The organism is Kribbella sp. DT2 (genome assembly GCF_049844575.1).
GTDB lineage: Bacteria > Actinomycetota > Actinomycetes > Propionibacteriales > Kribbellaceae > Kribbella.
In genome coordinates this window covers 109,276-164,144 of record NZ_JBNCLH010000012.1, presented here as the reverse complement: position 1 = coordinate 164,144, position 54,869 = coordinate 109,276, and the positions used below count along the sequence as shown (strand labels likewise).

56 protein-coding genes and 1 riboswitch are annotated in these 54,869 nt (G+C 69.5%); of the genes, 36 read left to right on the top strand and 20 right to left on the bottom strand.

The genetic code is table 11. The features are described from left to right. Positions 1 to 169: 169 nt before the first annotated feature. Complete coding sequence (locus ACLQ2O_RS37965; RefSeq protein WP_425842227.1) at positions 170 to 1,024, bottom strand: carbon-nitrogen hydrolase family protein; 855 nt, start codon at positions 1,022 to 1,024, stop codon at positions 170 to 172. A 339-nt stretch (positions 1,025 to 1,363) separates the two neighbouring features. Between ACLQ2O_RS37965 and ACLQ2O_RS37960 the strand changes: the two genes are divergently transcribed. Genes ACLQ2O_RS37960 through ACLQ2O_RS37950 form a run of 3 tightly spaced genes read left to right on the top strand, consistent with a single transcriptional unit; the run spans position 1,364 to position 3,365 of the window. Further along, positions 1,364 to 1,894, top strand: coding sequence for a hypothetical protein (locus ACLQ2O_RS37960; RefSeq protein ID WP_425842225.1), 531 nt, complete (start codon positions 1,364 to 1,366; stop codon positions 1,892 to 1,894). Continuing rightward, positions 1,885 to 2,544, top strand: coding sequence for a maleylpyruvate isomerase N-terminal domain-containing protein (locus tag ACLQ2O_RS37955; RefSeq protein WP_425842223.1), 660 nt, complete (start codon positions 1,885 to 1,887; stop codon positions 2,542 to 2,544). The genes ACLQ2O_RS37960 and ACLQ2O_RS37955 overlap by 10 nt, the downstream gene beginning before the upstream one ends. Beyond that, positions 2,541 to 3,365, top strand: a complete 825-nt coding sequence (locus tag ACLQ2O_RS37950) for a nucleotide excision repair endonuclease (protein ID WP_425842221.1) — start codon at positions 2,541 to 2,543, stop codon at positions 3,363 to 3,365. Before ACLQ2O_RS37955 ends, ACLQ2O_RS37950 begins: the two co-directional genes overlap by 4 nt. On the opposite strand, the gene ACLQ2O_RS37945 is transcribed toward ACLQ2O_RS37950, so the two are convergent. Beyond that, the gene (locus ACLQ2O_RS37945; protein ID WP_425842219.1) at positions 3,355 to 3,648 is read right to left on the bottom strand and encodes a hypothetical protein; all 294 of its coding nucleotides are present in this window, start codon (positions 3,646 to 3,648) and stop codon (positions 3,355 to 3,357) included. The two genes, ACLQ2O_RS37950 and ACLQ2O_RS37945, sit on opposite strands and share 11 nt — an antisense overlap. Before the next feature lie 78 nt (positions 3,649 to 3,726). On the opposite strand from ACLQ2O_RS37945, the gene ACLQ2O_RS37940 reads away from it, so the two are divergent. The 4 genes from ACLQ2O_RS37940 to ACLQ2O_RS37925 are packed head-to-tail and all read left to right on the top strand — an operon-like array spanning position 3,727 to position 5,495. Next, positions 3,727 to 4,569 (top strand): biopolymer transporter Tol, encoded by an 843-nt coding sequence (locus tag ACLQ2O_RS37940; RefSeq protein ID WP_425842218.1) that lies wholly within the window; start codon positions 3,727 to 3,729, stop codon positions 4,567 to 4,569. Positions 4,570 to 4,612: 43 nt separating this feature from the next. Further along, on the top strand, positions 4,613 to 5,089 hold the full coding sequence (locus ACLQ2O_RS37935; protein ID WP_425842216.1) for a GNAT family N-acetyltransferase: 477 nt from the start codon (positions 4,613 to 4,615) through the stop codon (positions 5,087 to 5,089). A 23-nt stretch (positions 5,090 to 5,112) separates the two neighbouring features. Beyond that, positions 5,113 to 5,340, top strand: a complete 228-nt coding sequence (locus ACLQ2O_RS37930) for a hypothetical protein (protein ID WP_425842214.1) — start codon at positions 5,113 to 5,115, stop codon at positions 5,338 to 5,340. Continuing rightward, positions 5,334 to 5,495 carry a hypothetical protein gene (locus ACLQ2O_RS37925; protein ID WP_425842213.1) on the top strand — a complete coding sequence of 54 codons (162 nt, stop codon included), beginning with the start codon at positions 5,334 to 5,336 and terminating at the stop codon, positions 5,493 to 5,495. The genes ACLQ2O_RS37930 and ACLQ2O_RS37925 overlap by 7 nt, the downstream gene beginning before the upstream one ends. Here the strand turns inward: ACLQ2O_RS37925 and ACLQ2O_RS37920 are convergent. Together ACLQ2O_RS37920 and ACLQ2O_RS37915 are read right to left on the bottom strand one after the other, a co-directional pair. Continuing rightward, the gene (locus tag ACLQ2O_RS37920; protein WP_425842211.1) at positions 5,471 to 6,349 is read right to left on the bottom strand and encodes an aminoglycoside phosphotransferase family protein; all 879 of its coding nucleotides are present in this window, start codon (positions 6,347 to 6,349) and stop codon (positions 5,471 to 5,473) included. The genes ACLQ2O_RS37925 and ACLQ2O_RS37920 overlap by 25 nt on opposite strands. Positions 6,350 to 6,358: 9 nt before the next feature. Continuing rightward, positions 6,359 to 7,789, bottom strand: coding sequence for an MFS transporter (locus ACLQ2O_RS37915; protein WP_425842209.1), 1,431 nt, complete (start codon positions 7,787 to 7,789; stop codon positions 6,359 to 6,361). A gap of 83 nt (positions 7,790 to 7,872) precedes the next feature. Between ACLQ2O_RS37915 and ACLQ2O_RS37910 the strand changes: the two genes are divergently transcribed. Both ACLQ2O_RS37910 and ACLQ2O_RS37905 read left to right on the top strand, forming a co-directional pair. Then, positions 7,873 to 8,532 carry a TetR/AcrR family transcriptional regulator gene (locus tag ACLQ2O_RS37910; protein WP_425842207.1) on the top strand — a complete coding sequence of 220 codons (660 nt, stop codon included), beginning with the start codon at positions 7,873 to 7,875 and terminating at the stop codon, positions 8,530 to 8,532. After that, positions 8,529 to 9,101 (top strand): GNAT family N-acetyltransferase, encoded by a 573-nt coding sequence (locus ACLQ2O_RS37905; protein WP_425842205.1) that lies wholly within the window; start codon positions 8,529 to 8,531, stop codon positions 9,099 to 9,101. The genes ACLQ2O_RS37910 and ACLQ2O_RS37905 overlap by 4 nt, the downstream gene beginning before the upstream one ends. Here the strand turns inward: ACLQ2O_RS37905 and ACLQ2O_RS37900 are convergent. Continuing rightward, complete coding sequence (locus tag ACLQ2O_RS37900) at positions 9,079 to 9,738, bottom strand: VOC family protein (protein WP_425842203.1); 660 nt, start codon at positions 9,736 to 9,738, stop codon at positions 9,079 to 9,081. The genes ACLQ2O_RS37905 and ACLQ2O_RS37900 overlap by 23 nt on opposite strands. 118 nt (positions 9,739 to 9,856) lie before the next feature. Here ACLQ2O_RS37900 and ACLQ2O_RS37895 point away from each other — a divergent pair, with 118 nt between their 5' ends. Next, the gene (locus ACLQ2O_RS37895; RefSeq protein ID WP_363667998.1) at positions 9,857 to 10,042 is read left to right on the top strand and encodes a YegP family protein; all 186 of its coding nucleotides are present in this window, start codon (positions 9,857 to 9,859) and stop codon (positions 10,040 to 10,042) included. A 47-nt stretch (positions 10,043 to 10,089) separates the two neighbouring features. Here the strand turns inward: ACLQ2O_RS37895 and ACLQ2O_RS37890 are convergent, their stop codons facing one another. Next, positions 10,090 to 10,452, bottom strand: coding sequence for a YciI family protein (locus ACLQ2O_RS37890; protein WP_425842201.1), 363 nt, complete (start codon positions 10,450 to 10,452; stop codon positions 10,090 to 10,092). Between the two features lie 145 nt (positions 10,453 to 10,597). On the opposite strand from ACLQ2O_RS37890, the gene ACLQ2O_RS37885 reads away from it, so the two are divergent. Both ACLQ2O_RS37885 and ACLQ2O_RS37880 read left to right on the top strand, forming a co-directional pair. Further along, complete coding sequence (locus tag ACLQ2O_RS37885; RefSeq protein ID WP_425842199.1) at positions 10,598 to 11,566, top strand: pyridoxal-phosphate dependent enzyme; 969 nt, start codon at positions 10,598 to 10,600, stop codon at positions 11,564 to 11,566. A 237-nt stretch (positions 11,567 to 11,803) separates the two neighbouring features. After that, a riboswitch (cyclic di-AMP (ydaO/yuaA leader) is annotated at positions 11,804 to 11,996 on the top strand. Next, a complete protein-coding gene (locus ACLQ2O_RS37880; RefSeq protein WP_425842198.1) occupies positions 11,996 to 12,841 on the top strand; it encodes a C40 family peptidase in 846 nt (281 codons plus the stop codon). Its footprint overlaps the riboswitch before it by 1 nt. A 136-nt stretch (positions 12,842 to 12,977) precedes the next feature. Here ACLQ2O_RS37880 and ACLQ2O_RS37875 read toward each other — a convergent pair whose 3' ends face one another. Both ACLQ2O_RS37875 and ACLQ2O_RS37870 read right to left on the bottom strand, forming a co-directional pair. Next, positions 12,978 to 13,634 carry a response regulator gene (locus ACLQ2O_RS37875; protein WP_425842195.1) on the bottom strand — a complete coding sequence of 219 codons (657 nt, stop codon included), beginning with the start codon at positions 13,632 to 13,634 and terminating at the stop codon, positions 12,978 to 12,980. Beyond that, positions 13,631 to 14,824 (bottom strand): sensor histidine kinase, encoded by a 1,194-nt coding sequence (locus ACLQ2O_RS37870; RefSeq protein WP_425842192.1) that lies wholly within the window; start codon positions 14,822 to 14,824, stop codon positions 13,631 to 13,633. Before ACLQ2O_RS37870 ends, ACLQ2O_RS37875 begins: the two co-directional genes overlap by 4 nt. 143 nt (positions 14,825 to 14,967) lie before the next feature. Here ACLQ2O_RS37870 and ACLQ2O_RS37865 point away from each other — a divergent pair, with 143 nt between their 5' ends. The 3 genes from ACLQ2O_RS37865 (at position 14,968) to ACLQ2O_RS37855 (ending at position 17,116) form a co-directional block, all read left to right on the top strand. After that, positions 14,968 to 15,855, top strand: coding sequence for an ABC transporter ATP-binding protein (locus ACLQ2O_RS37865; protein ID WP_425842189.1), 888 nt, complete (start codon positions 14,968 to 14,970; stop codon positions 15,853 to 15,855). A 27-nt stretch (positions 15,856 to 15,882) separates the two neighbouring features. After that, positions 15,883 to 16,704: an ABC transporter permease gene (locus ACLQ2O_RS37860; RefSeq protein ID WP_425842187.1), complete on the top strand. Its 822-nt coding sequence runs from the start codon at positions 15,883 to 15,885 to the stop codon at positions 16,702 to 16,704. 217 nt (positions 16,705 to 16,921) lie between these two features. Beyond that, on the top strand, positions 16,922 to 17,116 hold the full coding sequence (locus tag ACLQ2O_RS37855) for a DUF3073 domain-containing protein (protein ID WP_425842184.1): 195 nt from the start codon (positions 16,922 to 16,924) through the stop codon (positions 17,114 to 17,116). Between the two features lie 228 nt (positions 17,117 to 17,344). Here the strand turns inward: ACLQ2O_RS37855 and purM are convergent, their stop codons facing one another. Further along, entirely contained in the window at positions 17,345 to 18,415 is a 1,071-nt protein-coding gene (gene purM / locus ACLQ2O_RS37850) for a phosphoribosylformylglycinamidine cyclo-ligase (protein ID WP_425842181.1), read from the bottom strand. Positions 18,416 to 18,530: 115 nt separating this feature from the next. Continuing rightward, positions 18,531 to 20,093 carry an amidophosphoribosyltransferase gene (purF, locus tag ACLQ2O_RS37845; protein WP_425842178.1) on the bottom strand — a complete coding sequence of 521 codons (1,563 nt, stop codon included), beginning with the start codon at positions 20,091 to 20,093 and terminating at the stop codon, positions 18,531 to 18,533. Positions 20,094 to 20,484: 391 nt separating this feature from the next. On the opposite strand from purF, the gene ACLQ2O_RS37840 reads away from it, so the two are divergent. Beyond that, complete coding sequence (locus tag ACLQ2O_RS37840) at positions 20,485 to 21,339, top strand: helix-turn-helix transcriptional regulator (RefSeq protein WP_425842175.1); 855 nt, start codon at positions 20,485 to 20,487, stop codon at positions 21,337 to 21,339. 270 nt (positions 21,340 to 21,609) lie between these two features. After that, positions 21,610 to 22,326: a hypothetical protein gene (locus tag ACLQ2O_RS37835; RefSeq protein WP_425842173.1), complete on the top strand. Its 717-nt coding sequence runs from the start codon at positions 21,610 to 21,612 to the stop codon at positions 22,324 to 22,326. Between the two features lie 1,360 nt (positions 22,327 to 23,686). Here ACLQ2O_RS37835 and ACLQ2O_RS37830 read toward each other — a convergent pair. Further along, entirely contained in the window at positions 23,687 to 25,855 is a 2,169-nt protein-coding gene (locus tag ACLQ2O_RS37830; RefSeq protein ID WP_425842170.1) for a beta-galactosidase, read from the bottom strand. Positions 25,856 to 25,967: 112 nt separating this feature from the next. On the opposite strand from ACLQ2O_RS37830, the gene ACLQ2O_RS37825 reads away from it, so the two are divergent. From ACLQ2O_RS37825 to ACLQ2O_RS37805, 5 genes are read left to right on the top strand one after another with little or no spacing between them, the layout of a single operon-like run. After that, on the top strand, positions 25,968 to 26,960 hold the full coding sequence (locus ACLQ2O_RS37825) for a LacI family DNA-binding transcriptional regulator (RefSeq protein WP_425842167.1): 993 nt from the start codon (positions 25,968 to 25,970) through the stop codon (positions 26,958 to 26,960). 41 nt (positions 26,961 to 27,001) lie between these two features. Next, entirely contained in the window at positions 27,002 to 28,681 is a 1,680-nt protein-coding gene (locus ACLQ2O_RS37820) for an ABC transporter substrate-binding protein (protein ID WP_425842164.1), read from the top strand. A gap of 1 nt (position 28,682) precedes the next feature. Then, a complete protein-coding gene (locus tag ACLQ2O_RS37815) occupies positions 28,683 to 29,678 on the top strand; it encodes an ABC transporter permease (protein WP_425842162.1) in 996 nt (331 codons plus the stop codon). Further along, positions 29,675 to 30,577 (top strand): ABC transporter permease, encoded by a 903-nt coding sequence (locus ACLQ2O_RS37810; protein WP_425842160.1) that lies wholly within the window; start codon positions 29,675 to 29,677, stop codon positions 30,575 to 30,577. The genes ACLQ2O_RS37815 and ACLQ2O_RS37810 overlap by 4 nt, the downstream gene beginning before the upstream one ends. 1 nt (position 30,578) lies before the next feature. Next, positions 30,579 to 32,417, top strand: a complete 1,839-nt coding sequence (locus ACLQ2O_RS37805; RefSeq protein WP_425842157.1) for an ABC transporter ATP-binding protein — start codon at positions 30,579 to 30,581, stop codon at positions 32,415 to 32,417. Here ACLQ2O_RS37805 and ACLQ2O_RS37800 read toward each other — a convergent pair. From ACLQ2O_RS37800 to ACLQ2O_RS37785, 4 genes are read right to left on the bottom strand one after another with little or no spacing between them, the layout of a single operon-like run. After that, positions 32,336 to 33,706: an NAD(P)(+) transhydrogenase (Re/Si-specific) subunit beta gene (locus ACLQ2O_RS37800; protein WP_425842154.1), complete on the bottom strand. Its 1,371-nt coding sequence runs from the start codon at positions 33,704 to 33,706 to the stop codon at positions 32,336 to 32,338. The two genes, ACLQ2O_RS37805 and ACLQ2O_RS37800, sit on opposite strands and share 82 nt — an antisense overlap. Continuing rightward, positions 33,703 to 34,008, bottom strand: coding sequence for an NAD(P) transhydrogenase subunit alpha (locus ACLQ2O_RS37795; RefSeq protein ID WP_425842151.1), 306 nt, complete (start codon positions 34,006 to 34,008; stop codon positions 33,703 to 33,705). Before ACLQ2O_RS37795 ends, ACLQ2O_RS37800 begins: the two co-directional genes overlap by 4 nt. After that, the gene (locus ACLQ2O_RS37790) at positions 34,005 to 35,129 is read right to left on the bottom strand and encodes an NAD(P) transhydrogenase subunit alpha (protein ID WP_425842148.1); all 1,125 of its coding nucleotides are present in this window, start codon (positions 35,127 to 35,129) and stop codon (positions 34,005 to 34,007) included. The genes ACLQ2O_RS37795 and ACLQ2O_RS37790 overlap by 4 nt, the downstream gene beginning before the upstream one ends. A gap of 49 nt (positions 35,130 to 35,178) precedes the next feature. Continuing rightward, positions 35,179 to 36,507 carry a dipeptidase gene (locus tag ACLQ2O_RS37785; RefSeq protein WP_425842145.1) on the bottom strand — a complete coding sequence of 443 codons (1,329 nt, stop codon included), beginning with the start codon at positions 36,505 to 36,507 and terminating at the stop codon, positions 35,179 to 35,181. A gap of 84 nt (positions 36,508 to 36,591) precedes the next feature. Between ACLQ2O_RS37785 and ACLQ2O_RS37780 the strand changes: the two genes are divergently transcribed. Together ACLQ2O_RS37780 and ACLQ2O_RS37775 are read left to right on the top strand one after the other, a co-directional pair. Next, the gene (locus ACLQ2O_RS37780) at positions 36,592 to 37,539 is read left to right on the top strand and encodes a hypothetical protein (protein WP_425842142.1); all 948 of its coding nucleotides are present in this window, start codon (positions 36,592 to 36,594) and stop codon (positions 37,537 to 37,539) included. 54 nt (positions 37,540 to 37,593) lie between these two features. Continuing rightward, positions 37,594 to 39,078, top strand: a complete 1,485-nt coding sequence (locus ACLQ2O_RS37775; RefSeq protein ID WP_425842140.1) for a sulfatase family protein — start codon at positions 37,594 to 37,596, stop codon at positions 39,076 to 39,078. Between the two features lie 10 nt (positions 39,079 to 39,088). Here the strand turns inward: ACLQ2O_RS37775 and ACLQ2O_RS37770 are convergent, their stop codons facing one another. Then, entirely contained in the window at positions 39,089 to 40,552 is a 1,464-nt protein-coding gene (locus ACLQ2O_RS37770) for a serine/threonine-protein kinase (RefSeq protein ID WP_425842137.1), read from the bottom strand. A 171-nt stretch (positions 40,553 to 40,723) separates the two neighbouring features. On the opposite strand from ACLQ2O_RS37770, the gene ACLQ2O_RS37765 reads away from it, so the two are divergent. From ACLQ2O_RS37765 to ACLQ2O_RS37720, 10 genes are all read left to right on the top strand, one after another. Then, entirely contained in the window at positions 40,724 to 41,890 is a 1,167-nt protein-coding gene (locus ACLQ2O_RS37765; protein ID WP_425842134.1) for a hypothetical protein, read from the top strand. Beyond that, entirely contained in the window at positions 41,890 to 43,017 is a 1,128-nt protein-coding gene (locus tag ACLQ2O_RS37760) for a hypothetical protein (protein ID WP_425842131.1), read from the top strand. The genes ACLQ2O_RS37765 and ACLQ2O_RS37760 overlap by 1 nt, the downstream gene beginning before the upstream one ends. Positions 43,018 to 43,141: 124 nt before the next feature. Next, on the top strand, positions 43,142 to 43,876 hold the full coding sequence (locus tag ACLQ2O_RS37755) for a metallophosphoesterase family protein (protein WP_425842128.1): 735 nt from the start codon (positions 43,142 to 43,144) through the stop codon (positions 43,874 to 43,876). 63 nt (positions 43,877 to 43,939) lie between these two features. Beyond that, a complete protein-coding gene (locus ACLQ2O_RS37750) occupies positions 43,940 to 44,842 on the top strand; it encodes a hypothetical protein (protein WP_425842125.1) in 903 nt (300 codons plus the stop codon). Positions 44,843 to 44,880: 38 nt separating this feature from the next. Then, entirely contained in the window at positions 44,881 to 46,011 is a 1,131-nt protein-coding gene (locus ACLQ2O_RS37745) for a histidine kinase (protein ID WP_425842122.1), read from the top strand. A gap of 9 nt (positions 46,012 to 46,020) precedes the next feature. Continuing rightward, a complete protein-coding gene (locus ACLQ2O_RS37740) occupies positions 46,021 to 46,767 on the top strand; it encodes a LytR/AlgR family response regulator transcription factor (protein ID WP_425842119.1) in 747 nt (248 codons plus the stop codon). A gap of 127 nt (positions 46,768 to 46,894) precedes the next feature. Further along, positions 46,895 to 47,149: a hypothetical protein gene (locus ACLQ2O_RS37735; RefSeq protein WP_425842116.1), complete on the top strand. Its 255-nt coding sequence runs from the start codon at positions 46,895 to 46,897 to the stop codon at positions 47,147 to 47,149. 12 nt (positions 47,150 to 47,161) lie between these two features. Then, positions 47,162 to 48,697 carry a cation acetate symporter gene (locus ACLQ2O_RS37730; protein ID WP_425842114.1) on the top strand — a complete coding sequence of 512 codons (1,536 nt, stop codon included), beginning with the start codon at positions 47,162 to 47,164 and terminating at the stop codon, positions 48,695 to 48,697. A 184-nt stretch (positions 48,698 to 48,881) separates the two neighbouring features. Beyond that, complete coding sequence (locus ACLQ2O_RS37725; protein WP_425842112.1) at positions 48,882 to 49,226, top strand: DUF485 domain-containing protein; 345 nt, start codon at positions 48,882 to 48,884, stop codon at positions 49,224 to 49,226. After that, positions 49,223 to 50,866 carry a solute symporter family protein gene (locus ACLQ2O_RS37720; RefSeq protein WP_425842109.1) on the top strand — a complete coding sequence of 548 codons (1,644 nt, stop codon included), beginning with the start codon at positions 49,223 to 49,225 and terminating at the stop codon, positions 50,864 to 50,866. Before ACLQ2O_RS37725 ends, ACLQ2O_RS37720 begins: the two co-directional genes overlap by 4 nt. A gap of 185 nt (positions 50,867 to 51,051) precedes the next feature. On the opposite strand, the gene ACLQ2O_RS37715 is transcribed toward ACLQ2O_RS37720, so the two are convergent. Beyond that, positions 51,052 to 51,516 (bottom strand): MarR family winged helix-turn-helix transcriptional regulator, encoded by a 465-nt coding sequence (locus tag ACLQ2O_RS37715; RefSeq protein WP_425842106.1) that lies wholly within the window; start codon positions 51,514 to 51,516, stop codon positions 51,052 to 51,054. A 75-nt stretch (positions 51,517 to 51,591) separates the two neighbouring features. On the opposite strand from ACLQ2O_RS37715, the gene ACLQ2O_RS37710 reads away from it, so the two are divergent. After that, the gene (locus tag ACLQ2O_RS37710) at positions 51,592 to 51,942 is read left to right on the top strand and encodes a cupin domain-containing protein (RefSeq protein ID WP_425842103.1); all 351 of its coding nucleotides are present in this window, start codon (positions 51,592 to 51,594) and stop codon (positions 51,940 to 51,942) included. Here the strand turns inward: ACLQ2O_RS37710 and ACLQ2O_RS37705 are convergent. From ACLQ2O_RS37705 to ACLQ2O_RS37695, 3 genes are read right to left on the bottom strand one after another with little or no spacing between them, the layout of a single operon-like run. Next, entirely contained in the window at positions 51,935 to 53,422 is a 1,488-nt protein-coding gene (locus ACLQ2O_RS37705) for a CHAD domain-containing protein (protein WP_425842100.1), read from the bottom strand. The genes ACLQ2O_RS37710 and ACLQ2O_RS37705 overlap by 8 nt on opposite strands. A gap of 9 nt (positions 53,423 to 53,431) precedes the next feature. Further along, positions 53,432 to 53,605 (bottom strand): hypothetical protein, encoded by a 174-nt coding sequence (locus ACLQ2O_RS37700; protein ID WP_425842097.1) that lies wholly within the window; start codon positions 53,603 to 53,605, stop codon positions 53,432 to 53,434. Then, the gene (locus tag ACLQ2O_RS37695) at positions 53,602 to 54,402 is read right to left on the bottom strand and encodes a methyltransferase (RefSeq protein WP_425842095.1); all 801 of its coding nucleotides are present in this window, start codon (positions 54,400 to 54,402) and stop codon (positions 53,602 to 53,604) included. Before ACLQ2O_RS37695 ends, ACLQ2O_RS37700 begins: the two co-directional genes overlap by 4 nt. A 28-nt stretch (positions 54,403 to 54,430) precedes the next feature. On the opposite strand from ACLQ2O_RS37695, the gene ACLQ2O_RS37690 reads away from it, so the two are divergent. Next, the coding region (locus ACLQ2O_RS37690) for a GntR family transcriptional regulator (protein WP_425842092.1) at positions 54,431 to 54,869 on the top strand (439 nt) is incomplete at its 3' end.

The following is a 54,869-nucleotide window of genomic DNA, read 5'->3' as shown; positions in this document are numbered from 1 at the left end:
CAGCGTGGCTGGGGAGTTTGGTTGGGCTTGCTGGTATCCGGATCGTGACGAGACGGAGTTCGCGCCGCATGGCGGTGAGTCTTGCCAGCTGGAAGCGGTGGGTGGCCGCTGCGGGGCCGGCGAGCCTCGCCGGTCCGGGGCTGGAGGAGCACCCGGACCGGCGTACGGGTTAGGAAGTCACGCGGGAGCGGGCGGCTTGGCGCCAAGCACGCGCGGACTCGGTGAGGGTGTTTTGTTTGTGGAGGTCATAGGTGGTGAGGGCGGGGGTGGCGTTCAGGGGGCACTGGGTGGCCCAGTGGCCGGTGGAGTTGAGGATGCCGGCTGCGGTGTTGGGGAGGTTGGGGTTGGTGGAGACGGCGAGGCTCAGCCAGTAGTGGTTGATGGCGGCGTTGGCGGGGGCTACCGCGGCTACGGCGTCCTCTCCTTCCGAGAGGCCGGTGGTGGCGTAGGAGAGGAGGACGGCGTCCACGTCCTGGCGGACGTAGTCGATGAAGATCTCTGGGATGTGGGCGTCCATGCCGACGGCCAGGCCGAAGCGGTAGCCGTCGAGCTCGAAGGTGATCGGCTTGGTGCCGGGGGTGTACATGTAGTTGAGCTTGGTGGTGGAGAGGGTGCGTTCGTCGTACCGGGTGACCAGCTTTCCCTTGTCGTCGAAGACGTAGAGGGAGTTGTGGGGGCGCGCATCGGGTTGCTGGTGGAGGGAGGCGATCGCTGTCCAGATGCCCAGTTCGGCGGAGAGGGCGGCGATGGTCGCCAGTTGTTCGTCGAGGACCTGCCACTGGGCTTTGGACCAGTCTGAGTTGCCGACTTCGTCGGGGCCGAGCTCGGACATGACGTGCTTGCTGGGGAAGCAGATCGCGCCTTCGGCGAAGTGGACGAGGCGGGCGCCGGCTTCGGCGGCCTGGCGCATCAGGGATCGGACCTCGGCGGCGCTCTGGCGGAGGCCGTCGGCGTCGGTGGGGTCCTGGCGGACCGTCGACTGGACTGCGGCGATGCGCAGGGTCGGGTGAGTGGGTTCCGGCATGTCTTCTCCTGAAGGAGTCGGACGGAAGTGCCGGAGGGCAGCCGTGTAGGACTCGCCCGTTTTGGCGGCGCGGGCTCGGACCCGTCGCTTGAAGTTCCTGTGCGCTGTCATCTGGCCTTCCACGCACTCGTCCGCGATCCCCCAGCGATCCCGTCCGAGGCGGATGACCAGGACGAGCGGCCCGAGACGGTGACGTCCCTTTGCCTTCTCAGGTGGACCGGGCTGGGGCCGGTCGACGAAGGTGAGGCGCGGGCCGCGCCGGAGCACCATCTTGACCCGAGGTCGGCCGACGCGTCAAACATCGAGCGGGGTGTCGGCGCGGCTGGGTATGGTCGCCAGGTGACGAAGACGAGCGGCGTGCCGGTGCTGATCGTGAGTGGGCCGGTGGGCGTCGGGAAGAGCTCGGTGGTACACGAGATGTTCGACCAGCTGATCGACCGCGACATCGCGCACGCGGTGATCGACCTCGATGCCTTCGGCATCAGTTGGCCGTACGGCGAAGGCGATCCGTACAACGAGCGCATGGCGCTGCGGAACCTCGCGTCGGTGTGGACCAACTACGCGGCGAGCGGGATCGATCGCGCGATCATCGCCCGGGTGGTCGAAGCGGAGGCCGACCTGGCGGCGTACGCGGAGGCGATCCCGGGCGCTGAGATCCAGGTGTGCCGGCTCGTGGCCTCGGTCGACGTACTGAAGGAGCGCGTACGGCGGCGCGAGGTCGGGTCGTCGTACGAGGTGCTGGTACGGCGTTCCGTCGAGCTGGCGGAGAGCTTGGACAAGTCGGGGCCGACGGATTTCGTGGTGGAGACGAGCGGGCGCGAGCTGGCGGAGATCGCGGTGGAGGCGTTGGCGAAGGCGGGATGGCTGTGAGCTTGTTCGGCCGGTCGTGGGATGCCTTGCGGACGGCGGTGGCCGAGGTCCCGGACGAGGACTTCGGGCGGCCGTCGGGATGTGCTGGGTGGCTGGTGCGGGACCTCGCGTGCCACTTGGTGATCGACGCCCAGGACGTGCTGATCACGTTGGTGACGCCGGCCTCGGGCGCGCCGACTCGGGATGCGGTGACGTACTGGAAGGTCGTCGAGCCGCCGACCGGGGAGGATCCGCTGGATGCGTTGATCGTGCGGTTGGCGGCGGCGTACGAGGAGCCTGGGTTGCTGCGGTTTCACCTGGAGGACGTGGGGGCCGCGGCGGGACGGGCGGCTCGGTTGGCGGATCTCGAGGGGCTGGTGGAGACGCAAGGGGAGGTCTTGCGGGCCGGGGACTACCTGGCGGCGTACGTGATGGAGTGGACGTTGCATCATCTGGATCTGGTGGCTTACCTGCCGGATCTGAAGGGACCGCCGGCTGAGGGGTTGGCGCGGTGTCGCGGGATGTTGGAGGAGATTGCTGGGGAGGCGTTCCCGGCTTCGATGTCCGATGCCGAGGTTTTGCTGGTGGGGACCGGGCGGCGCTCGGCCAGTGCGGAGGAGCGGGTTGCGTTGGGGGCGTTGGCGGAGCGATTGCCGATGGCGTTGGGATGAACGTCCTGCGGGAGGTCGCGGCGCCTGCTGAGGCTGGGGTCTACCTGTTCCTGGGCGCGCTCGACGAGGTCCTGTACGTCGGGAAGGCGGGCAACCTCAAGCAGCGGCTGGCGCAGCACGCCGCGGCGAAGGGGCCTCGGGTCGGGCTGTACAAGAGGTACGACCTGGTACGGCGGGTGGTCTGGGAGGTCGCCGCCGACGAAGAGGCCGCGGCCTGGCGGGAGTCGGAGCTGATCTTCGCGCTGCGCCCGCCGTACAACGCGAACACGGGGGTGCGTGGGGTCGCGGTGGTGGGGCAGGATGCTCGGATTCCTTACATCGTGGTCCGTGATCGGGCGGGGTTGCTGGAGTTTCGGTTGGAGACTGTGGCGGAGGGGCGGGCCTACGGATGCTTTCCGCATTTGGGGAAAGGCGTGGCGTCGTCGTTGGGGATCGCCTGCAGTGACGGGTACACGGCGTTGCTTCGGTTGCTGTGGGCAAGCGGCGGCACCGGTGAACGGATGCCTGGGGCAATCACTCGATCGGCGCCGGAGGAGTTCTCGGTCGCGGTGGACGACGCGTTACGGCCTGCGCTGCACGGGTTCCTGAGCGGGGCGCGCGGGAAGCTGGTCAACGAGTTGTTGCTGGCGGCAAGCGATCGGCCGGCGTTCATGATGCCGGCGTTGCGGCGGGACCGGGACGCGGCGCTGCGGTTCTTCGCGGGTGGGCCGAAGCTCGTGCGCGAGCGGAGGCTGCGGCACGGCGTACGAGGGCGAATGCTGGAGGTGGAGACCTACCGGCGACTGGTGCGCGAGGAGATCGCTCCGGTGATCACTGGCTAGTCCAGCGCCACCAGGCAGCCTCGCCGTCGATGTGCAGGAGGTACTCGGCGACCGGGGTGCCGGTGGGGTCCTCCAGGGTGAGCGTGGCGCGAATCTGGGCGGAGGCGGCAGCCCAGGCTTCCTCGTTGCTCTCGAGCTCGGCGAAGAGGTGCTTCACCTCGTCGAAGGCCGGGGTGGGCTCGACGTGCGCCTGGAGCCAGGGGTAGTCGGCGCCGACTACGACGAGGTCGGCGACCAGTTCGTCGCCGCGCTTGAGGTGCCAGATCTGAGTACGGTCTTCCACGGGATCGAGCCTAGGCGCTGAACGCTCGGCGGGCGGCTCGGGGCGCGAGTCACGGGGGCCGCGGGTAGGTTTGCGGGCATGGCGAGGCGACTGGGTGCGGGGCAGACGGCAGAGGTCTACGTGGTGGACGTGCGGTCGGGGGTGAGCCGGCTGGTGTTCACCTCGCGAGACATGTTGGTGGAGGCGCCGAACTGGTCGCCGGACGGGAAGTGGCTGGTCCTCAACGGGGACGGAAAGCTGTTTCGGCTCCCGGTCGGCGGTGGGGAGCTGGAGGAGATCCCGCTCGGGGGTGTGCCGCCGATCAACAACGACCATGTGGTGGGTCCTGACGGGGAGACGGTGTACGTCTCCGCGGAGGACGGGCACTTGTACGCCGTGAAGGCGGGCGCTGCGCGACGGGTCAGTAATGAGCGGGGCGAGGGGTTCCGCTATTACCTGCACGGGATTTCGCCGGACGGGCTGACCCTGGCCTACATCGGGATGGACGCCGAGCGGAACACCAACGTCTGGACGATTCCGGCAGCCGGCGGGGACGACGTACCGGTGACCGCCGACGAATTCGCCGACGACGGCGCGGAGTTCGGTCCGGACGGGGAATGGATCTACTTCAACTCCGAGCGGGCCTCGGCCAATGCACAGCTGTTCCGGGTCTCCGGCGGCACGGTGGAGCAGCTGACGCACGACGAGCGGGTCAACTGGTTCCCGCATCCGGCGCCGGACGGGTCGGCGATCGCCTACGTGAGTTTCCCGCCGGGGACGGTGGGGCATCCGGCCGATGTCGAGGACGTGCGCGTTCGGCTGCTGAGCGGCGGGGAGGTTCGGGAGGTCGCGACGGTGTTCGGCGGGCAGGGGACGATGAACGTGCCGAGCTGGTCACCGGACAGCACGTCCTTCGCGTACGTCGCCTACCCGGTCGCCTGAAAGTCCGTCGCGGACGCCGTACGCCGGGTTGTAGGTTCGCCGAATGGCGACGGTTGAGCGCGTGACGGCGGCCCACGCGGACGAGCTGCTGCGGTTCGAGCGGGAGAACCGGGCGTACTTCTCCCGCGTGATCACCGACCGGGGCGACGCGTACTTCGCCGAGTTCCCCCAGCGGCACGCGGCGCTGCTGGCGTACCAGGAGGCGGGCACCGACCACTTCCACGTCCTGGTCGACGACGGCCGGATCGTCGGCCGGGTCAACCTGGTGAACATCGTCGACGGCTCCGCCGAGCTCGGCTACCGCATCGCGGAGTCAGCCGCCGGGCGTGGGCTGGCGACGTGGGGCGTGCGCGAGGTGCTTGGTACGCCGTACGGGCTGCGGGAGATCACCGCCCGAACGACCGCTGACAACCTGGCCTCCCAGAAGATCCTCACCCGCGTCGGCTTCACCCGCACGGGCGAGATCGACATCAACGGCCAACCCGCCTACAGCTACGCGCTGGTGCCCGGGCAGACGTAACAAAGCGTGCTGTCATTGATCGTATGGGTGTCTTGGACGAGGTGCTGATGAAGGCGTTTGCTCGGCCGGAAGGGGCGGCGGGGCGAGTTGGTGGGTGGGTGATGGCCCGGGCCAACGGGGCGACGGAGAAGTACCTGGTGCAGATGGCCGGCCTGCACGGCAAGGAGCAGGTGGTGGTGCTCGGGCCGGGGCCTGGGATCGGGTTGCGGGCGGCTGCCCAGTACGCCGGGGTGGTGGTGGACAGGTGCTGATCTCCGTGCACCCGCGGTGGGCGCCGGAGGGGCTGGCCGAGGAGGTCGAGGCGCACGGGTTCGAGGGCGTCGTGAGCAAGACGTGGCAGCCGCCGACGCGGACCGCGGGGCGGGCGTTGATCGTCAAGGCTCACACGAGCAGCTCGGCCAGCTGATCGGCGAGGTCGATGCCCACGCGGGGCTGGTGGTGGAGGCGTTCCCAGAGCGCTGAGCTGACGGCGCGGGCCTGGGTCGCGCGGCGGGCGAGCTCGGGGTCGACCTCGGCGGCCTCGCTGTAGACGGCGATGCGGCGCAGGAGACCGGCGGACAGATCGTCGGCGATCTCGTCGATCCGGTCGCGCACGATGGTCGCCGCGTCGAAGGCCGCGCTGCCGGCCAGGCCCTTGGGGTCGATGACGAGCCAGGGTTCGCGCTCGGCGCGCAGGACGTTGGCGAAGTGCAGGTCGCCGTGCAGCATCGTGTCGGTCTTCTCGTCCTCGAAAGCCGCGATGGTCTCCAGGGCGGCGTCGATCAGCCGCGGCGGCAACGGACGGCCCAAGTGCTTGCTCTGGGCAAGCATCTGACGGGACCACCCGGCGAGCGTCGAGGACAGCCGCGGGATCTCCACAGGCGCCGGCACGGCGAGCCGCCGGGCCAGCTCACCGGCCACGGCCCACGGATCTTCGGTTGCCGAGGACAATGTTTCACCGGAGACCCGTTCCAGCAGCAGTGCGAAGTCCACGTCGTCCCGCTCGAGCAGACGGACCGCACCCGAGCCCGACCAGACAACCAGAGCGGTTGATTCGTACCGGTTGCCCGGATGGGGAAACGAGAGTTTCAGGACGACAGGGTCTCCGTCGCGCACGGCAGGCACGATCAGCGCCACCTGGCCGTGCACGGCCGGCCCGGTCGGCGTACAACGCCATCGCCCGAGGTGGTGCTCGACCAGGCCGGGAAGCTGCTCGATCCAGGTCCGGCCCGGAGCACCCTCTCGGGCGATGGTCTGTTCGGCGAAGACGGCGGGAATCACCCGCACAACCTATGCGGCGGCCGCGGCCTCCGTCAGCTGCTCCGTGGTGGGCTGGATCTGCGGGGTGACCATCGTGACGACCACGTTCACGACGGCGAAGAGGGCGGCGACCAGGATGCCCCGCTGGAACCCGTCGACGAGGGCCTGCTGCTGGGCGACCCCGGAGGCCAGCGCGTCCGTCGTACGGCTGATGGACAGTGTGGTGACGACGGCCAGGCCGAGCGCGCCGCCGACCTGGTACATCGTGGTGACGGCACCGGAGGCCGCGCCGGCCTCGTGGTGCTCGACCTCGGAGACGGCCGCGATCTGCGCCGGTACGGCGACGCCGATGATGCCGAGCCCGAAGAGCACGAAGCCGGGCAGCAGCTCAGCGGCGTACGCGCCGCCGGCGTCCGCACGGGACAGCAGGACCAGCGCCGCCAGGCTGAGCACCGAACCACCGAGCTGCACGGTCCGCGTCCCGACCTTCTGAACCAGCTGGGACGCTGCGACCGCTCCGAGTACGGCGGCGAAGCCCATCGGCAGGAAGTGCACGCCCGCCTCCAGCGCCGAGTCGCCACGGACCTGCTGCAGGTAGATCGCGGTCAGGAAGAACATCGACAGGAAGCCCGCGCCGTTCAGAGCCAGCGCAACGCTCGAGACGCTCAGAGCGCGGGACCGGAAGAGCCGCAGCGGCACCAGCGGCGCCTTCGAACGGGACTCGACCACCACGAACGCCGCCAGCAAGGCCACTCCCCCGACCAGGAACCCCAGCACCTCGAAGGATCCCCAGCCGCGAGGCTCGGCCCGGACCACGGCGTACACGATGGCCAGCAGACCACCGGTCCCCAGCACAGCACCCGCGGTGTCGAAGCCGCGCGGCCGGTCCTCGTTGTGCCGCATGTCGGGCACGAAGACCGGGATCAGCGCGACCAGCCCGAGCACGATCGGCACGTTGACGAAGAACACCCACTGCCAGCTGAGCGAGTCGACCAGTACGCCGCCGGCCACGACGCCGAGCGTGCCGCCGAGTCCGGCCAGGCCGCCCCAGACGCCCATCGCGATGTTGCGTTCCCGGCCGTGCGCGAAGGTCATGGTGAGGATCGCCAGCGCGGCCGGCGAGAGCAACGCGCCACCGAGCCCCTGCACGGCACGGGCACCGATCAGGAACTCAGGCGATGTCGCCAGGCCTCCGATCAGCGAGGTGACGCCGAACAGCAGGAGCCCGGCGATGAAGACCCGGCGCGGGCCGAGCAGGTCGGCCATCCGGCCGCCGAGCAGGAGGAAGCCGCCGAAGAGCAGGGTGTACGCGCTGATCACCCACTGCAGGGACTCGGCCGAAAAGCCCAGGTCGGCCTGGATGTCGGGCAGTGCGACGTTCACGATCGTCACGTCGAGCACCACGATGAACTGCGCCAGGGCCAGCACCGCCAGGGTGGCCCAGGGACTGCGTTGCTTCACAACTACCTCACATGGTCTACGTCGTATGTATACACTGTAAGCTGACGTCGTACACGCTAGGTCTACGGTGTAAACTTGTCAACATGCCCACCCTCACGAAGCGGCTCGACCCCACCCAGGTCGTCGACAGCGCGCTGGCGCTGGCCGACGCCGAGGGCCTGGACGCGGTGACCCTGCGGCGGCTCGCGCAGCTGCACGAGGTCACGCCGATGGCGCTCTACCGGCACTTCAGCGACAAGAGCGACCTGCTCAGCGCGCTCGGCGACCGGCTGCTCGGCGACATCGAGCTGCCCGCGCCGACGGACCGCCCGTGGGACCGCCGGCTGCACGAGATCCTGACCGCGTTCGTCGACGCCCTGCGGCCGCACCCGCGCGTGGCCGAGCTGACGCTGGGCCGGATCCTGATCTCCGAGGCCGGCCTGGAGATGGCCGAGCGGACGATGGAGATCCTGGTCGAGGGTGGCTTCGGCACCGACTACGCCGCCGAGGTCGGGCGCCAGTCGATCTGCTCGCTGATCACCCTGGTCACCACCGAGCCAGGTGCCGGCGAGGACCCCGAGCCGGTCGCCCGCGAGCAGGCCCTGCGACTCAAGCGCGCCGCCCTCAGCGCTCTCGACCCCAAGCGGTACCCGCTGATCACCAGCGCGGCGGACACCCTGATCTGCCCGAGCTCCACCGACCAGTACTACGCCCTCGGCGTCGACCTGATCGTCGCCGGCATCCGAGGTGTCCGCGGCGCATGACCGTCAGCGTCCTGACCTACCTCGAGCAGACCAGCCCGTACGACGTACGCCCGGCCAAGCAGACCCCAGCCGAGATCCGCCGGGTCGAAGAGGTGTCGCCCGAGCTCTCCCGCTACTTCTACAGCTCGGTCGGCGGCGACTGGCACTGGACCGAGAAGCTCAAGTGGGACTGGGCCCGCTGGATCGAGCACCTGACCAGACCGGCCTTCGAGACCTGGGTCGCGTACGTCGGCGGCGTACCGGCCGGCTACATCGCCCTGAAGGGTGACGGCACCGAGGTCGAGGTGGAGAACTTCGGACTCCTCCCCAGCTTCATCGGCCGGGGCATCGGCGGGCACCTGCTCACCGTCGGGCTGCAGCAGGCCTGGACCTTCCCGGAGCGGCACCCGGAACTCAGCGAGGTCAGCCGCGTCTGGCTGAACACCAACACGCTCGACGGGCCCAACGCACTCGCCAACTACGAGGCCCGCGGTCTGCGCCCGTACAAGACAGAGCAGAAGGAGCGCCCGGACGCTGACGGGCCTCCGCCTGGTCCGTGGCCCGGGGCTAATCGTCCAGCTGCTCCTTGAGGTCCCCCAGCTGATCAGCAAAGCCTGCCGCCTCGATCCGCTCGACCACAGCGGCCGCCGGGCCGCCGGTGCGGATCAGCAGCTCGGCCAGGTAGAGCAGCACGGGCAGGCGCTCCTCGTCAGTGGCGTCGTCATGCCTGCGAAGAGCCGTCTCGAGAATGCGGATCCCCGCCGCCTCGTCGCCGCGCGTGTCGGCCTGCCGGGCGGCGTTCAGCAGCGCCCGCTCGAACCGGCCGCCGGTCTCGGCCTCCTCGGCGACCGAGCTGATCCGCAACCAGTTGCCGGCCGGGTCGATGACGGAGAAGCCTCCACCAGCGCCCTGCTTGCGGCGTGGCCGGGTGACCCGCGGGAGACCGGCGATCGGCAGCTTCCCGTACGCCGAACGCAGGCCGGCCGCGAACTCGTCGTACAGGGCCTGGGTGTCGGGGACGGCGACGATCACGCTGAACAGGGAGTTCTCCACGTCGTACTCGGGCAGGCCGAAGAACTGCAGGTCGAAGCCGTCGTCGCGGGTCACGCCCAGGCACGGGTACGGGCGGTCCTGGCGGTAGGTCAGCCGGAAGCCGAGCGCCTCGTAGAACGGCACCACGTCGTCGAGGGCGCGGCAGGGCAGCAGTGGGATCGTCCGGACGCTCATGCCGCACACCGTACCGTACGGCGTACGACTCAGCGAGCCCTCGGCCGGTCGGGCGACACGACGTGAGCCGGGGACTACGCTCCGAAGGGTCGTCAGACCATCACACGGGAGGTTCCTTATGGCGGGCAAGTTCGAGCTGTACGAGGACAAGTCGGGCGAGTTCCGGTTCCGGCTCAAGGCCGGCAACGGCGAGGTGATCGCGACCAGCAGCGAGAGCTACAAGACCAAGGCCTCGGCGCTGAACGGCATCGAGTCGATCAAGAAGAACGCCGGCGACGCGCAGGTCGACGACCAGACCTCCTGACCCAGGCGGTGGCAGGGACTCCTCGCGAGTCCCTGCCGCCGGTCTGTCTACAGGCCCTCTTCGTGGATGACCTCGCGGACCTCCACGCCGAGCCCCTCGATCCCGGCGTCCGGGATCATCGCGGCCAGCTCCTCGGCCCGCGCCCGCGACGCGCAGTCCAGCAGGTAGTAGCCGGCCAGGAACTCCTTCGCCTCCACGAACGGCCCGTCGGTCACCGCCGGGACACCGTCGCGCACCTTGACCACCGTGGACTTGGCCGGCTCGGCCAGCGCGACCGTGCTGTGGAACTCGCCGGACTCCTGGACGGTGGCCAGGAACTTCCCGTGCCCGTTGAAGACCGCCTGCTGCTCGGCCTCGGTCAGGGCGCTCAGGACGTCGGGGTTGATGTTCAGGACTACCAGGTACTTCACGAGTGTCTCCTCCGGTTCCGGCTCCCGGAGTGGGAACCGCTCGTCATCAGTACGGAGCCGTCCCGCCCGTCTTGACATCGTGATGCTACGAACATCTGCCGGCGCCACGCGACGGTGAGCCCCACGGCCGCGTAACTTCAGCCTCATGCTGACCTTCGACGACGTACAAGCAGCCGCGGGCCGGATCGCTGGAGCGGCACACCGTACGCCGGTGCTGACGTCGCGCACGCTGAACGAGCGCGTCGGCGCCGAGGTGTTCCTCAAGGCGGAGAACTTCCAGCGGATCGGGGCGTTCAAGTTCCGGGGCGCGTTCAACGCGGTCAGCCGGCTGACCGCGGCGGAACGCGCCCGCGGCGTCGCGGCGTACTCGTCGGGCAACCACGCCCAGGCGGTCGCGCTGGCGGCGAAGCTCGCCGGGACGCACGCGGTGATCCTGATGCCGGCCGACGCGCCGCCGACGAAGGTCGCCGCGACGCGCGGGTACGGCGCGGAGGTGATCCACTTCGACCGCTACACCGATGACCGGACGGCCCTGGCGACGAAGCTGTCGGAGGATCGTGGGCTGACGCTGATCCCGCCGTACGACCACTACGACGTGATGGCCGGGCAGGGCACGGTCGCGCTGGAGCTGATCGAGGAGGTCGGGCCGCTCGGCGCGCTGCTCGTCCCGGTCGGAGGCGGCGGACTGATGGCGGGCTGCGCGACCGCGGCGACCGTCCTGTCCCCCGGCATCCGGATGATCGGCGTCGAGCCGGCCGCGGGTGACGACCACGCCCGGTCGCTGGCCGCCGGGCGGCGGGTCGAGGTCGAGATTCCGCGGACGATCGCCGACGGGCAGGCGATCTCGACGCCGGGCGAGCTGACGTTCGTGGTGAACCAGCGGCTGGTCGAGGCGTTCGCACTGGTCTCCGACGACGAGATCCGGGCCGCGATGGCGTTCGCGTTCGAGCGGCTGAAGATCGTGCTGGAGCCGAGCGGCGCGAGTGCGCTCGCGGCGCTCCTGGCCGGCCGGGTGGAGGACCTCCCGGAGCGGGTCGGAGTGGTGCTCTCAGGCGGGAACGTGGGCCTGGAGAGGTTCCTCGAGCTACTCAGCGAAGGGAAGCCTGGGCACTGACTGTGCCCGTTGTCACACAGTGCAACCTAGTGATGTGACCCAGGTCACTGAAATCGGCTACACGACCGCCTGAACGCCGCTCAGACACGCTCAGGACACCAGATGTTCGGCACAGGTTGCTGATCCGTCAGAGAGCCGCTGAGGGCCTTTTAGGAGGGTCCCTGTGGATTCGAGGGTTTGCGTCGTGACCGTTCTGTTATACAGTCGTCGGCGGTTCGACAAATTAGACGAACTGCATGTGTGTCAACGCCGAGCCCTGCCAGGCACACATGCTCCCCTCGAACAACCATGGCAGGGGTGGGGGACCCAGGATGTTGGGTCCCGGCCGTGAGTGGCCGGGTCCCTGGGGTGAAGTCCGCGGGAGCGGACCGGGCTATCGACTTCCAGCCCGAACCCGACAGCTAACTCCGCAGGCGTCGGGAGACAACCATGCCCGTCTATGCCCGACGGACAGCGCTTCTGCGCGCCGTCACCACGAGCGAATCCAGTACCCGGCCGACCGGACGGACGCTGGCAAAGCACCGCAAGATCAGCAGGACCTCGGCTCCCCGGGCCGCGGCAGCCGTCCTCTCGGTCGGCCTGGCCGTCTCCGGCGGAGCGGCGCTCAGCGTCGTTGCCCCGGCCGACACCGCCCACGCGGCAACCTCGAAGACCTCCTCGGCCGCCTGGGCCCGCGGAAACAAGGCGATCAGCACCAAGCCGCTGCTGCGCTACGGCGACGCCGGTTCGGCCGTCCGGTACGTGCAGAGGTCCCTCGATGTCCCGGCCGGCGGCTGGTACGGCTCGGCCACCCGCACCGCGGTGGCCAAGTTCCAGGCCCGCGTGGGACTGCACCGCAGCGGCGCCATGACGGTCGACACCTGGCGCTCGCTGTTCTACGCGGCCAGCCACGGTCTGCTGCACGGCGGCTCCGGCAAGGCCACGACCTTCCAGGCCAAGGTGCTGAAGGAGGCCGCGAAGCTCAAGGGCACGCCGTACCGCTACGGCGGCACGTCGACCAAGGGCTTCGACTGCTCGGGCTACACCGGCTACGTCTACAAGAAGGCCGGCAAGACGCTGCCGCGCACCTCGCGCCAGCAGTACAGCGCCACCAAGCACATCAGCCGCGCGGCGGCCAAGCCGGGCGACCTGGTGTTCTTCAAGAGCGGTGGCGGCGGCGTGTACCACGTCGGCATCTACGCCGGCGCGAACACGCTGTGGCACGCCTCGAAGCCGGGCAAGCCGGTCGCGAAGGCGAAGATCTGGAGCTCAAACGTGGCCTTCGGCCGCAAGTGAGCCTCCGGGCCGGGCACGTCCCGGTCCAGACCGTCAGTGAGACCGGATCCCCCTCCGGTCGCTGACCTGAAACCGGTCGTGCGTCGCCGCCCCACCCCTCCGGCGGCGCACGGCCGGTTTCCTTTTGGCCTGGGGGCTACTCGTCCAGGAGTCCTGCGTCGTGGGCGAGGATCGCCACCTGGACCCGGTTGGTGGCGCTCAGCTTCACCAGCACCCGCGAGACGTGCGCCTTCACGGTCGCCTCGCTCATGAACAGCGTCTTGCCGATGTCGGCGTTCGACAGCCCCTTGGCGACCGCCGCGAGCACCTCGCGCTCCCGGTCGGTGAGCGCGGTCAGCCGCGCCCGCGCGTCCCGCTGCCGGTCCGTCCGCGGGTCCGCCGCGAAGTGCCCGATCAGCCGCCGCGTCACCGCCGGCGACAGCATCGCCTCACCGGCCGCGACCACCCGCACCGCCTGGACCAGCTCGCGCGGCGGGGTGTCCTTGAGCAGGAACCCGCTCGCCCCCGCCTGCAGCGCCCGGAAGACGTAGTCGTCCAGGTCGAACGTCGTCAGTACGACGACCTTCGGCGGATCCGGCAGCGCCTGGATCTCCCGGGTCGCGGCCAGCCCGTCCAGCCGGGGCATCCGGATGTCCATCAGCACGACGTCCGGCCGGTGCTCGCGGACCATCGCGGCCGCGTCGGCGCCGTCCTCGGCCTCGGCGACCACCTCGAGGTCCTCGTCGGACTCCAGGATCATCTTCAGCCCGGCGCGGACCAGCGCCTCGTCGTCCACGATCAGCAGCCGTGTCATGCCTCTCCTTCTCTCCCGTCCGACCAGGGCAGCCAGGCCTCGACCCGCCAGCCGCCCTCCGGCGTGGTTCCGGTGGTCAGTCGACCACCGGACAGCGTGACTCGCTCGCGCAGCCCGACGAGTCCGGCGCCCGAGCCCGGGAGCAGCGAACCAGCAGCGACCGGCCGTACGTTCGTCACCCGTACGGTCACGCCGTCGCCCTCGGCGCCACGGACAAGGACCTCGGTCGTCGCACCGCGCGCGTGCTTGTGGACGTTGGTCAGCGACTCCTGGACGATCCGGTAGACCGTCCGGCCGACCAGCGGCGGTACGCCGTCCGGCAGGTCCAGCTCACTCCGGACGTCCACACCGGCGGCCCGCGAGTCGTCGACCAGCCGGGCCAGGTCGGACGCCTTCGGCACCGGGGCCAGGTCGGCGCCGTTCTCGCTGACGTCGGCCTTCAGTACGCCGAGCACCTCGCGCAGGTCCTCCATCGCCTGCCGCGCGGTCTGCCGGATCAGCCCGGCGGAGCTCTCCACCTTCTCCGGGCCGACCGCCGGGTTCACCTCCAGCCCACCGGCGTGCAGCGCGATCAGCGACACCTTGTGGGCGAGTACGTCGTGCATCTCCTGGGCGATCCGGGCCCGCTCACCCAGCTTGGCCTGCTCGGCCCGCAGCTCCCGCTCGGCCTCGGCCCGCTCGGCGCGGTCCCGCAGCGACACCATCAGGTCGCGCCGCGCCCCGACGTACGCGCCGACGGCGACCCAGCTGCCGACCAGGAACGGGCCGGTGAAGAAGAAGGCGTCCGGGTCGCGGTTGCCGTTCGCCTCCCAGGAGCTCCCGACGTACGCGACGTACGCGGCCAGGCTGAGGACCGCGAGCCAGAGGTCCCGGCGACGGATCGCCAAGGTGAGCAGAGCCAGCCCCATCGGGATGAAGATCTGACCCGTCCCCAGCGCGAGGACGCCGATCACGGCCACCGCGATCGGGTAGCGACGCCGCCACCACAGCGCGAGCGAGGCGACCACCCCTGCACCGAGCACGAACCAGCTCCGGCCCTGCCAGGCGCCCTGTTCGGTGCTCGCCGCCTGGGCGACGATCGAGAGCAGGCTGAAGCCGATGTACATCAGGTCGCGGAAGCGCGGCGCGTGCCGGAGGAACCAGGCGTACCACCGGCCGAACCTGGTGATCCACCGGCGCAACCATCGCATTCGGTCAGCGTAGTCGCGCTGGGTCATACCTTTCGTCCCCCTCACGGGGGTCCTGGAGTCGCAGTTGTGGCGACTTTCGTAGGGGGCTGGTCGAGACGGTCGGTCGATGTGGCGCGGGGGTCCGGCGGGCGAGAGTAGTGGACATGATCACCGTCGAGAACCTGAGCAAGCGGTACGGCAGCACCACGGCTGTCAGCGATGTCTCCTTCACCGTCCAGCCCGGCAGCATCACCGGCTTCCTCGGGCCCAACGGTGCGGGCAAGTCGACCACGCTGCGGATGCTGACCGGGCTGACCCCGCCGAGCGCCGGCACCGCCACCATCAACGGCAAGCGGTACGCCGACCTGCCGAACCCCGGCCGCGTCGTCGGCGTCATGCTGGACGCCGCGGCCCAGCACCCGGGCCGCACCGGCCGGGAGACGCTGGCCCTGAACGCGAGCCTGCTCGGCGTACCGAAGACCCGGGCGGACGAGATGCTCGAGGCCGTCGGCCTCGACGGCGCGGCGAAGCGCCGGGTCGGGCAGTACTCGCTCGGCATGCGGCAGCGGCTCGGCATCGCCAACGCGCTGCTCGGCGACCCGGCCGCGCTGATCCTGGACGAGCCGGCCAACGGCATGGACCCGGAAGGCATCCGCTGGATGCGCGGCCTGCTGCAGGACTTCGCCGCCCGGGGCGGCACCGTGATCCTGTCCAGCCACCTGCTGGGCGAGGTGCAGGCGACCGTCGACCGGCTGGTCGTCATCGGCGGCGGCCGGATCGTCGCCGACGGCTCGCTGGACGAGCTCCTGGCCGGCAGCGGCACGCTGGTCCGCGGCCTGGACCCGATCGGCCTGAACCAGGCACTGACCGCGGCCGGGCTGAACCTGGAGCCGCTGCAGGACGGCGCCCTGCGCGTCGACGCCACCGCCGAGCAGGTCGGCCGTGCGGCCGCCGCGGCGGGCCAGATCCTGCTCGAGCTGCGCGAGAGCGACAGCGCCGGCCTGGAGGAGCTGTTCTTCCAGCTGACCACCCCGACCGCCGTCGCGGCCTGACCACTTCTTCCACCAGGAGCTTCTGACATGACTGTCACCGAAATCCCCACCACCCCGGCACCCGCCGCGGCCACCGGTAAGCACCGGGCCGACGCCGTGTCGACCAGCCTGCCGCCCGCGCGCGGACAGTCCTTCGCCAAGCTCGTCGGTATCGAGCTGCGCAAGTCCGTGAACACCCGCAGCGGTCGGGTCCTGATCCTGGCCATCCTGGCCATCGCCATGGCCGCCCTGGTCTGGGAGCTCACCCACCTGAGCGACGGTCCGGCCCGGTTCGAAGGGTTCCTCGGCGCCGCCTCGACCGGCGTGCTGCTGATCCTGCCCGTCATCGGTGTGATGGCGATGACGAGTGAGTGGACCCAGCGGACCGCGCTGACCACGTTCACTCTGTCGCCGCGCCGGGTCCGGGTGCAGCTGGCCAAGTTCGCTTCCGCGGTGGTGCTGAGCGCCGTCGTACTGACCGCTACCGCTGTCCTGGCGCTGGCCGCGACCGCACTCGGCGGAGCCGTCGGCGGCGACGGTGCGACGTACGCCGGAATGGGTGGAGCGCTTGCCGGCGCCTACCTGAGCACCGCGCTGAACGTCCTGATGGGCGCCGCCTTCGGTGCCGTCATCGCCCAGACCGCGGCCGCCGTGCTGGTCTTCTTCGTGGCGCCGACCGCCTGGTCGCTGGCCGGGCCGGCCCTGTTCAAGGACAACGCGGACTGGCTGGACGTCTTCGGCGCCTTCGGCCGGATCGCGGGGCGTGACCTGCAGGGCATGGTGCCCGAGACGCTCACCGCGGTCGCGGTGTGGGTCGTCCTGCCGACCGTCGTCGGACTGTGGGCAAGCTCACGTCGCGAGGTGAAGTAGACAGCGCTCCCGAGCGCAAAAGACGCGGTGGGCCTGACCGGTTTGAGGGGACCGGGCAGGCCCATCGGACTGTCATCGGAGGTCTCAGGGCGTCCGACCAGGGGGCGGTGCGTGTGTCGATCCCCGGCTCCGGGTAACCTAGAACCACGATTACTGACGACTGATCCGTGGGCGCCACGCTGCGTACCCGGTTGACTTGTGCGAGGGGGTCGACGCTATGGGGCGCGGCCGTGCAAAGGCCAAGCAGACGAAGGTCGCTCGCGACCTGAAGTACCGCACCTGGGAAACCGACCTGGACCAGCTCAAACGAGAGCTGGCCGGCGGGGACGAGGGTGGCGGTACCCGTTCTGCAAACGGTGACGCCGACACAGACGCCGGCGATGACGCCGACGACTACCACCCCCGTCGGTAAAGCAACAGCAGCTTCAGTGACTGGTCCAAGCGCCTAGGCGCCTGGACCAGTCGGCTGTGCTCGATCGACGGAGTTCGTCACACACCGGTACCGCAGGGCGTTCCAGCCTGCCGTCACCGGCTCATGCGATGCCAGTCTGCGGACGGTGGCGCTCACCCGCGGTGAACGCCACCTGAGCAGTCGTGCGTCTGGACCGCTGGGGTCGTTCGTCGTACCCCAGACTCTGGCTCAGCTCGCGTAGTCGCCCTGCAGCTCGACACCTGTGCTGCCGGTGCTGACCTCGCCACAGACCCACGCGGGGATGTCACGCTCGGCCAGGACGGCGATCGCGCGGTCCGCGGCGGCCGGGTCCAGGACCGCGACCATGCCGACGCCCATGTTCAGCGTCTTCTCCAGCTCCAGCTGCGGTACGTCGCCGAGCCGGCCGACCAGACCGAAGACCGGCGCCGGCGTCCAGGACGACCGGTCGATCCGGACCGCCAGCTCGTCCGGGATCACCCGGGCCAGGTTCGCCGCGAAGCCGCCACCGGTGATGTGGGACATCGCGTGCAGCGGGCGGTCGCCGCCGGTGTTCAGCGCCCGGATCAGCTCCAGGCAGTGCTTGGCGTAGACCCGGGTCGGGGTGATCAGCGTGTCACCGAGGGTGCCGCCGAGCTCGGGGACCTCACGGTCGAGCTGCCAGCCGGCCCGGTCGAAGAAGACGTGCCGGACCAGGGAGTACCCGTTCGAGTGCAGGCCCGACGAGGCCATCGCGACGACGACGTCGCCGGCCTTGACCCGCTCCGCGCCGAGCAGCTCGTCGGCCTCGACCACACCGGTCGACGCGCCCGCGACGTCGTACTCGTCGGGCTCGAGCAGGCCCGGGTGCTCGGCGGTCTCGCCGCCGACCAGCGCCGTACCGGCCTCGACGCACGCCTCGGCGATGCCCTTGACGATCTGCGCGATCGTCTCCGGGACCACCTTGCCGGTGCAGATGTAGTCGGTCATGAACAGCGGCTCGGCGCCGCAGACCACCAGGTCGTCGACGACCATGCCGACCAGGTCGAACCCGATCGTGTCGTGCCGGTCCATCTTCTGCGCGATCGCGACCTTGGTCCCGACCCCGTCGGTCGACGTCGCCAGCAGCGGCCGCCGGTACGCCGTCAGCGCGGTCGCGTCGAACAGGCCGGCGAACCCACCGAGCCCCCCGACCACCTCGGGACGGGTCGCCTTGGACACCCACTCCTTCATCAGCTCGACGGCCCGGTCCCCGGCCTCGATGTCGACTCCGGCGGCGGCGTAGCTCGCGCCCTGGCTCACGGTGTTCTCCTTAGTCGGCGGGACGGCGTCCCGGAAGTACGTCGTACGGCAACGCCCAGCGCCCGGCCGGTCTCGCGGGGAGCGTCGGTCGGGAGCTGGGTCATCGGACTAGCCGTTAGGGGCGGGACAGGGCGTCCGCGGCACCGGCTCCACCGGCGACCGCTGCCAGGCCGTCCGCGTCGGTGCTGACCGGGACCTCCAGCAGGTGCTTGCCGATCCGCTCCGGGTCCGGCAGCGCGACCGGGTAGACCCCGTCGAAGCAGGCCCGGCAGAGCTGGTCCTTCGGCAGCGTGGTGGCCTCGACCAGCGTGTCCAGATCGACGTACCCGAGCGAGTCGGCGCCGAGTGAGCGGCAGATCTCCTCGGTGTTCAGGCCGTTCGCGATCAGTTCGGCGCGGCTGGCGAAGTCGATGCCGTAGAAGCACGGCCACTTCACCGGCGGCGCGGTGATCCGGACGTGGATCTCCTTCGCGCCGGCCTCGCGCAGCATCTTGATCACGGCGCGCTGGGTGTTGCCGCGGACGATGGTGTCGTCGACCACGACCAGTCGCTTGCCCTCGATCACCTCGCGCAGCGGGTTCAGCTTGAGCCGGATCCCGAGCTGGCGGATGGTCTGGCTGGGCTGGATGAAGGTCCGGCCGACGTACGCGTTCTTGACCAGGCCGGCGCCGTACGGGATGCCGGACTCCTCGGCGTACCCGATGGCTCCCGGTACGCCGGACTCCGGCGTGGCGATCACCAGATCGGCGTCGGCCGGGTGCTCGCGGGCGAGCCGGCGGCCGATCTCGACGCGGGTCGAGTGGATCCGCTGACCGGAGATCTGGGTGTCCGGCCGGGCCAGGTAGACGAACTCGAACAGGCAGCCCTTGAGGTCCGGCTCGGCGAACTTGATCGAGCGCAGACCGTTCTCGTCGATCGCGACGATCTCGCCCGCCTCGACCTCGCGGACGAAGCTGGCGCCGACGATGTCCAGCGCGGCGGTCTCGCTGGCGACCACCCAGCCCCGCTCCAGCCGGCCGAGCACCAGCGGGCGGATGCCCTGCGGGTCGCGGGCGGCGTACAGGGTGGACTCGTCCATGAAGACCAGGCTGAACGCGCCCTTGACCTTCGGCAGCACGCGGGCCGCGGCCTGCTCGATGGTCAGGTTCGGGTACGCCGCGAGCATCGAGGTCAGGATGTCGGTGTCGGAGGACGCGCCGTGCTTGGCGTTCGCCTTCGCGTGCTCGACCTCCAGGTCCAGCCCGAGATCCAGGTCGCCGCTGCCGTCCAGGGTGGCCGCGAGGTCACCGGTGTTGGTCAGGTTGCCGTTGTGCGCGAGCGCCACCGACCCGGTCGCGGTCGACCGGAACGTCGGCTGCGCGTTCGCCCAGACGCTGGAACCGGTCGTCGAGTACCGGCAGTGCCCGACGGCGATGTGCCCCCGGAGCGAGGCGAGAGTCGCCTCGTCGAAGACCTGACTGACCAGGCCCATGTCCTTGTAGACCAGGATCTGACTCCCGTTGCCGACCGCGATCCCGGCCGACTCCTGCCCTCGGTGCTGCAGAGCGTAGAGCCCGAAATAGGTGAGTTTGGCGACCTCTTCCCCAGGAGCCCAGACTCCGAAGACGCCACAGGCGTCCTGCGGACCCAGATCCTGCGGGTCGAGATCATGAGTGAGCCGACCATCGCCACGAGCCACGGGCAACAGTCTACGGGACGGTTTTCACCAGCATGTCGAGCACGGGCTGTTCGGATCATCCGGGGGCGGTGCACCCTCCGTCGCCGACCCCACCGTCAGCGACGCGGCGCCGGCCAGCAGCACCGTTGACACCGCAACGGCCAGAAACCTCTTGATCACAGCCAGTCCCCTCCGAAATAATCCGAAACCATCAACTGAGCGCGCTAAATCGACGCACCCTGTATATGGTCGGTTCCAAACGAGCGTTGGAAGGGTGTGGAAAGTGCTGGAACCGCTAGGTCTGGACGAGGCGACCTCGGCGGTCTACCACGCCCTCCTCCGCGCGCCAGACAGTACGCCGGAACAGATTGCCGCGCTACTGAATCGGCCAAAGCCCGAGGTTCACCAGCTAATGGATGAACTGCGGAAACTCGACCTTCTCGTCCCGACCTGGACCAACCCCGAGATCGAGCACGCTGTGCACCCCAGAGTCGGCCTGGCCGGTCTGGTCGAGCGACGCCGCAGCGAGCTGAACCGGATGCTCGGCGAGCTCGCCGAAGCCGCTGCGACCGCGGAGGTGATGGCCGAGCAGTACAACGAACTGCTGACCTCCCGCACCAGCGGCGACGTAGAGGTCCTGAAGGGCCGAGCCAACGCGTCCCGCCGAATCGAAGAGCTGGGCGCCAAGGCCCGCGAGACGTTCTGGGGTCTCGTCCCCGCTCACGTCGACGAGATCGTCGCCCCGGCCGAGGAGTCTCCGGATCTCCCGCTGCTCGAACGCGGGATCAAGATGCGCACCGTCTACCTGCAGAGCATGACGGTCTCCAAGCCAGGCCTGGAGTTCGCCGCGTTCATGCACAAGCAGGGCAACGAGGTCCGCGCCACCCCGACCCTGCCGATGCGCCTGCTGCTGATCGACCACGAGATCGCGGTCATGCCACTGGACCCGGCCGTCGAGAGCACCGGCGCGGTCATCCACCGCAGCCCAGCGGTGGTGGCGATGGCGCTCGCCCTCTTCGACTCGTACTGGTCCCGCGCCACCGAACTCTTCGCCCCCGAGGACCGCGACAACGAGTCACCCCTGACGCCTCACGAGGCGGAGGTCCTCCGCCTGCTCGCCGGCGGAGCCAAGGACGAGCAGGTAGCTCGGTTGCTCGGCATCTCCCTTCGTACGGCAAGACGCATCACCGCCAACCTCTCAGATCGCCTCGACGCCACCTCCCGCTTCGAGCTGGGAGTAGCTGCCGCCAAGCGCGGCTGGGTCTAGCCGACGGATGTACGAGTCGCTCGGCGTCGCCGAGACCACGCTGCGCATCTACCAACACCTGCTAGACCACCCGGACGCCGAGAACCCGGCCCTGGCATCGCCGGCAGCCTGTACGCCGGACGAGGTCGCGACCGCGCTCGCCAAACTCCGTGAGCTGAAGCTCCTGGTCCCCCGCTGGACCGGAGGTGCGGAGTACGCGGTCCTCCGAACGTCGGCTTCGACCTGCTCGCTCAGCAGCGTAGGCAGCAACTGGACGCATTCGCTGAAGAATTGCGCCGGGACGAAGCCGAGGCGGAACTGCTGGCGCAGCGAGACACAGACCTCCTGCGCCACAAGCACGCCCAGGACATTGAAATCATCGAAGGCCGGGAAAAGGCACACGAGCGAACGGAGCAGTTCCAGCCCCGCAAATCTGTGTGCGCTTTCATCCTCACAACGAAGGCCGACAGCTTTGGCGCGCCCGAGGATTCTCCGGACCGGACACACCTCGAACGCGGAGTCAAATACCGAAACATTTACCTGACCGCGGCACTGAGCGCACCCCGGGTCACCGAGTACTGGCATTGGCTACGCACCTACAGCGCCGGGATCAGGGTCGTTCCGACGTTGCCGATGCGCCTGATCATCGTGGACGGCGAGGCCGTTGTGATGGCACTCGATCCTGACGATCACGCTCGCGGCATCGTCGTGCACCACAGCCGGAGCGCGGTCCTGCTGGCCACCGAGCTGTTCGAGAGCTACTGGGCTCGGGGTGAGCTACCCCCGCAGCTACGCGATGAGGCGGCGCCTGCCGCGGAGATCAGCGCTCAGGAGTCGGCGTTTTTCGCGTTGCTGGTGCAGGGGGCTACCGACGACCAGGCCGGCCGGAAGCTCGGCGTCTCTCTGCGGACCGTCCGCCGGATGGCGGCGAAGCTTGGGGAGCAGGTGGGGGCTTCGGGGCGGTTCGAGCTGGGAGTTCGCGCAGCTCAGTGGGGCTGGGTGCGGTAACAGCCCAGGAATTAACCGGTTCGGATTTTGTGGACTGGACCGGTTCAGGTGCACCAGCCTTGGCGAGATGCTGCCGGCGGGTTGTGGTCCCGGCAGAAAAGTGCGGGGAGCGTGAGCCATTCCACACCGTCGGATAAACGGAGCGGTGCCATGGCGAGCGGGGCGACGAGGGCGAGCGCGAGGATCGCGGCGAGTACCGGGAGCGGGATGGACCGGACGGCGATCATGGTCGACGCCTCCTTTCGGGCACGACTAACCGCACGGCAATAGCCGCGGGGTTCGAGGGGTGGGTTTGCACGGCTAATCGAGCCGGCGGAGTCGGCGCTCCGGGCGCCTGCCCAAGAACCTATTTCCCACCGCTCCACACCAGCAAGCCTCCCGCCCGGCCGCATGCTGCATTGGCACCACGCGGCCGCCCAGACGTACGGGCAGACAACCCGGCGGCCGGGCCAGAATCACGGCGCCGGGCGCGACCGTGGTCGCGCGGCCGGGCTCACCCGGGCTGGTCGGCTGGACACCCAGCGTGCAGCCTCACTCTCCATACGGGCGGGCCGAAGCCCAGAACGGGCGGACCCAACCGGACCGTCCGACGAGCCGAGCGGGACGGGGACGGGCGGGCCGAGCGGGACGGGGACGGGCGGGCCGAGCGGGTGGAGCGGAGCCAGCAGCCCAGGCCAGCCGGGCGGGCTTGCGGACCCGACCGGCAGACAGGACGAGGTGGGCTGGACTACCCAACCGTGCGGTCCTCCCCGCCGTACCGGTGGATGAGCCGGCCGGGGAACGGGACGGGACGGCCGGACGGGCGAGCGGGCCGACTGCTGGCCGGGCTGCCTGGGCCGGCTGGGCTGGAGCCCACCGCGTAGCCCTCGCCCGCACCGCGAGGTTGGCCGACCGGAACGGGCGTGCGGACCCGACTGGCGGGCAGGACGAGGTGGGCTGGACGAGGTGGGCTGGACGAGGTGGGCTGGACGAGGTGGGCTGGACGGCTGGCTACCCACCCGTGCGGTCTCCCCGCCGTACGGGCGGGGTGGGGTGTGGGCTGGCCGGACGTGTGGGCGGATCAGCGGGCAGGCCAGTTGGGCTGGACATCCCAGCCATGCAGTTCCTCCCCGGCGTACTGGCGGGGAGCCGGCCGATGGACGGGGCTTCCAGCCCGGCTAGCCGGGCTGGAAGCCCACCGCGTAGTGCCCACCGCCCTACGAGGTGAACCACCGGATGGCGTGCGGACCCGACCGGCAGGCAGGACGAGGCGGGGTGGGCGGGCTGGCTGGCTACCCAGCCGGGCAGTCTCCCCGCCGTACGGGCGGACGGGGCGGCCGGTGGACAGGCCTGGGGGTGTGGGATCGCCCTGGGGTTTGGGTTACAGCGGGAGGATTCGGCCCGTTCGGGCGGGGAGGGTTAGCTCGGTGCCGTTGAAGAGGGGGGTGTTGTTGTGGGAGATGAGCAGGGACTGGTCGATCGGGCTGACGTTGAGGGTGTGGAGGAGGCGGGTGCCGGTGGGGGTTGTGGTTGAGGTGAGGACGATGCCGGGGGTGGTGGCGTTGTGGGTGTGGCGCGGGGTGGCGCCTAGGCGGGCCAGGAGGGTGGTCCAGAAGGGGAGGTGGGCTGGGTAGTCGCAGGTGAGGACTATGGCGTGGCCCTTGCCTGCGTGGATCTCTACGCCTACTGGTGAATTGGTGGAGACGTCGGTGGCGAAGACCTCGTGGGCGATCGGCGAGGTGGCCGGGGACAGCGTCAAGGGCTGGAGGACGCCGACGCGGACTTCGGCGGTGGCGGTGGTCCACGTCTCGGCTTGGACTGATGGGAAGTAGTGGGGGCTGCCGTTGACCAGCTCGCCAGGTGAGAGGGACAGGGCGTCGGCCAGGAGGGTGCAGGGGGTGCCGTCGGGGGTTTCGGTGGGGAGGGCGCCTGTGAGCAGCAGTCGGCCGCCGGTGAGGACGAAGTCGGCCAGGCGTTGCTGGACGTCGGCGGCCAGGGTTGGGGCGGAGGCCAGGCAGAGGACCCGGGATTCGACGAAGTCGGTTTGGAGATTGACGGCGGGGAAGGAGAAGCCGGCCAGCAGGAGTGAGCGGGCGAGGACGTCGCGGAGGCCCATGCCGCGGAAGCGTTCCAGGTTGGCGACCTGCTTTCGGCGTACGTCGTCGCCGGGGTGGCAGTACTCGGTCAGGTAGTGGTCGGGGACGAAGCCGAGGACGATGTCGTCGTACTCCTCATCCATGTCTGCGAGGTCGGGGAAGGACCGGAGCTCGGCGAGTGTGTCGGCGAGGACGGCGTACGACGGGTTGAGCTGGCCCTCGGGGCCGACCGGTGCGGTGAAGCCGTGGCGTTCGCCGGTGAAGGCGATGCGGTCGTTGCCGTCGCCGACCGGAACGCCGAGCGGAGGATTGTGGCCGCCGGCGAACAGGTAGTAGTTCAGCAACCTGTTGCCCTGGGCAACACAGAGGCGAGTCTTCAAGGCCAGTGCCGACGGCGGCACCTGACGGCTCAGGTCCTCACCGTAGTCGCCGAGACCAGCTTCGAACTCCAGCGACGTCAGCGGCTGGTCGGCGCCATGGACCGCGGCCATGAACGCGTTCATCACGTAGAGATCCGCGACGTTCTCGACGGTGAGATCACCGAGGTAGTGATCGGACCCCGAGGTCATCGCCGACTGACCCGAGTACGACGGGAAGAGCTGGCTGATCCCGATCGGGTAGGTGCGCCCGCGGCCCTCGCCGGTCCCGTGCAGGTTGATCAGGAACGGCACGCCGGTCACCCCGTGCGATTCGGCCTCACGCCGCAAGAAAGCGAAGTACCGCGCATACCGATCCCGCTGGAACACCGACAGCTCGTGGTGCAGCGCAAGCGATCCCGAAGCAGGCGACCGTACGCCGGCCCGCCACGCAGCAACGTCGTCCACGTCGAGCCCAAAGGAGTCACGCCCGGACGCCCGCACCCAAGCACCGAACTCATCCACCGCCGCGTCGTTCAGGTCCGGCGTGTTGGTCACCCACGACAGCATCCCCACCTCGTTGTCGAGCTGCACAGCAACCACCGGACCACCAACTGGCGCCAACTGTGAAGCCAGCAAGGGCATCACCTCGCCGTACCACCGCTTCACCGACTCCAAGTACGCCGGCGCAAGGTAATCCACATCCCGAGTAGGCGCAGGCGTCGAGTCCCACCCCACCGCCCCCACACCAGGCTCGTAAACGCTGTACGGCAGCCCCTCGTTCTTCAGCTCCGCCATCACGAACGGCCCCGGCCGGGCGATCACCGACAGGCCCTTCGCGGCCGCGAGCTCCAGAAAACCGGCAAGATCCCGGTACGGCGAAGTCCGCCCCACAAGATCGACAGACCCGTCCGGCAATTCATGCACCAACCAGGGCATGTACGTCGCCACGGCGTCGCACCCCGCGGCCACCAGAAGATCCAGCCGCGACGCCCAATCGGCCCGTGCGAGCCGGAAGTAGTGCACCTCCCCCGACAGCATCAGGGACGGTTTCCCGTCGATCACCAGCCGACGCCTGCTCAGCTGAACGGTCCTCATCGTGGGCCTCTCCATCGAACCTGCGACGACGCGCCACCTCTTGCCGCCGGTCCGATTCCTCACCTATGGTCGCTGAAACCGGTTACTGCAACGTTACGGCGGGAGGTCGCGGATGGGCAACCAGCGGCTGACGGTGCGCGAGATCGCCGAGATCGCCGGCGTCTCGATCGCCACCGTGTCGCGTGTCTCCCGCGGAATCGGCCAAGTCAGCCCGGAGACCCGCGCACGGGTCGAACGAGTGATCGAGGAGCACGACTACCGCCCGAGCCAGCTCGGCAAGGCCCTTGCCGAGCGCAAGCACGGCGCGGTCGCGATGGTCTTTCCCGGCCTGTCCGGCCCGTACTTCTCCGAGCTGATCCAGGGCTTCGAGTACGAGGCGATGGAGGCCGGCGCCAGTGTGCACATCGTCGGCACCCATCACCGCGCGGCCGCCGACGACGACGTGCTGGCGATCTCCGGCCGGGTCGACGGCATCGCGGTGCACGGCGGCACGATCCAGCAGCAGACCCTGCGCAGGCTGGCCGCCGAAGTGCCGGTCGTCGTACTGGCCGGCAAACCGCTCGACGGCATCCCCGCCGTACGGGCCGACAACAGCAGAGTGGCGGAACTGACCAGGCATCTGCTGCTCGACCACGGTTACCGGCGGCTCGCGTTCGTCGGCAATCCCGACGGCTCCCCCGACGTCACCGAACGCTGGGAAGCCTTCAAGCAAGGGCATCGTGAGGCGAAAGCAACGCCACCGAAGGCGCCCCTGAAGGTCGGGCTGCAGCAGTCCGACGGCGTGATCGCCGCCGGTGAGCTGCTGGCCGGCCGCCGCCATCCCGGGGCGATCGTGTGCGCGAACGACGAGACCGCGCTCGGCGTCCTGATCGGCGCGCTCGGCCGCGGTCTCAAGGTCCCGGACGACGTCGCGATCACCGGCTTCGACGACGTCGCGATGTCCTCGCTGGTCCGACCCGGGCTGACCACCATCCGGCAGCCCGTCCGTGAGCTCGGAGCCGTCACCGCACGCCTGCTGATCGCGGGCGTCGGCGGACCGGGCGCGGTGATGGACACCGTCCTCACCACCGAACTCGTGCTGCGCGGCAGCTGCGGCTGCCCGTAACCCCTCCGCCCAGGAGGCGCCCCGATCGACAGGAGCAGGCAATGAACCGCCCGAATTTCCTCCGTACGGCGGCAGTCGCCGTCGCGACCACGCTCGCCCTGGTCGGCTGCACCGGCACCAGCGGCACCAACGGCAGCGGCGGAGGTGGAACGGCCACGAACGGCCTGATCGACTACCTCGACTACGGCGACTTCGGCGGCGGCACCGCTCCGCAGGCCAACTTCAACCCGTACCTGGAGGCCACCCGTCTCGGCGGCGTCGACTACGTCTTCGAGAAGCTGATGGTCTACGACAGCTTCTCCTGTACGGCGAAACCGTGGCTGGCCACAGGTTTCAAGTGGAACGACCCCAAGACCCTGACCTTCACCCTGCGCGACGGCGTGCAGTGGAACGACGGAAAGCCCTTCACCAGCAAGGATGTCGGCTTCACCTTCGACCTGCTGAAGAAGAACGAGGCGCTCGACGTCAAGGGCATCTGGCGCTACCTGGCGGCGGTCGAGACGCCCGACGCCAAGACCGTCACGATCAAGTTCAAGGATCCCGGCGCCTCGACGTTCACGCTGCTGACCGAGATCTACATCGTGCCCGAGCACGTCTGGTCGCAGCAGTCCGACCCGGTCAAGTTCGTCAACGCCCAGAACCCGGTCGGGACCGGCCCGATGAAGATCAAGTCGTTCAACCCCCAGCAGCTCACGGTCGAGCGGAACCCGGACTACTGGCAGGCCGACAAGGTCAAGGTGCAGGAGATCCGGTTCCACAAGGCCGACGCCGGCGGCGCGGTCGAGCAGCTGAAGCTGAGCCGCGGTGAGTACGACACCAACGCGATGTTCGTCCCGGACATCAAGAAGGCGTTCGTCGACCGCGACCCGGAGACCAACCACTACTGGTACCCGCCGGGCGGCTCGATCTCGGCGTACATGAACCTCACCAAGGCGCCGTTCGACGACCTCGCCTTCCGCAAGGCGATGACGACCGCGTTCGACCGCGACCAGATCATCACCAAGGCGCAGCTCGGCTACGTGAAGGCGGCCAGCCAGACCGGCCTGGTCGTGCCGGGTCAGGAGAAGTGGTTGCCGCAGGGCCTCACCGACGAGGGCCGGATCACGTTCGACCCGGCGAAGACCAACGACGCGCTGACCCAGGCCGGCTACCCGAAGGATGCCCAGGGCAAGCGTCTCGGCAAGGACGGACAGCAGGTCAAGTTCACCTTCAAGGTGCCCGGCAGCTACACCGACTGGGTCTCGGCCGCGCAGATCATCGTGCAGAACCTGAAGGCGCTCGGCTTCGACGTCGCGCTGGAGACGCCCAACCCGCCGACGTACGAGAGCGACCGCGCGGTCGGCCGGTACGACATGCTGTTCGGCGTGCACGGCGGCTCCTGCAACATGTTCCGCAACTTCTCCGAGCCGCTGGGCAGCGACCAGTCCGCGCCGATCGGCAAGAAGGCGGCCAGCAACTTCGTCCGCTGGAACGACCCGACGACCGACAAACTGCTGGACGAGCTCAGGCTGGCGACGGACGAGGGCAAGCAGAAGGAAGCCGTCGCCGGGCTGGCCAAGGTCATGACCGACCAGGTCCCGATGATCCCGCTCTGGTACGGCGCCAAGTGGTTCCAGTACCAGACCGACAAGGCCATCGGCTGGCCGGACGAGCAGAACCCGTACGCCGCTCCTGGTGACAACGTGCTGGTCCTGACCAACCTCAAGCCCGCCGGAAGCTGACATGCGCTACTTCCTGCGCAGAGCCGGCTTCTTCCTGGCCACCCTCTGGGCCGCGATCACGCTCAACTTCCTGATCCCGCGGCTGCAACCTGGTGACCCCGCCGAGGCGATCGTGTCCCGGCTGGGCGGGCAGAGTCAGGCGATCGACCCGGCCCAGGTCGAGGCGGTCCGCAAGATGCTGGGCGCTCCCGACGGCAACCTGCTCACCCAGTACGGCGACTACCTGGCCGCCGTACTGCAGGGCGACTTCGGCATCTCGTACACGTACTTCCCGTACACGGTGACGCACATGATCGGCCAAGGCCTGCCGTGGACGCTGGTCCTGGTCGGTGTCACCCAGATCGTGTCGTTCATCGTCGGGACGCTGCTCGGCGCGTGGGCGGCGTACCGGCGCAACAGCCGCGTCGACTCGGTCATCACGCTCGGCTCGACGTTCGTCGGCACGCTGCCGTTCTTCTGGCTCGCGCTGGTGCTGATCTACGTCTTCGCGATCACGCTCAACTGGTTCCCCAGCGGCGGCGGGTACGGCGGCGGCAGCAACCCAGGCTGGACCTGGCTGTTCTTCTCCGACGCCTTCCAGCACAGCGTCCTGCCGGCCGTGTCGCTGCTGATCGTCGGCCCGATCGGCTGGATCATCGGCATGCGCAACAACATGGTCCAGACCCTCGGCGAGGACTACGCCCGGCTGGCCCGCGCCAAGGGCCTGTCGCGGCGACGGATCGCACTCACGTACGGCGCCCGGATCGCGGTGCTGCCGAACGTGACCGGCTTCGCGATCGCGCTCGGCGGCATCCTCGGCGGGACCGTGCTGGTCGAGGCGATCTTCAACTACCCCGGCCTCGGCCGGATGATGCTGGAGGCCGTCTCGAACCGGGACTACCCGCTGATGCAGGCGCTGTTCCTGTTCATCACCGTGGGCGTGCTGATCGCGAACTTCCTGGCCGACCTGCTGTACGGCGTACTGGATCCGCGGGTGCGACGGGAGGAGGCGGTATGACACTCCAGGACACAGAGCAGGCGGAAGTCGCCGCGGTCGAGGCGTCCAGGTCCTCCCGCGTCCCCGGCTGGTTCGTCATCCTCTGGCGCAACCGCAAGTGCCGGATCGGGCTGATCATGCTCGGCGCGTTCGTCCTGATCGCGGTCTTCGCGCCGCTGATCGCGCCGTACGAGCCACGCGCGAACACCTTCACACCCTCGATCGGCCCGTCCGGCGGAAACTGGCTCGGCACGACCGCGCAGGGCGAGGACGTCTTCAGCCAGCTCGTGTACGGCGCGCGCACGTCGCTGATCGTCGGCCTGGCGGCGGGAACGCTGTCGACCGTGATCGGGCTGGCCGTCGGTCTCACCGCCGGCTACCTGCGCGGGACGGTCGACGAGGTGCTGTCGTTCTTCATCAACCTGGCGCTCGTCGTACCGGTGCTGCCGCTGATGATCACGCTCGCGGCGTACGCGCCGGTGAAGGGCTTGTGGCTGATCGTCTTCGTCATCAGCATCACCGGCTGGGCGTACGGCGCGCGACTGAAGCGGTCGCAGATCATCACGCTACGGACCCGCGACTACATCACCGCCGCCAAGTTCGCCGGGGACTCGACCGCGCGGATCATCGTCCGGGAGATCCTGCCGAACATGACGTCGCTGGTCGTCGTCGGCTTCATGGGTGCCTGCCTCGGCGCGATCGGCGGCGAGGCCGGCCTGGCGTTCCTCGGGCTCGGCGACCCGACCACCACCAGCTGGGGCACGATGCTCAACCAGGCCAACACCGGCGGCGCGATGCTGACCGGCCAGTGGGCCTGGCTGGTCGCGCCCGGCCTGGCGTTCGCCGGGCTGATGACCGCGCTGACGTTGATCAACTTCGGGGTCGATGCCCTGAGCAACCCGCATCTGAGGGAGGATTGAGATGGCTCTGCTCGAGGTGCGCGACCTGTCCGTCACCTACAGCCCGCGCGACTCCTCGCCGGTCCGCGCGGTCGACGGTGTGTCGTTCGACGTCGCCGACGGCGAGTTCGTCGGGCTGCTCGGTGAGTCCGGCAGCGGGAAGTCCACGCTCGGCAACGCGATCCTGGCGCTGCTCGACAAGCCCGCGGCGGTCAGCGGCGGGTCGGTCGTCTTCGACGGTACGACGGTCACTACCACGTCCGAGGAGGAGCTCCGGCCGTTGCGCTGGGCAAAGATCTCCACGGTCTTCCAGAGCAGCATGAACTCGCTCAACCCGGTGATCACGGTCGGCGCCCAGTTCGCCGACACCTTCGCGGCGCACGGGCGGGAAGGCGATGCCCGGCAGCTGCTGGAGCTGGTCTCGCTCGACACCGACGTACTCGAGCGCTACCCGCACGAGCTGTCCGGCGGCATGAAACAACGGGTCGCCCTGGCGCTGGCACTGGCCCTCGAGCCCCGGTTCGTGCTGCTCGACGAGCCCACCACCGGGCTCGATGTCGTTGTCCAACGCAACATCCTCGACCGGCTCCGCGAGCTGCAGAAGGAGCTCGGTTTCGCCGTGCTCTTCATCAGCCACGACCTGGGCACGGTGATGGAGATGGCCGACCGTGTGATGGTCATGTACGCCGGCGAGCTGGTCGAGGACCAGCCGGCCGCCGCGATGATGCGCGCCCAGCTGCACCCGTACACCCAAGGCCTGCTCGGCTCGTACGCCGATCCGCGGGCCGCCGAGATCACCATCGACTTCATCCCCGGCCGCCCGCCGAACCTCGCCGAGCACCACGCCGGCTGCCGCTTCACTCCACGCTGCCCGGTCGCCGTCGACGCCTGCTCGACCACACACCCCGACCTCCTCCCCGCCGGCGCCGGCACCGCCCGCTGCCTGCTGGTGGAGGAAGGTAAGCCGGTCGACGCCCGCCGAGCCCGTACCTTCGTCGCCGACCGCACCAACCACACCGAGATCGAACCGGTCCTCACGGTCCGGAACGCGGTGAAGACCTACAGGGCGAACAAGGCGGTCGACGACGTCTCCTTCGACCTGAAACCCGGCCGAGTCACCGCCCTCGTCGGGCAGAGCGGCTCCGGCAAGACCACCATCGCCCGCCTGGTGACAGGCGTTGAGCGACCGACATCAGGCTCGATCACCTTCCAAGAGACCGACGTAGGCAAGCTCAGAGGCCGAAAACTGCGTTCGTACCGAAGGCACACCCAACTCGTCTTCCAGGACCCCTTCGCCGCCCTCAACCCCACGCGAACGGTCGCCTACGCGCTCTCCCGCCCCCTCCGCAACCACCTCAAGCTCTCCACAGCCGAGGCCCGCACGAGAGCCGCCGAACTCCTGGAAACCGTCGGCCTCTCCCCAGCGGCCCAGTTCCTCGACAAGCTCCCCCACCAACTCTCCGGCGGTCAACGCCAACGCGTCGTCATCGCGAGAGCCCTGGCCCCCGAGCCGAAGATCCTCGTCGCCGACGAGCCGATCTCCATGCTCGACGTCTCCATCCGCGCCGAGATCCTCGCCCTGCTCGACCAACTGGTGAAGGACCGCGGCATCGCCATGCTCTACATCACCCACGACCTGCTCAGCGCCCGCCTCCTGGCGGACGACGTACTGGTCCTCAACCAGGGCAAGGTCGTCGAGTCAGGCCAGACCCTGGACGTCATCCAGCACGCCCAGGACCCCTACACCCAACTTCTGCTCGACTCGATACCGACGCCGGGTCAGACCGTCTTGACCGATGCGAGCAGCTTGCCCAGGGACTCCCTGGCGTCGCCGAACAGCAGCGTCGTGCGGGGGTCGTAGAGCAGCTCGTTCTCGATGCCGGCGAAGCCGGGGCGCATCGAGCGCTTCAGGAAGATGACGCGCTGGGCCTCGTCGGCGTTGAGGATCGGCATGCCGTAGATCGGCGCGCTGGGCGTCGTCCGGGCTGCCGGGTTGACCACGTCGTTGGCGCCGACGACCAGGACCACGTCGGCCTGCTTGAAGTCGCCGTTGATGTCGTCCATCTCGCGCAGCTGCTCGTACGGGACCTGGGCCTCGGCGAGCAGCACGTTCATGTGACCGGGCATCCGGCCGGCCACCGGGTGGATGGCGTAGTCGACCTTGACGCCGCGCCCCTGCAGCTCCTCGACGAGGTCGCGCAGGGTGTGCTGGGCCTGCGCGACGGCTAGGCCGTAGCCGGGGACGATGATCACGCGGTGGGCGTAGCCGAGCAGGATCGCGACGTCCTCGGCGCTGCCGGAGATCACCGGACGCTCGGACACCGTGCCGGCGCCGAGCGTGGATCCACCGCGGACGGCACCGAAGAGGATGTTGAAGACCGACCGGCCCATCGCGTCGGCCATCATCTTGGTCAGCAACGTACCGGCCGCGCCGACCAGCGTTCCGGCGACGAGCAGCAGCGTGTTGCCGAGCACGTACCCGCCGGCCGCGACGGTCAGACCGGTGAACGCGTTCAGCAACGAGATGACGATGGGTACGTCGGCACCGCCGACCGGCAGCACCAGCATCACGCCGACGGCCAGACCCAGCAGGCACAGCAGTACGCCGACCAGCACGCGCGGCTCCGACACCAGCCACGCCGACACCGCGACGCTGCCGAGCAGCCCGGCGACGAACAGCACCGGCAGGCCCGGGAAGGTGACCGGGCGGGTGGTCATCAGTTCCTGCAGCTTCGCGAACGTGACGATCGAGCCGGAGAACGAGATCGCGCCGACGACGATCGTGAACGCGGTGGCGATCGCGGCGACGGTCTCGCCGTCGTGCACCTCGCCGAGCTCCATCAGCGCGACCAGCGAGGCCGCGCCGCCGCCGACGCCGTTGAACAGCGCGACCAGCTGCGGCATGTGCGTCATCTGCACCCGCCGCGACCCGACCACGCCACCGACCGTGCCGATCACCAGCGCGATCAGGATCGGGACCAGGTTGTCCGGCTTGTACGCCGCGAACGTGATGATCACCGCGAGCACGGCGCCGGCCGCGCCGAGCGCGTTGCCGGTCCGTGCGGTCTTCGGCGACGACAGCGCCTTGAGCGCGACGATGAAGCAGACCGCCGCGATCAGGTAACCGATCTGCGCCCAGGTGCCGATCACTTGTGCAGCTCCTTCTTAGCCCCGCCCGGACCGCGGAACATCTCCAGCATCCGGTCGGTGACCACGAACCCACCGACCATGTTCACCGTCGCCAGTACGACGGCCAGCAGCCCGACGATCACGACCGGCACCGAGTCGGCCTGGCCGGTGACGATGATCGCGCCGACCAGGATCACCCCGTGGATCGCGTTGGCGCCGGACATCAGCGGGGTGTGCAGGGTCGCCGACACCTTGCTGATCACCTCGACGCCGACGAACGCCGCGAGCACGAAGATCGTCAGCAAGGCAATGGACTCGGTCACGAGAGGTTCCCTTCCAAAAGTTCGCGGGTCGGCTCGTGCAGGACCTTGCCGTCGTGGGTGACGCAGCAGCCGGCGACGATCTCGTCGCTGAAGTCCGGGTCGAACGCGGCGTCGCGGGTCATCAGCGTGATCAGGTTGGCCACGTTCTGCCCGTACAGGCGGCTGGCCGGGCCGGCCATCTGGCTGGGCACGTTCGAGCCGCCCCAGACCAGCGCGTTGCCGATCGTCAGCTCGGTCCCGGCGACCGAGCCCTCGACGTTGCCGCCCTGCTCGGAGGCCAGGTCGACGACGACCGATCCGGGCTTCATCTGCTCGACCATTTCACGGGTGACCAGCATCGGCGCGGTCCGGCCCGGTACGGCGGCCGTCGTGATCAACGCGTCCGCGCCGGCGACGTACGGCGCGAGCAGCTCGCGCTGCAGCTGGGCGCGTTCGGCGGTCATCTCGCGGGCGTAGCCGCCGGGGCCGTCCAGCGTGCCGAGCTCGAGCTCGATCGGCTGCGCGCCCATCGAGGCGATCTCCTCGGCGGCGGCGGTGCGGACGTCGTACGCCTTGACGACGGCACCGAGGCGCTTGGCGGTCGCGATCGCCTGCAGGCCGGCGACGCCGGCACCCAGGACGAGCACCTGGGCCGGCGGCACCGTGCCGGCGGCGGTCATGTTCAGCGGGAAGAACCGGGGCAGCCGTTCGGCCGCGACGATCGCGGCCCGGTACCCGGCGACCATCGCCTGCGAGGACAGCGCGTCCATCGCCTGCGCCCGGGAGATCCGCGGGACCAGCTCCATCGCGAACGCGGTCAGCTTGGCCCGGGTCGCGGCCTGGACGACGTCCGGCGGGTTGGTCGGCAGGAACGACATCAGCGCCGTCCCGGCGTGCAGCCGCTGCAGGCGTTCGCGCTCCAGCGGCTGGACCGAGGCCACCACCGTCGCCGCGTGGTCCGCACCCCAGGCGACTTCCGCGCCGGCCTCCCGGTAGGCGTCGTCGGAGAACAGCGCCCGCTCTCCGGCCGCGGGTTCGACCGCGACCTCGTACCCGAGCTGGACCAGCTTGACGACATGTTCCGGCACCAAAGCCACCCGGCGCTCGGCCGGACGGGTCTCTCGCACGACTGCGATCTTCACTCGCCGAAACCTATGCCAAACTCTGGGTCGCCGGAAAGCCCGCTCCGCGCTATGAGGCCAAGTTCCGCAGAAGAGTTGCCTCAGCGAGACACACCTTGGCGAACTCCTCCAGGTGCAGGCCCTCGTCGATGCCGTGGGCCCGGGTGTCCGGATCCTCCACACCGGTGACCAGAACGGCGGCGTTCGGGAAGGCCTGCTGGAACTCGGCGATGAACGGGATCGAGCCGCCGATGCCGACGTCGACGGGCTCGGTGCCCCAGGCCGTGGCGAAGGCCGAACGGGCCGCGTCGTAGGCGGGGCCGCTGGCATCGATCTTGCACGGTTGCCCCAGGTCACCTTCTGTCACGGTGACCTGAGCACCCCAGGACACGTTCTGCTCCAGGTGTCCGCGCAGGGCCTGCATCGCCTTGACGGCGTCGTCCCCCGGCGCGAGCCGCACGCTCACCTTCGCCTTGGCCACCGGCACGAGCGTGTTGGACGCGTCGGCCACCCGCGGTGCGTCGATGGCCAGTACGGCGACCGCCGGGCGCGTCCACAACCGGTCGACCAGTGAGCCGGACCCGATCAGGCGGACCGAGTCCAGCACGCTCGACTCGGACCGGAACCGCCCTTCGGGATAGTCCAGGTCGGCCGCGCGTGTCGCGTGCAGTCCGTCGACCGCGACATCGCCCTGGTCGGTGTGCAGGGTGGCAAGCAACCGGCACAACGTCGTCAACGCGTCCGGTACGGCGCCACCGAACAGACCCGAGTGGACCGCGTGGTTCAGCGTCCGCACCTCGACGTAGCAGTCGACGAACCCACGCAGCGAGACGGTCAGGGCCGGTTGGCCGATCGCCCAGTTCGCCGAGTCGGCGATCACGATCGCGTCCGAGGTGAGCTCGTCGGCGTACTCGTCGAGCAGCTGCAGCAGGCTCGGCGAGCCGATCTCCTCCTCGCCCTCGACGAAGACCGTCACGCCGACCGGAAGATCGTTGCCAAAGGCCCGTACGGCGGCCAGGTGCGCCGCGATGCCGGCCTTGTCGTCGGCGGCACCCCGGGCGTACAGCCGGTCCCCGCGCTCGGTCGGCACGAACGGCTCCGAGGTCCACTCCTCGACGTTGCCGGTCGGCTGGACGTCGTGGTGCGCGTACAGCAGCACGGTCGGTTTGCCGGCCGGTGCCGGCTTCTTCGCGATCACCGCGGGCGCGCCGTCACCGGCGCGCACGATCTTCACCGCGAACCCCTCGGCCTCGAAGAGCGCGGCGGTCGCCTCGGCGGAGCGCTGGACGTCGGCCGCACGGGCCGGGTCCGCACTGACCGAGGGAATCCGGATGAGGTCCTCGAGGTCGGCACGGACGGAGGGCAGAACGCGGTCGATCGCCGCGGCTAGATCGGTCATGCGCCCTACCGTACTGCGGGTGAATTACTTACCATCAATGCTGTAGCTCCCGAAGGTTATCGCCCAAACCTGAGAGGAACGACCATGGCCCGACCCTTAGCCATCCTGACCAGCCTGCTCACCACCGCGGCCGCTCTGACCGCCGTCTCCGCACCGACGCTCGCGACCGCCGCGATCACCTGCGACACCGCGACCACCGGCGGCAGCACCTTCTACGACGGACCGTCGGCCTCCAAGAAGTACGACGCCCGGTTCAGCAACAGTCACAGCATCCCCAACCTCAGCACGCACACCCCGCAAGGCGCCGGCACTTGGTACAACTGGGACGGCAGCGGCAAGAACCTGCTGCTCGTCGCGTCGTACCGCGGTGGCGCGGACTCGCAGATCTACGGCATCGACGCCGCCACCGGCGCCAACGTCGGCGTCGTCGCGATCGCCGAGTCGCACGTCGGCGGCATCACCACCAGCAAGGGCTGGGCCTTCGTCGCCGGCGCCGGCAGCTCGATCCGCAAGTACCGGCTGACCGAGCTGCGGGACGCCCTGAAGGCCGCCGGGACGCCGTACCTGACGCAGGTCGGCACCGCCCGGCAGGTGGCCGGCTCCTCGTTCCTCAGCAGCTACGGGGACTCGCTGTTCTCCGGGTCGTTCAACGAGACCGGCCGCGGCACGATGTACGAGTACAAGATCGCCGACGACGGCACGCTGACCACCGTCACCGGCGCCTGGGAGGTCCCGACCAAGACCCAGGGACTGATGATCACCGCGAACCACTTCGTCTACAGCACGTCGTACGGGCGCGGGAACCGCAGCAACCTGTACGTCGTGAAGCGCGGCCAGAAGGACCTGGACGCGGCGGCGCTGAGCTGCTTCCGGGCGCCGAGCATGACCGAGGGCATCACCGAGTACAACGGCACGGCCTACCTGGTCTACGAGTCCGCCAGCCACCTGTACGGCGGTGACCCGGCCACCCTCAACGTGATCCCGCGGATGCACAAGGCGACGGTCTCGTCGCTGACCTCACTGGTCGGCTGAGTTCTTCAGTCACTCTTCAGGTCCGACCGGTCGCGGAGTGCCTAGCGTTGGACCATGTCCTTCCGACGACCGATCGCCCTGGTCCTGGCCCTGCTGATCCCGTCGACGGTGGCGTGCAGCTCACGTCCACCGTCGACGGGCGATCAGCAGGGACAGGACCGGCCCAACTTCGTCTTCGTGCTGACCGACGACCTCTCGACCAACCTGGTCGAGCACATGCCGCAGGTGCAGGCGCTGGCCCGGGACGGTGCCTCGTTCACCAACTACACGGTGACCGACTCGCTGTGCTGTCCTTCGCGGTCGTCGATCTTCACCGGTAAGTTCCCCCACAGCACCGGGGTGTTCACCAACATGGGACCGGACGGCGGGTTCGCCACCTTCCACGGCCGAAAGAACGAGGACGCCACCTTCGCGACCGCGCTGCAGAAGGCCGGCTACCACACCGCCATGCTCGGCAAGTACCTGAACGGCTACGAGCCCGACGCAACGATCGACGGGCAGGAGAACTACGTCCCACCGGGGTGGAACGACTGGCACGTCGCGGGCAACGGCTACGGCGAGTACAACTACACCCTGAACGCGAACCACCAGCTCGAGAAGCACGGCAAGGAGCCGGGCGACTACCTGACCGACGTGATCGCCGGTAAGGCCCGGGACATCATCTCCTCGGCGGCCGGGGAGAAGAAGCCCTTCCTGATCGAGCTCGCCACCTTCGCGCCGCACGGGCCCGCGACCCCGGCGCCGCAGGACCAGGACGCCTTTGCGGGCCTGAAGGCGCCGCGCGCCGCGTCGTACGGCAAGCTTCCGGCGAACGCCCCGGCCTGGCTGGCCAAGCATCCGGAGCTGACCGCGAAGCAGCAGACCGCACTGGACACCACGTTCCGCAAGCGGGTGCAGAGTGTGCAGGCGGTGGACCGGATGATCGGGTCACTGCGAGAGACGCTCACCAAGGCCGGGGTCGCGGACAACACCGTCGTCGTCTTCACCTCGGACAACGGGTTCCACCTGGGTGAGCACCGGCTGACCGCCGGGAAGCAGACCGCGTTCGAGACCGACGTCAGGGTTCCGCTGGTGATGGCCGGACCGGGCGTGGAGGCAGGCCGCACGGTGGCCCAACCGGCACAGAACATCGATTTCGCTCCGACCTTCCAGTCGATGGCCGGCCTGACCCCGGCCGACGAGATCGACGGACACTCGCTCGCACCACTGCTCAGCGGTCCTCCGCCGACCGACTGGCGCACTGCGAGCCTGGTCGAGCACCACGGACCGAACAAGAGCCCCAAGGATCCGGATCGGCCGGGCAAGGGTGGTGGCAACCCACCGACGTACGCCGCGCTCCGCACGACGACCGCGACCTATGTCGAGTACTCCGATGGCACGATCGAGTACTACGACCGCACCAAGGATCCGTTGCAGCTGAACAACGTCGCGAACACACTGAGTAGCCAGCGCCGTACCGAGCTTCACTCGGCGCTGCAGAAACTGCAGAGCTGCCACGGCCAGGACGAATGCTGGTCAGCGGGCCGGTCGGTCAAGTGAGGACTGTCGGCTAGGACCCGTTGTACTTCACCGAGTCGAGCACGTCCGTCAGCTGCTGCGGGTCCTTGCCACGGACCTGGATCCGCAGCATCTGCGTCTTGGAGAACTGCCGGTACTGCTCGACCACGTCGGCGCTCGAGCCGCAGTCGTAGCGGAAGGTCGCGCGCGGCTCGGGCGCCGTCGACGTGTTGCTGTCGGACTGCGTGCAGCCGCTGGGCGGCGTACCGGTCTTCGGCAGGTCTCGCAGGTCCACCATGCCGATGAACACGCCAGGGGTGCTCGGGACGCGCTGCCAGTCGCCGGTGTTCTCACTGACCAGCAGGGCGAACGGGCTCTTCTGCGCGGACTTCTCGTCCCAGCTGCGCGGCACCTCGACCGATACCGGGCTCTCGGCCACGTCGACCGGCCGGCTCATCACCAGCTCGTACCCGGCGTAGCCACCGCCACCTGCCAGCAGCACAGCCAGTACGGCGGCGATCCAGCCGGCCCGCCGGTTGCGGCGCGGTGCGGGCGTGCCCACGACAGTCGCTTCGCCGTCAGCGCCCCCCTCGGTGCCGGCGTCGGGCGGAGTGGGCGCCAGCTGGGTCTCCTGGTCGACTCCACCAGGCCCGGCGGGCACCGGCAGCTCGTCGGCCGGGACCAGCCCGGCCGGGATCTTGCCGGTCCGGTGCGCCTCGTTCAGCGCGTTGAGGAAGCTGTCCAGGTCGGGCCAGCGCTTCTCGCGGTCCGGCTCGAGCGCTCGCCGTACGACGACGTCGATCGCGTCCGGGACGTCTTCGCGCAGCGTGCTCATCGACGGCGGCGGCGCGTCGATCCGCATCACCGCGCCGAGGCTGGCCACGCCGTGCGGCGCCTGGCCGGTGAAGGCGGCGTACGCGACCGCGCCCAGCGAGTACAGGTCGGCGCGGTGGTCGAGCCGGTCGCCCATCACCTGCTCGGGCGCCACGTACGCCGGCGTACCGCCCGGCATCGTCAACTGGGACACGGTTTCCAGCGACTTGCCCAGCCCGAGGTCGCCGAGCATCGCGCGGTCGCCGGACGGGTCGCTGCGGAACAGCACGTTCGCGGGCTTCACGTCGCGGTGCAGGACGCCGCGGGCGTGCAACTGCTTGAGGCCGCTGCCGACCTGGGTGATCACGTCGACCACGTCGGCCACCGTCATCGGTCCGGCCTTGATCCGGTCGGCCAGCGAACCGCCGTCGGCGTAGGTCAGGACGAGGTACGGCCGGCCGTCGTCGGTCTCACCGACGTCGTGCACGCCGACCACGTGCGGCGAGTCGACCCGGCGCAGGAAGCGTCCCTCGGCCAGGAACCGGCGCCGGACGTCGTCCTCGTCGATCCAGTTGTCGGACAGGATCTTGACCGCGACCTCGGCGTCCAACTGCTCGTCACGGGCCAGCCAGACCGTCGCGAAACCACCGGCACCCACCCGGCGGACCAGGGAGTACCGGCCGATCCGGGGCGGCTGGTCCATGCCCGCATTATGCTCGATCCCTCCTGCGACCGCGTCGCCGGAGCGAACAAAACACCCAGTTGTGACGTCACACCGAGGATCGACCACCCCGGTCCCACCCTCGCTTCGCCGCCCAGCGTGTGGTGCAGCACACTGCTGGTGGACCACGACTGTTGTGTAAGGAGCCTGCACATGAGGCAGCTGAACGCCCGGCTGACCGTCGTGGTCGCGGCGGTCGCGGTCGCCGCGGTCGCGGGTGGAGGCGTGTTCGCCTACCGGCAGGGCCCGCAGACCAGCACCGCCGACGCGAGTCCACTGGGCGGACAGCCCAGCACGGTCCCGAGCCTCACCCCGTCCTCGAAGCCGCCGGCGACGCCGTCCGTGACGCCACCGCCACCGAGTGCGAGCAAGCCGGGGATGACCGGGCCCAGGACCGTCCCGGTGAACCTGGCCAAACTGACACAGGGTCGCACCCCGCAACTGGTCCATTCTCTCGGCCGCAAGATCAGTGGCGGCCCGGACCAGGCCTTCACGGCGCCGGGCAAGGACCGGATCATCGCGGCCGCCCAGGCCGGCAGCTCGACATACGTGCTGGAGAGCCGCGAGCCCGACCTCGTCCTGGTCCGGACGAGCAACAGTGGCGACAGCAGCGAGGTCCGTGACGTGACGACCCTGGTCGGCGCGGTCGACGCGAGCTTCGCGGCGTTCGCGAGCCAGAAGCAGAAGCCGACCGGCGAGCAGCTCGCCGGCAGCACGCTGTACGCCGAGGACGGCGGCGCGGAGAAGTACAAGCTCTCCCTGCCCAGCTCCTGGAACGTCCAGGTGATCGCCGTCGCCGCCGGCAAGGTCTACTACGCGTCGACGCCGAAGGAGGACGGCGTGCCGAAGCTCTACTCGTGGGTGCCCGGCGAATCCTCGGCCACGACGGTGAAGGGCATCAACTCGCCCACCGCGGTGTCCGACGACGGGACGTTGGTCGCGGCGGCGGACATCAGTGACTCCGGCAGCTGCTCGTACGTGACCGAGCTCGCCACCGGCAAGAGGCTCTGGCGCACGTGCGAGTACATGATCAAGGGCTTCACGCCGGACAAGTCCGCGTTCATCGCCGGACCTTCCTACGAGGACGGGTACGCGGCGCTGGACTCCTGGTTGATCGACGGCAAGACCTTCGCCCCGCTGCGGCAGTGGACCGGTGTCTCCTTCCGCCAGGTGCGTGCCGAGGACGACCAGCACCTGCTGATGGAGGTCGACGACGGCCCGGACACCAAGGGCGCGATCATCCGCTGCGAGATCCCGACCGGCGACTGCGAGCGCGCCACCCCGATCACCCCCGGCGACCAGTTCGGGCTCGGTAGCTGATGGCCGGCGGCGGCAACACGCGACTGGTCGTGCTGGTCACGGCCGTTGCTGTGGCTGCCGTGGCGATCGGTGGAGTGGTGGCGACCAGCCAGGGGCCGGACTCGGGCGACGACCCCGGCACGGCTTCCCCGCTGGCCGTCAAGACCGGTACGGCGGGCACGCCGTCCAGCAAGCCGGTGTACACCGGTCCGGTCAAGGTCAAGGTGCCGCTGGCGACGCTGAAGACCGGCCGCGAGCCCCAGGTGCCGTACAGCGTCGGCCGGGAGATCCGTGGCGGCGCGGGCGGACCGGTTCTCGTACCGGGCAGTGCGTCGGTGCTGGAGTTCACCCGGATGGGCGAAGAGGCGTTCGCCGTACTGTCCACCAACCAGAACACCAGCGAGCTGCTGAAGCTGAAGATCACCGGCGACCGGGAACGCGTCGCGGACGTGATCAGCGTGCGCGGCACGGACGACCAGTCGGCGGTGGCCTACTCCACCCAGCCACGCGGCAAGAACGAGTTGAACGTCGCCGGTTCGACGGTCTACTCGCAGGCCTCCAGCGGCAGGGTGGACAAGCTCGTGGTCCGGGGCCTGTGGAGTGTGCGGGTGCTCGCCTATCTCAACGGCACCGTGTACTACCGGGCGAGCCCCACCGACGAAGCGGTCAGCTGGAAGCTGTACGCCTGGAAGCCCGGCGAGGCCGCCTCGAAGGTGGTCCCGACGCCCGGCTCGCCGACGGCGATCAGCCGCGACGGCAAGCTGGTCGCCCTGCGGACCGCCCCCGGCGAGTACACGGCCTGCTCGACGGTGAACGAGCTGGCCACCGGCCGGAGCCTGTGGCGCACCTGCGAGTTCGAGATCCAGAACTTCACCCCCGACGGCCGGACCGCGATCGCGACCCCGCCGTACGACGACGGCTGGGCCAGTGCGTCGGCGGCCGCGCTCGACAGCAGCGACGGGACGCTGCTGCGCCAGTGGTCCGGCGCGTACTTCGTCAGCACCTTGGCCGAGGACGACCAGCACGTGCTGCTGCTGATCGACGACCGGGAGTCGATGCCGCGCGGTGTCCTGCGCTGCACGGTCACGACCGGAGCCTGCGAGTCCGCCGTCGCGCTCGGTCCGATCCGGATCGGTTTCGGCAACTAGGGCGTGTCTCCTGATTCCCGCCGTGCCGAGTGCCGCGCAGTAGGCGGGAATCAGGAGACTCGCCCTCGTCTGCTCCTAGCAGAGTCGCCGCCGTACGACCTGCCAACCGGCCAGACTGGTCGGCATGGAACGTATCGCGGTGCTGGCCGACATCCACGGAGTGCTCCCCGCGCTGGAGGCCGTCCTGGCCGAGCCGGACGTGCGGAGCGCCGACGTCGTTGTGCTGGCCGGTGATCTGGCGGCCGGGCCTCAGCCGGTGGAGACGCTGGATCTTCTGCTGGGCTTGGGCGGTCGGGCTGTCTGGGTGCGCGGCAACGCCGAACGGGAGCTGGTGTCGATGGCACGCGGCGAGCAGCTCGACCCGCCCGACCCTGTCAGCCCGTGGGCCGCTGCACAGCTCCGGCCCGACCAGGTCGAGCTGCTGGCGACGCTGCCGACGAGCGTGACCATCGGCTCCACGCTGTTCTGCCACGCGACTCCGCGCGACGACGAGGAGATGGTGCTCGTCGACAGCCCGATCAGCCGCTGGACCGAGGTGTTCACAGGCCTGTCGGACGACGTCCGCACGGTCGTCTGCGGGCACACGCACATGCCGTTCGCGCGCCAGGTCGACCGGCGGCTGGTGGTGAACGCCGGCAGCGTCGGCATGCCGTACGGCGCACCGTTGCCGAGCTGGGCGCTGCTGACCGGCTCCGACGTGCAACTGCGGCGCACGGCGCTCGACATCGAGGCCATGGCCGACCGCGTCGTCGCCGAGTCGACGTACCCCGACCGCGCCGCCTTCGCCGACGAGTACCTGCGCTCCAACTACTCCGACACCGAGGTCCTCGCCGCGTTCCGCCCCCGCGCGGAGGGCTGAGCGGCCAAGGCACACACAGCCCAGCCGCTTCAGCATTTCGAGCGAATCAGCAACACTCACTAAGTGACCAAGGCGGAATTCGAAGAGAAACAGTACGAGTCAGCTTTCAACATCGAGCTTGCTGGCGGCCACCACGGCTGGGGCGACCTATTCAGCGCGGGCCAAGTGCTGGAGAAGATACTAGGATTCGATGGAGCAGGAGATGCCGAAGTAGAGCACCGCGTGTGGCAGGTACTCAAGGTGCCTCGACCCACAGGCTTGATTCTGCTTCCCGAGCACTGGGAAGCTGGTAAGCAACCGCCGCCGGATCGATTACCTATCCGGCCCGTGAGCGTTGTACTGCAGTACAAACGTCCCGAATACCTCATAGGCAACCGCGCCGCGCAGTGGACTCAGTGGGGTCGACCCTACTACCGGATCAGGCGCGAGTCAGCACAACACTCAGTCCTGAAACACTTGGAACAGAGCCTCGTTGACGGGGCAATCGTGCGTTATGCGGCACCAGCATTTTGGAAGCACACCGAACTCGAGGCACATCGCTGGCAGAGGACCGTGCTCCCGAACTCGGGGTTCGTCGCCCCATCCGTATTGGGTAGCCACAAAGTATGGACGTATGAACAGCCCGGCACGGACGGGTTCCCGAATCCGGATGGCCCGTGGCAGCCGTTCGAATCGGTGGACTCGCTCAGCGTTCTCCTGCAGCAAGTTCACCCCGACGTCAGACCTGGCCAATTAGAACTTGCTGACCAGTTCGGCCCACATCTGCGACAGCTCGCCGACGCGCTGACCTATCGGCGGCCAAGGCTCAGATCACCGCTGGCGACCTGGGAAGCATCGCTCAGAAACGCTTCCCAGCTGGACCTTCCCATCGGGATCAGGCAGCAACTCATTCTGTATGCAACCGTCCAGTCGACGCTTCACCAGATTGGAGCGTCTTGGCATCTGTCCGAGACTTTCCCAGGCTGACCCGCAATATACGGTCTTTGACCGGCTACCGTCAGGGCATGTTCGCGCGGCGGCGGAAGCATTTCGGGACTCCGGCTGACAAGGCGACGTATGCGACGCTGCATACCGCCTCGCTGGCTTCCCCGCACCTGCGCGAGGGGCTGACGCCGGTCGCGGCCGGGCGGGCGAGCAAGCACCTGCGGGACCTGCTCGGGACGGCGGCGATCGCGATCTGCGACTCGTCCGGCGTCCTCGCGTGGGACGGGGTCGGTGGGCCGTACGAGAGCAACCACCGGGTCGACGCGAAGGCCATCGCCGCGATGACGCTGCGCAGCGGGCGGACCGCCGTACTGGGTGCGCACGACGTCGCGTGCGGGGACCCGCAGTGCCCGATCCGTACGGCGGTGGTCGCGCCGATCGTGACCGAGGACCGGGTGGTCGCCGTACTGGTCGCGTACAGCCCGCGGTCGTCGGCCGCGCTGGTGCGGGCGACCGAGGAGGTCGCGCGCTGGGTGTCGGGGCAGGTCGAGCTGGCCGAGCTCAACAAGGAGCGGACGCGCGCGATGGAGGCCGAGCTGCGCGCGCTCCGGGCGCAGATCAGCCCGCACTTCATCTACAACGCGCTGGCGGCGATCGCGTCGTTCGTGCGGACCGATCCTGAGCGGGCGCGGGAGCTGCTGCTGGAGTTCGCCGACTTCTCGCGGTACGCGCTGCGGCGGGGTGGTGAGTTCACGACCCTGTCGGACGAGCTGCGGAACGTCGAGCGGTACCTCGTCCTGGAGCAGGCCCGCTTCGGGGAGCGGCTGACGGTGTCCCTGCTGATCGCGCCGGAGGTGCTGTCGGTGGCGATCCCGTTCCTGGTCGTTCAGCCGCTGGTGGAGAACGCCGTACGGCACGGTCTGGAGGGCACGACCGGCATCGGCCAGATCACCATCCGGGCGATGGACCGCGGCTCGGAGGCGGAGATCAGCGTCGAGGACGACGGCTCCGGCAGCGACCCCGAGGTGATCCGGGCCGCCCTGTCCGGCCAGTCCGGCAGCGACTCGATCGGCCTCGGCAACGTCGACGCCCGGCTGCGCCAGGTCTACGGCGACGCGTACGGCCTGGTGGTGGAGACCGCGGTCGAGGCCGGGACAAAGGTCAGCTTCCGGGTGCCCAAATACTCCTCAGGGGTGCACGCGTCGGCTTAGTGTGTGCGCATGGCGGACACTCCTTTGCGCGCGCTGGTCGCCGACGACGAGGAGCCGGCGCTCGCCGAGCTGGTCTACCTGCTGCAGCGCGACGAGCGGATCGGCCCGATCGAGACCGCCTCGAACGGGCCGGACGCGCTCAAGCTCCTGCAGGCCACCGACTTCGACGTCGTGTTCTGCGACATCAAGATGCCCGGGCTGGACGGGATCGACCTGGCCCGCGTGCTGTCGAAGTTCGTCAAGCCGCCGCAGATCGTCTTCGTCACGGCGTACGACGAGCACGCGGTGGCGGCGTTCGAGCTGGAGGCGACGGACTACGTGATGAAGCCGGTCCGCGCCGAGCGACTGGGCGAGGCGGTCCGGCGCGTGGTCAGCACCGGTGGGCCGCTGGTCGTGCAGTCGCCGGAGGAGACCGACGACGAGACGATCCCGGTCGAGCTGGCCGGTGTGACGCGGTTCGTCCAGCGGTCGACGGTCCGGTACGTCGAGGCGCAGGGCGACTACGCGCGACTGCACACCGGGCAGAACTCGCACCTGGTCCGGGTCCCGCTGAGCACGCTCGAGGAACGCTGGCGCGACGCGGGCTTCACCCGGATCCACCGCAGCACCCTGGTCGCGCTGGCGCACGTCGACGAGATGCGCGTCGACGGCGGGCGGTGCGCCGTACGGGTCGGTGAGGACTGGCTGCCGGTCAGCCGGCGGCACACGCGGGAGCTCCGCGACCTCTTGGTCCGCTCGACGTCGTTGAGAGGTTGAAATGAGTACGCCGGACGGGCCTCGGCGGGTGCGAGTCACCAGTCCGAGAACAAGTGCCGCCCGGCGTTCGGCCGGACACACCGGTACGCGGGAGATCGACGAACAGACCCGGGTCGGTGAGGTCTACATGAATTCGCTCATCCAGTCGCAGTTGCGGCTCGCCCTCGCCGTCATCGGCGCCACCACGCTCAGCCTGGGCAGTCTTCCTCTGCTGTTCTTCCTGGTGCCCGCGACCCGCACCCTGGGCGTCTTCGGGATCCCGCTGCCGTGGGTCCTGCTCGGCATCGTCGTCTACCCGGTCGTCTACGTCGCCGCCAGGATCTACGTCCGCAACGCCGAACGCATCGAGGCCGAGTTCACCGAGTTCGTCGGGCGGCAGTAGATGTCGCCGGCCATGAGTCTGACGGCGATCGCTTTGGTGATCGCGGCAACGATCGGGATCGGGCTGTTCGGACTGCGGATCTCGCGCACGACCAGTGACTTCTACGTCGCCAGCCGGGCCGTCACGCCGCGCTGGAACGCGTCCGCGATCAGCGGGGAGTACTTGTCGGCGGCATCTTTCCTCGGCGTCGCCGGCCTGGTCGTGGTGAACGGTGCCGACATGCTCTGGTTCTCGGTCGGCTACACCGTCGGCTATCTGATGCTGCTCGTCCTGATCGCCGCGCCGCTGCGCCGGTCCGGCGCGTACACCCTGCCCGACTTCGCCGAGACCCGCTTCGAGTCGGCCGTCGTACGGCGGATCTGCTCGTTCCTCGTCGCCGGCATCGGCACGCTCTACCTGCTCCCGCAGCTCCGCGGCGCCGGGCTCACCGTCCAGACCGTGACCGGCGCACCGCCCGCGGTCGGCGCCGCGCTGGTCGCGATCATCGTGGTGATCAACGTCGCCGCCGGCGGGATGCGCTCGATCACGTTCGTGCAGGCCTTCCAGTACTGGCTGAAGCTCACCGCGCTGGCCGCGCCGGTCTTCGTCATCCTGATCGCCTGGCGCTCGATGGACCACCCGGTCGGCGTACTGGACTCCTTGCAGGGCGCCGGCTCGGAATGGGCCGAGCCGCTGTCCCGCGTGGGCGGCCGCGACCACCCGCTCTACGCGACGTACTCGTTGCTCCTGGCCCTTTGTTTCGGAACGATGGGCCTGCCGCACGTACTGGTCCGCTTCTACACCAACCCCGACGGCCGCGCGGCCCGCCGTACGACGGTGGTCGTGCTCGCGCTGCTCGGCGCGTTCTACCTCTTCCCACCCGTGTACGCCGTGCTCGGCCGGACCTTCGCTCCCGACCTGGTCGCGACCGCGGCCGACACCGTCGTCCTCGAGCTGCCGGGGCGGATTTTCCCTGGCACCGTTGGCGATCTGCTCGGTGCGCTCGTCGCGGCCGGCGCCTTCGCCGCGTTCCTGTCCACGTCGTCCGGGCTGACCGTCGCGATCGCCGGCGTGATCGACCAGGACCTCCTGCGCAACCGCCTGCACCGGTTGACCGGTGGCGACTACCTCGCCGTCAACAGCTTCCGGATCGCGGCCGTCCTGGCGATCGCGATCCCGTACGTCGCCTGGAACTTCACCGGTTCGCTGAGCCTCGCCGACACGGTCGGGCTCGCGTTCGCGGTCGCGGCCTCGACGTTCTGCCCGCTGCTCGTGCTGGGCATCTGGTGGCGCCGCATGTCGACCGTCGGCGCAGCGGCCGGACTGCTCGTCGGCGGGGTCGCCGCGATCTCCGCCGTACTGGTGAACGTGATCGGCCCACCCCAAGGCGGCTGGCTCGGCGCGCTGATCGCACAGCCGGCCGCGTGGACGATGCCGCTCGCGTTCGCGACCGTCATCGTCGTCTCCCGGCTGACACCCACCCGCATCCCGGCCGGTACCGCGCGCAGCATGGTCCGCCTGCACACCCCCGAAGCCGTCGACGTCGACCGCGGCTTCACCGGCACCTGACCGCCGTTCGTCGTACGGATGCGACCGCTCGTCGCAATGCCGTTCCCCGCCGGTCGAGAGGTGTACGCCGCTGAGCGCTCGACGCCGGTCGGTGCTGTCTAGGCCCGGTGAGCTGGACCACAGTACGGAGCAGCAACCCGCGCGCCGGTCTCCGCCCGGCCTGATCACGTCTGGAGGTCCCGCGATGAGTGAAACGCGTCGTGCGGGCGATCCGGAGCTCACGACGTACCGAGACGTCCAGCTGTCCCCGGACTTCTCCGAACTGCGTCGCCGGTTCCGGCGCTTCGTTTTCCCGATGACCGGCCTGTTCCTGGCCTGGTACTTCCTCTACGTCCTGCTCGCCGACTACGCCCACGACTTCATGGCGCACAAGGTCGGCGGCGGCAACATCACCGTCGGACTGCTGTTCGGGTTCGGCCAGTTCGTCTCCACGTTCGCGATCACGCTGCTGTACGTCCGCTGGGCCGACCGCAAGTTCGACCCGGACGCCAAGCACCTGCGTGACCAGATCGAGGGAGACGAGTCGTGAGCACACCCCTGCTGTTGCCGCTGGCAACCGTTGGTGACCCCAAGGTGAACATCGCGATCTTCGCGCTGTTCGTGGTGGCCACCCTGGCGATCGTCATCCGGGCCTCGCGCAACAACAAGAGCGCGGCCGACTTCTACGCCGGCGGGCGCTCGTTCACCGGCCCGCAGAACGGCATCGCGATCGCCGGTGACTACCTGTCGGCCGCGTCGTTCCTCGGCATCGCCGGCGCGATCGCGCTGAACGGGTACGACGGCTTCCTGTACTCGATCGGCTTCCTGGTGGCCTGGCTGGTGGCGCTGCTGCTGGTCGCCGAGCTGCTGCGGAACACCGGCCGGTTCACGATGGCCGACGTCCTGTCGTTCCGGCTCAAGCAGCGTCCGGTCCGGATGGCCGCGGCGATCTCGACGCTCGGCGTCTGCTTCTTCTACCTGCTGGCCCAGATGGCGGGCGCGGGCGGCCTGGTCGCGCTGCTGCTCGGCATCGACGGCAAGGCCGGGCAGAACATCGTCATCGCGGTCGTCGGCGCCATCATGATCACCTACGTGCTCGTGGGCGGCATGAAGGGCACCACCTGGGTGCAGATCGTCAAGGCCGTGCTGCTGGTGATCGGCGCCGGGATCATGACGATCTGGGTGCTGGCGAAGTACTCGTTCAACCTGTCCGGCCTGCTCGGTGCCGCGGTCGACAAGAGCCCGGCCGCCGGGGAGAAGCTGCTCAGCCCGGGCCTTCAGTACGGCGTCACCGGGATCAGCAAGCTCGACTTCATCTCGCTCGGCCTGGCCCTGGTGCTCGGTACGGCGGGCCTGCCGCACGTCCTGATGCGCTTCTACACCGTCCCGAACTCCCGCGAAGCCCGCCGCAGCGTCAGCTGGGCGATCTGGATCATCGGCATCTTCTACCTGTTCACGCTGGTGCTCGGGTACGGCGCCGCCGCGCTCGTCGGTCCGGACGCGATCCGGGCGGCTCCCGGCAAGGCGAACTCGGCAGCTCCACTACTGGCCTACGAACTGGGCGGGGAGATCCTGCTGGGCGTGATCTCCGCGGTCGCCTTCGCGACGATCCTCGCGGTGGTCGCGGGGTTGACGATCACGGCCAGCGCGTCGTTCGCGCACGACATCTACGGCCAGGTGATCAAGAAGGGCCAGGTCAGCGGCGACGGCGAGGTCCGGGTGGCCCGGATCACCGTGGTGGTGATCGGCGCGGTCGCGATCGTCGGCGGCATCTTCGCCAACGGCCAGAACATCGCGTTCCTGGTGGCCCTGGCCTTCGCGGTCGCGGCGTCGGCAAACCTGCCGACGATCCTCTACTCGTTGTTCTGGCGGCGCTTCAACACCCGCGGCGCACTCTGGAGCATCTACGGCGGTCTGGGCTCGGCGATCTTCCTGATCATCTTCAGCCCGGTCGTCTCCGGCAAGGTCGACGCCAAGACCGGCGCCAGCCTGTCGATGATCACCGACACCGGAATCGACTTCCACTGGTTCCCGCTGGACAACCCCGGCCTGGTGTCGATCCCGCTGGCGTTCCTGCTCGGCATCGTCGGAACCCTGACCAGCAAGGAAGGCACCGACGTCGACCGCTTCGCCGAGATGGAGGTCCGCTCCCTCACCGGCGCCGGCGCCGAGAAGGCGACCAGCCACTGATCGAGCGGGGACGCCGGTCCCATCACGGGTGACAGCCCGGCGCCCCCGCCCCCCAACCCTGTCAGGCAGGTCCTGCTGACCCGCCGCGAACCTGCCTGACAGCCCCAACCACGAGGGCCCCAGCACCCAGCCGGGGCCCTCGCCGCATGTCCGCCTGGTTGTTGCCTTGGGCAGCTAACTGCTGACTAGTGGAACCAGCCGGGGAGGTCGGCTAGTGGGGTGGGGGTGTTGCTGGGGGTGAGTTGGGTGAGGTCGTCCTCGAGGGCCTTCAGGCGGGTGGCGCCGAGGGACTGTTTCCACTCGGCGTGGAGGTCGTCGAAGATCTGGGCCGAGCGGGCGAGGGCGGCTCGGCCGTGGGGGGTGAGGGTGAGGCGGATGGCGCGGGCGTCGGTCGGGTCGGGGGTGCGGGCGACGTAGCCGAGGTCGGTGAGTTTGGTGGTGGTTTTGGTGGCGGCCTGCTTGCTGACGCCGAGGCGGCGGCCGAGGTCGGAGACCGTGCAGCCGTCGCGGCCGACGGCCTGGAGGGCGAAGCCGTACGCCGGGCGCAGGTCGGGATGACCTTCGGCGGCGAGCCGGCGGTGGAGCTCGTCGATGATGCGGCGGAAGGCCCCGGCGAGCAGGAGAGGGAGCTCGTAGCCGTGGCGGTCCATGGAAACCAACTGTACAGATCGACAACCTGGTGTACTGTTTTCGACAACCGGGTTGACTATCCACAGGAGGACGAGATGCGCGTGACCGAGACGCCGAACGCCGTGATGACGACGTACGCGTCACCGACGCTGGGCAGCGAGGAGCTGAGCGTGTGGCGGGTGGAGATGAAGGCGAGCGCACAGGGACCTGTGCACGTGATGGACAGCGAGCAGGTGTGGACCGGGCTCAGCGGGCAGGCGCGGATCAGCGTGGGAACTGAGGAGCTCGAGTTGAGGGAAGGAGAGGCTGTGGTGCTGCCGGCGGGTGTTGAGCGGCAGGTGAAGGCGACTGGAGACTTCATCGCCGTTGTCAGCGGCTACGGGCACGCCAAAGTCAGCGTCCCCGGTGAAGACACCGACCGCGGCACCCCGCCCTGGATCAGCTGAAGTCGATCGTCGGCCACAGCTTCAGGAACGCCTCGCGCGACCTGTCGCCCCGGTACTGCTCGGCGGCATGCAGCCGGCCGAGCGTGAACGGGTTCCCACCATCCAGGTGCTGCTGTACGGCGAGCTGACGCAGCAGGTCTCGCGCGACCACGCTGTCCTGGTGGTCGCCGAGGACCTCCTGGACCTGCTCGGCGCGGTCCGCCAGGTCCGTCGCCGCCTGACCCAGCACCGGCACTGCGGACTCGGCGGCGTACCGCAGTCGCTTCGACGCCTTCCGCGTCTCGTGCAGCTCGTGGTCCTGCTCGGCGAGCGTCTCGGCCTTCTCGGCCCGCTTGACGCACTTGCTCATCCGCTTCAGGTCGTGCTTCAGCAGGCCCGGCACCTGTTTCTTCGCCTTGCTGTCCGCGTCCAGCAGCGGCGGCGCGGCGACCAGCTCGTCGAGCGTGTCGAGCAGGCGGAAGTACCGCTCGCTCTCCAGCGCCTCCAGGGCCTGCACCCGCGCCTGCTTGTAGACCGCCCGCAGGTGGTCGTCGATGTACCCGGCGACGCGTCCCATCACCAGCTCCTGCGGCTGCTCGGAGACGGCGACCAGGAAGTGCTCCCGCAGCACCTCCGCGTCCCGCGCCCCACCGAGCTCACCGGCGAACCACTTCAGCTCGTCCCGGATGGGGTCCGCGACCTCGCGGTCCACCACCGGCCGGTACGTCGCCAGCGCCGACCGCAGCCGCCGCGTCGCGACCCGCATCTTGTGGATCGAGTCGGGCAGGTCCCGCCGGACCTCCGGGTCGCGCAGCTGGATCGCCTCGACCTGCGCGGCGGCGTACGCGCGGAACAGGTCCGCGGTCGTCGGCTTGGCCGGCAGCTCCCAGGTCTCTCGCTGCGGCACCCGATCGCCCAGCGCGCGAGCCAGCTTGCTCGGACCCGACGCCGGCCTCGCGCCGACGTCCCGCAGGATCGGCTCGGCCGCCTCGAGCAGCTCGGTGGTGCCACCGACCAGCTCGACCTCCCACTCGCGCCAGGTCTCGGGCTCCTCACCCTCGACCGTCGCGGTCACGTGGTCGTCGCTGACCTCGGCCAGCACCTCGCCCTCGGCGTCGACCAGCCGGTGCACGATCCGTCGCGTCGCGAGCGTCACCACCGGCATCAGGTCGCGGTCGCGCACGTGCACGCGCACCGCCCGCACGACCTGGATCGGCACCTTGCGGACCGCGCGCCCGAGCGGGTGCTGGATCTCCATCCGCCCGCGCGCGGCCGGCAGCTTGATGTGCCAGCCGTCGTCCTCACCGCCGATCCGGCGGCGCAGGGTCACCTTGTTCCGCGCGAGGTCGAGCTCGGCGGTGTCGAAGTAGACCGCCTCCAGCGCGAGCTCGACCGGTTGCTCGACCCGGTCGACCCCAGGCAGCTCGTGCAGCGCCGGCAGAACGGCGTGCTCGTCGACGTCGTACTTGGTCTCGATCTCGAGCTGCTCGGTCGGCGTCATCCTCAAGTTTTACCAGTCGGCGCAAGCCCGATCGACGGCCGCGCGGAGATCGTCCAGCAGCCGGTCACGGTCGCGATCCGGGCCGCCGGAAGACCGACCGCCGTACGACGAACCGCCGGCCCGGCGACGGTTCCACTCCAGCGCAGCGATCACCGCGGCGACCAGAACGAGCAGCCCGATCATCGCACTCCGACCCCCTTGAAGAACGTGTAGTGGAAGGTCCCGCCGGGTTCGGCGGTCCGTTCGAGATCGCGGATCCCGTGCGCCCACGCGTCCGGCGTACTGAGCCCGGTGGCGATCGACCGCTCGCGGACCGACTCGACCATCGCGATGAAGGTCCGGCGGGTGAAGCCGTCGACCAGGTGCGGCACGGTCTGGTCGGCGTACACGGTGCGCGGTTCGGTGACGACGTCGGTGAAGCCCGCGGCGGCGAGCAGCGGCTGGACCCGCCGGCCGATCAACGCGTCGCCGCCGAGGTCGGACTGGCTGCGGTTGAGGCACTCGATGACGGCCTGGGCGTCGTCGCTGCGCGGGTGGTGGAGCGCGGAGCCGTGGTCGCCCTCGATCACCGTGATCGTGCCGCCCGGACGAAGGTGTCCGCGCAGGGTGCGGAGCGCGGCGACCGGGTCCGGCAGGTGCTCGAGCACGAAGCAGACGAACAGGTGGTCGAACTCGCCGTACGGCAAGCCGTGCAGGTCCCCGTGATGCCACTCGACCTGCCCGTACGGCGCACTGCCGGCGACGCGTCGTTTGGCCTGGGCGAGCGAGTCCTCGGAGATGTCGACCGCGGTCAGCGCGATGCCCGGGCTGCGGGTGAGCAGCTGGACGGTCTGCGCGCCGACACCGCAGCCGGCCTCGAGGACGCGGCTGCCAGGTGCGTACTGCGTGCCGCCGTGCAGGAGTTCGGCCAGGGTGTCCGCCTGATCGCTCAGGCGGCGGGTCTCGGAGTCGGTGTAGCCGTGGACGTAGTCGGTTGCCATGAGTCCACCCTGTGCGCACAATGGTCCGGTGAGTAGATCCAATCAGGGCGAGATTGGCAGGTCCATAACCGCGGGCTCGGACTTCTTGCAGCTCAGCACCGTCGGTGTCGCGCCCGGCGGGCTGTCGACGTGGCTGGCCGACGAACTACGCGCCGCGATCGCCGACGGCCGCTTGCCGCTGGGGAGTCGCCTCCCACCCAGCCGAGTTCTCGCCGCCGATCTCCAGGTCTCCCGAGGAGTGGTCACCGAGGCCTACCAACGCCTCACCGAAGACGGCCACACCACGGCCAAAGGAAGAGCAGGCACCACAGTCGTCGCGATCCCGCTCAACACCCAGCCCGCCGCCTCCCTCCCCTCCACCCGCCCCGGGGGCGGCGGGGCCCGCCCCCGGGGGGGGGTGCGGGAGCCGGGCCACCCCCGGGTGGACCCCCACCCGGCCGCGCCCCCCGCCCTCGCCCCCACCCCAC

Bases quoted from the DNA above. Each gene is read 5' to 3' on its own strand.
- ACLQ2O_RS37965 (WP_425842227.1), bottom strand. From the start codon at position 1,024: ATGCCGGAACCCACTCACCCGACCCTGCGCATCGCCGCAGTCCAGTCG.
- ACLQ2O_RS37955 (WP_425842223.1), top strand. From the start codon at position 1,885: ATGGCTGTGAGCTTGTTCGGCCGGTCGTGGGATGCCTTGCGGACGGCG.
- ACLQ2O_RS37950 (WP_425842221.1), top strand. From the start codon at position 2,541: ATGAACGTCCTGCGGGAGGTCGCGGCGCCTGCTGAGGCTGGGGTCTAC.
- ACLQ2O_RS37940 (WP_425842218.1), top strand. From the start codon at position 3,727: ATGGCGAGGCGACTGGGTGCGGGGCAGACGGCAGAGGTCTACGTGGTG.
- ACLQ2O_RS37935 (WP_425842216.1), top strand. From the start codon at position 4,613: ATGGCGACGGTTGAGCGCGTGACGGCGGCCCACGCGGACGAGCTGCTG.
- ACLQ2O_RS37930 (WP_425842214.1), top strand. From the start codon at position 5,113: ATGGGTGTCTTGGACGAGGTGCTGATGAAGGCGTTTGCTCGGCCGGAA.
- ACLQ2O_RS37910 (WP_425842207.1), top strand. From the start codon at position 7,873: ATGCCCACCCTCACGAAGCGGCTCGACCCCACCCAGGTCGTCGACAGC.
- ACLQ2O_RS37905 (WP_425842205.1), top strand. From the start codon at position 8,529: ATGACCGTCAGCGTCCTGACCTACCTCGAGCAGACCAGCCCGTACGAC.
- ACLQ2O_RS37900 (WP_425842203.1), bottom strand. From the start codon at position 9,738: ATGAGCGTCCGGACGATCCCACTGCTGCCCTGCCGCGCCCTCGACGAC.
- ACLQ2O_RS37895 (WP_363667998.1), top strand. From the start codon at position 9,857: ATGGCGGGCAAGTTCGAGCTGTACGAGGACAAGTCGGGCGAGTTCCGG.
- ACLQ2O_RS37885 (WP_425842199.1), top strand. From the start codon at position 10,598: ATGCTGACCTTCGACGACGTACAAGCAGCCGCGGGCCGGATCGCTGGA.
- ACLQ2O_RS37880 (WP_425842198.1), top strand. From the start codon at position 11,996: ATGCCCGTCTATGCCCGACGGACAGCGCTTCTGCGCGCCGTCACCACG.
- ACLQ2O_RS37875 (WP_425842195.1), bottom strand. From the start codon at position 13,634: ATGACACGGCTGCTGATCGTGGACGACGAGGCGCTGGTCCGCGCCGGG.
- ACLQ2O_RS37870 (WP_425842192.1), bottom strand. From the start codon at position 14,824: ATGCGATGGTTGCGCCGGTGGATCACCAGGTTCGGCCGGTGGTACGCC.
- ACLQ2O_RS37865 (WP_425842189.1), top strand. From the start codon at position 14,968: ATGATCACCGTCGAGAACCTGAGCAAGCGGTACGGCAGCACCACGGCT.
- ACLQ2O_RS37860 (WP_425842187.1), top strand. From the start codon at position 15,883: ATGACTGTCACCGAAATCCCCACCACCCCGGCACCCGCCGCGGCCACC.
- ACLQ2O_RS37855 (WP_425842184.1), top strand. From the start codon at position 16,922: ATGGGGCGCGGCCGTGCAAAGGCCAAGCAGACGAAGGTCGCTCGCGAC.
- ACLQ2O_RS37840 (WP_425842175.1), top strand. From the start codon at position 20,485: ATGGATGAACTGCGGAAACTCGACCTTCTCGTCCCGACCTGGACCAAC.
- ACLQ2O_RS37830 (WP_425842170.1), bottom strand. From the start codon at position 25,855: ATGAGGACCGTTCAGCTGAGCAGGCGTCGGCTGGTGATCGACGGGAAA.
- ACLQ2O_RS37825 (WP_425842167.1), top strand. From the start codon at position 25,968: ATGGGCAACCAGCGGCTGACGGTGCGCGAGATCGCCGAGATCGCCGGC.
- ACLQ2O_RS37820 (WP_425842164.1), top strand. From the start codon at position 27,002: ATGAACCGCCCGAATTTCCTCCGTACGGCGGCAGTCGCCGTCGCGACC.
- ACLQ2O_RS37815 (WP_425842162.1), top strand. From the start codon at position 28,683: ATGCGCTACTTCCTGCGCAGAGCCGGCTTCTTCCTGGCCACCCTCTGG.
- ACLQ2O_RS37810 (WP_425842160.1), top strand. From the start codon at position 29,675: ATGACACTCCAGGACACAGAGCAGGCGGAAGTCGCCGCGGTCGAGGCG.
- ACLQ2O_RS37805 (WP_425842157.1), top strand. From the start codon at position 30,579: ATGGCTCTGCTCGAGGTGCGCGACCTGTCCGTCACCTACAGCCCGCGC.
- ACLQ2O_RS37785 (WP_425842145.1), bottom strand. From the start codon at position 36,507: ATGACCGATCTAGCCGCGGCGATCGACCGCGTTCTGCCCTCCGTCCGT.
- ACLQ2O_RS37780 (WP_425842142.1), top strand. From the start codon at position 36,592: ATGGCCCGACCCTTAGCCATCCTGACCAGCCTGCTCACCACCGCGGCC.
- ACLQ2O_RS37775 (WP_425842140.1), top strand. From the start codon at position 37,594: ATGTCCTTCCGACGACCGATCGCCCTGGTCCTGGCCCTGCTGATCCCG.
- ACLQ2O_RS37770 (WP_425842137.1), bottom strand. From the start codon at position 40,552: ATGGACCAGCCGCCCCGGATCGGCCGGTACTCCCTGGTCCGCCGGGTG.
- ACLQ2O_RS37765 (WP_425842134.1), top strand. From the start codon at position 40,724: ATGAGGCAGCTGAACGCCCGGCTGACCGTCGTGGTCGCGGCGGTCGCG.
- ACLQ2O_RS37760 (WP_425842131.1), top strand. From the start codon at position 41,890: ATGGCCGGCGGCGGCAACACGCGACTGGTCGTGCTGGTCACGGCCGTT.
- ACLQ2O_RS37755 (WP_425842128.1), top strand. From the start codon at position 43,142: ATGGAACGTATCGCGGTGCTGGCCGACATCCACGGAGTGCTCCCCGCG.
- ACLQ2O_RS37745 (WP_425842122.1), top strand. From the start codon at position 44,881: ATGTTCGCGCGGCGGCGGAAGCATTTCGGGACTCCGGCTGACAAGGCG.
- ACLQ2O_RS37740 (WP_425842119.1), top strand. From the start codon at position 46,021: ATGGCGGACACTCCTTTGCGCGCGCTGGTCGCCGACGACGAGGAGCCG.
- ACLQ2O_RS37735 (WP_425842116.1), top strand. From the start codon at position 46,895: ATGAATTCGCTCATCCAGTCGCAGTTGCGGCTCGCCCTCGCCGTCATC.
- ACLQ2O_RS37730 (WP_425842114.1), top strand. From the start codon at position 47,162: ATGAGTCTGACGGCGATCGCTTTGGTGATCGCGGCAACGATCGGGATC.
- ACLQ2O_RS37725 (WP_425842112.1), top strand. From the start codon at position 48,882: ATGAGTGAAACGCGTCGTGCGGGCGATCCGGAGCTCACGACGTACCGA.
- ACLQ2O_RS37715 (WP_425842106.1), bottom strand. From the start codon at position 51,516: ATGGACCGCCACGGCTACGAGCTCCCTCTCCTGCTCGCCGGGGCCTTC.
- ACLQ2O_RS37710 (WP_425842103.1), top strand. From the start codon at position 51,592: ATGCGCGTGACCGAGACGCCGAACGCCGTGATGACGACGTACGCGTCA.
- ACLQ2O_RS37705 (WP_425842100.1), bottom strand. From the start codon at position 53,422: ATGACGCCGACCGAGCAGCTCGAGATCGAGACCAAGTACGACGTCGAC.
- ACLQ2O_RS37700 (WP_425842097.1), bottom strand. From the start codon at position 53,605: ATGATCGGGCTGCTCGTTCTGGTCGCCGCGGTGATCGCTGCGCTGGAG.
- ACLQ2O_RS37695 (WP_425842095.1), bottom strand. From the start codon at position 54,402: ATGGCAACCGACTACGTCCACGGCTACACCGACTCCGAGACCCGCCGC.